This window comes from Paraburkholderia sp. BR14320 (assembly GCF_040948665.1).
In the GTDB taxonomy this organism is placed as follows: Bacteria; Pseudomonadota; Gammaproteobacteria; order Burkholderiales; family Burkholderiaceae; genus Paraburkholderia; species Paraburkholderia youngii.
This window is the reverse complement of the sequence record NZ_JBFPKG010000024.1, coordinates 1-54,490: the sequence shown is the minus strand read 5'-3', so window position 1 is coordinate 54,490 and position 54,490 is coordinate 1. Positions and strand designations below refer to the sequence as shown.

56 protein-coding genes and 3 pseudogenes (1 of these 59 cut by a window edge) are annotated in these 54,490 nt (G+C 62.7%); 23 read left to right on the top strand and 36 right to left on the bottom strand.

The features are described from left to right. From pcaD to AB3X89_RS21955, 4 genes are all read right to left on the bottom strand, one after another. On the bottom strand, nt 1–166 hold the 5' end (the start) of the coding sequence (pcaD, locus tag AB3X89_RS21970) for a 3-oxoadipate enol-lactonase (protein ID WP_013092339.1). The gene continues 626 nt to the left of window position 1, outside the view; 166 of the gene's 792 nt are visible here — the first part of the coding sequence; the start codon lies at nt 164–166; its stop codon lies off the left edge, out of view. A gap of 5 nt (nt 167–171) precedes the next feature. After that, nucleotides 172–1,551 carry a 3-carboxy-cis,cis-muconate cycloisomerase gene (locus AB3X89_RS21965; RefSeq protein WP_368585197.1) on the bottom strand — a complete coding sequence of 460 codons (1,380 nt, stop codon included), beginning with the start codon at nt 1,549–1,551 and terminating at the stop codon, nt 172–174. Between the two features lie 293 nt (nt 1,552–1,844). Continuing rightward, nucleotides 1,845–2,504, bottom strand: a complete 660-nt coding sequence (locus tag AB3X89_RS21960; RefSeq protein ID WP_062131414.1) for a 3-oxoacid CoA-transferase subunit B — start codon at nt 2,502–2,504, stop codon at nt 1,845–1,847. A 13-nt stretch (nt 2,505–2,517) separates the two neighbouring features. After that, a complete protein-coding gene (locus tag AB3X89_RS21955) occupies nt 2,518–3,225 on the bottom strand; it encodes a 3-oxoacid CoA-transferase subunit A (protein ID WP_368585143.1) in 708 nt (235 codons plus the stop codon). A gap of 433 nt (nt 3,226–3,658) precedes the next feature. On the opposite strand from AB3X89_RS21955, the gene AB3X89_RS21950 reads away from it, so the two are divergent. The 3 genes from AB3X89_RS21950 to AB3X89_RS21940 all read left to right on the top strand — a co-directional run bounded on the left by AB3X89_RS21950 (nt 3,659) and on the right by AB3X89_RS21940 (nt 6,781). Further along, nucleotides 3,659–4,588, top strand: a complete 930-nt coding sequence (locus AB3X89_RS21950; RefSeq protein ID WP_013092343.1) for a LysR family transcriptional regulator — start codon at nt 3,659–3,661, stop codon at nt 4,586–4,588. Nucleotides 4,589–4,725: 137 nt separating this feature from the next. Continuing rightward, entirely contained in the window at nt 4,726–5,364 is a 639-nt protein-coding gene (gene folE / locus AB3X89_RS21945; RefSeq protein ID WP_176125881.1) for a GTP cyclohydrolase I FolE, read from the top strand. Nucleotides 5,365–5,674: 310 nt separating this feature from the next. Further along, nucleotides 5,675–6,781, top strand: a complete 1,107-nt coding sequence (locus AB3X89_RS21940) for a VTT domain-containing protein (RefSeq protein ID WP_368585141.1) — start codon at nt 5,675–5,677, stop codon at nt 6,779–6,781. Between the two features lie 68 nt (nt 6,782–6,849). On the opposite strand, the gene AB3X89_RS21935 is transcribed toward AB3X89_RS21940, so the two are convergent. Together AB3X89_RS21935 and AB3X89_RS21930 are read right to left on the bottom strand one after the other, a co-directional pair. Beyond that, nucleotides 6,850–8,379 carry a diguanylate cyclase gene (locus AB3X89_RS21935; RefSeq protein WP_368585139.1) on the bottom strand — a complete coding sequence of 510 codons (1,530 nt, stop codon included), beginning with the start codon at nt 8,377–8,379 and terminating at the stop codon, nt 6,850–6,852. 169 nt (nt 8,380–8,548) lie between these two features. Further along, nucleotides 8,549–9,394 (bottom strand): CHAD domain-containing protein, encoded by an 846-nt coding sequence (locus AB3X89_RS21930; RefSeq protein WP_368585138.1) that lies wholly within the window; start codon nt 9,392–9,394, stop codon nt 8,549–8,551. Between the two features lie 226 nt (nt 9,395–9,620). On the opposite strand from AB3X89_RS21930, the gene AB3X89_RS21925 reads away from it, so the two are divergent. Next, nucleotides 9,621–10,214 carry a short chain dehydrogenase gene (locus tag AB3X89_RS21925; protein WP_368585137.1) on the top strand — a complete coding sequence of 198 codons (594 nt, stop codon included), beginning with the start codon at nt 9,621–9,623 and terminating at the stop codon, nt 10,212–10,214. Between the two features lie 185 nt (nt 10,215–10,399). Beyond that, nucleotides 10,400–11,986, top strand: coding sequence for an inorganic phosphate transporter (locus AB3X89_RS21920; RefSeq protein ID WP_368585136.1), 1,587 nt, complete (start codon nt 10,400–10,402; stop codon nt 11,984–11,986). A gap of 97 nt (nt 11,987–12,083) precedes the next feature. Here AB3X89_RS21920 and ppk2 read toward each other — a convergent pair whose 3' ends face one another. Then, nucleotides 12,084–13,010 (bottom strand): polyphosphate kinase 2, encoded by a 927-nt coding sequence (ppk2, locus tag AB3X89_RS21915; RefSeq protein WP_368585135.1) that lies wholly within the window; start codon nt 13,008–13,010, stop codon nt 12,084–12,086. Between the two features lie 163 nt (nt 13,011–13,173). Then, nucleotides 13,174–13,572, bottom strand: a complete 399-nt coding sequence (locus AB3X89_RS21910; RefSeq protein WP_368585134.1) for a VOC family protein — start codon at nt 13,570–13,572, stop codon at nt 13,174–13,176. 177 nt (nt 13,573–13,749) lie between these two features. Here AB3X89_RS21910 and AB3X89_RS21905 point away from each other — a divergent pair, with 177 nt between their 5' ends. Then, a complete protein-coding gene (locus AB3X89_RS21905; RefSeq protein WP_368585133.1) occupies nt 13,750–14,799 on the top strand; it encodes a S1C family serine protease in 1,050 nt (349 codons plus the stop codon). A 23-nt stretch (nt 14,800–14,822) separates the two neighbouring features. Here AB3X89_RS21905 and AB3X89_RS21900 read toward each other — a convergent pair whose 3' ends face one another. From AB3X89_RS21900 to AB3X89_RS21880, 5 genes are all read right to left on the bottom strand, one after another. Continuing rightward, a complete protein-coding gene (locus AB3X89_RS21900; RefSeq protein WP_368585132.1) occupies nt 14,823–16,226 on the bottom strand; it encodes an MFS transporter in 1,404 nt (467 codons plus the stop codon). 125 nt (nt 16,227–16,351) lie between these two features. Further along, a complete protein-coding gene (locus tag AB3X89_RS21895; RefSeq protein WP_013092354.1) occupies nt 16,352–17,116 on the bottom strand; it encodes an NTP transferase domain-containing protein in 765 nt (254 codons plus the stop codon). Between the two features lie 28 nt (nt 17,117–17,144). After that, nucleotides 17,145–18,197, bottom strand: coding sequence for a lysylphosphatidylglycerol synthase domain-containing protein (locus tag AB3X89_RS21890; protein ID WP_368585131.1), 1,053 nt, complete (start codon nt 18,195–18,197; stop codon nt 17,145–17,147). Then, nucleotides 18,194–19,009, bottom strand: coding sequence for a 2OG-Fe(II) oxygenase (locus AB3X89_RS21885; protein ID WP_368585130.1), 816 nt, complete (start codon nt 19,007–19,009; stop codon nt 18,194–18,196). Before AB3X89_RS21885 ends, AB3X89_RS21890 begins: the two co-directional genes overlap by 4 nt. Continuing rightward, a complete protein-coding gene (locus tag AB3X89_RS21880; protein WP_368585129.1) occupies nt 19,006–19,707 on the bottom strand; it encodes a CDP-alcohol phosphatidyltransferase family protein in 702 nt (233 codons plus the stop codon). Before AB3X89_RS21880 ends, AB3X89_RS21885 begins: the two co-directional genes overlap by 4 nt. A 241-nt stretch (nt 19,708–19,948) precedes the next feature. Between AB3X89_RS21880 and AB3X89_RS21875 the strand changes: the two genes are divergently transcribed. Then, entirely contained in the window at nt 19,949–20,380 is a 432-nt protein-coding gene (locus AB3X89_RS21875) for a hypothetical protein (protein WP_368585128.1), read from the top strand. 250 nt (nt 20,381–20,630) lie between these two features. Here the strand turns inward: AB3X89_RS21875 and AB3X89_RS21870 are convergent, their stop codons facing one another. Together AB3X89_RS21870 and AB3X89_RS21865 are read right to left on the bottom strand one after the other, a co-directional pair. Further along, nucleotides 20,631–20,990 (bottom strand): hypothetical protein, encoded by a 360-nt coding sequence (locus tag AB3X89_RS21870; RefSeq protein WP_368585127.1) that lies wholly within the window; start codon nt 20,988–20,990, stop codon nt 20,631–20,633. 366 nt (nt 20,991–21,356) lie between these two features. Next, on the bottom strand, nt 21,357–21,893 hold the full coding sequence (locus tag AB3X89_RS21865) for a hypothetical protein (protein ID WP_368585126.1): 537 nt from the start codon (nt 21,891–21,893) through the stop codon (nt 21,357–21,359). 636 nt (nt 21,894–22,529) lie between these two features. On the opposite strand from AB3X89_RS21865, the pseudogene AB3X89_RS21860 reads away from it, so the two are divergent. The 3 genes and pseudogenes from AB3X89_RS21860 to AB3X89_RS21850 all read left to right on the top strand — a co-directional run. After that, nucleotides 22,530–23,437 (top strand): annotated as a pseudogene (locus AB3X89_RS21860) (porin); the annotation flags it as partial. Nucleotides 23,438–23,761: 324 nt separating this feature from the next. Further along, on the top strand, nt 23,762–24,115 hold the full coding sequence (locus tag AB3X89_RS21855; RefSeq protein WP_368585125.1) for a hypothetical protein: 354 nt from the start codon (nt 23,762–23,764) through the stop codon (nt 24,113–24,115). 148 nt (nt 24,116–24,263) lie between these two features. After that, entirely contained in the window at nt 24,264–24,776 is a 513-nt protein-coding gene (locus tag AB3X89_RS21850) for a metal-dependent hydrolase (protein ID WP_368585124.1), read from the top strand. A gap of 34 nt (nt 24,777–24,810) precedes the next feature. On the opposite strand, the gene epsC is transcribed toward AB3X89_RS21850, so the two are convergent. Both epsC and AB3X89_RS21840 read right to left on the bottom strand, forming a co-directional pair. Next, entirely contained in the window at nt 24,811–25,737 is a 927-nt protein-coding gene (gene epsC, locus AB3X89_RS21845; protein WP_368585196.1) for a serine O-acetyltransferase EpsC, read from the bottom strand. A gap of 137 nt (nt 25,738–25,874) precedes the next feature. Further along, nucleotides 25,875–26,108: a hypothetical protein gene (locus AB3X89_RS21840; RefSeq protein ID WP_013092363.1), complete on the bottom strand. Its 234-nt coding sequence runs from the start codon at nt 26,106–26,108 to the stop codon at nt 25,875–25,877. Between the two features lie 328 nt (nt 26,109–26,436). On the opposite strand from AB3X89_RS21840, the gene AB3X89_RS21835 reads away from it, so the two are divergent. Both AB3X89_RS21835 and AB3X89_RS21830 read left to right on the top strand, forming a co-directional pair. Further along, a complete protein-coding gene (locus tag AB3X89_RS21835; protein WP_368585123.1) occupies nt 26,437–26,889 on the top strand; it encodes a DUF3005 domain-containing protein in 453 nt (150 codons plus the stop codon). A gap of 146 nt (nt 26,890–27,035) precedes the next feature. Beyond that, nucleotides 27,036–27,641, top strand: coding sequence for a short chain dehydrogenase (locus AB3X89_RS21830; RefSeq protein ID WP_368585122.1), 606 nt, complete (start codon nt 27,036–27,038; stop codon nt 27,639–27,641). A 3-nt stretch (nt 27,642–27,644) separates the two neighbouring features. Here the strand turns inward: AB3X89_RS21830 and araD are convergent, their stop codons facing one another. The 7 genes from araD to AB3X89_RS21795 form a co-directional block, all read right to left on the bottom strand. Further along, nucleotides 27,645–29,381: an L-arabinonate dehydratase gene (araD, locus tag AB3X89_RS21825; RefSeq protein WP_368585121.1), complete on the bottom strand. Its 1,737-nt coding sequence runs from the start codon at nt 29,379–29,381 to the stop codon at nt 27,645–27,647. Nucleotides 29,382–29,412: 31 nt separating this feature from the next. Continuing rightward, nucleotides 29,413–30,360 (bottom strand): ABC transporter permease, encoded by a 948-nt coding sequence (locus tag AB3X89_RS21820; protein WP_176384963.1) that lies wholly within the window; start codon nt 30,358–30,360, stop codon nt 29,413–29,415. Next, on the bottom strand, nt 30,360–31,247 hold the full coding sequence (locus AB3X89_RS21815) for an ABC transporter permease (RefSeq protein ID WP_368585120.1): 888 nt from the start codon (nt 31,245–31,247) through the stop codon (nt 30,360–30,362). The genes AB3X89_RS21820 and AB3X89_RS21815 overlap by 1 nt, the downstream gene beginning before the upstream one ends. After that, nucleotides 31,244–32,323 carry an ABC transporter ATP-binding protein gene (locus AB3X89_RS21810; protein WP_368585119.1) on the bottom strand — a complete coding sequence of 360 codons (1,080 nt, stop codon included), beginning with the start codon at nt 32,321–32,323 and terminating at the stop codon, nt 31,244–31,246. The genes AB3X89_RS21815 and AB3X89_RS21810 overlap by 4 nt, the downstream gene beginning before the upstream one ends. Before the next feature lie 170 nt (nt 32,324–32,493). Beyond that, nucleotides 32,494–33,663, bottom strand: coding sequence for an ABC transporter substrate-binding protein (locus AB3X89_RS21805; RefSeq protein ID WP_368585118.1), 1,170 nt, complete (start codon nt 33,661–33,663; stop codon nt 32,494–32,496). Between the two features lie 252 nt (nt 33,664–33,915). Next, nucleotides 33,916–34,860, bottom strand: a complete 945-nt coding sequence (locus tag AB3X89_RS21800) for an SMP-30/gluconolactonase/LRE family protein (RefSeq protein WP_368585116.1) — start codon at nt 34,858–34,860, stop codon at nt 33,916–33,918. Then, entirely contained in the window at nt 34,857–35,846 is a 990-nt protein-coding gene (locus AB3X89_RS21795) for a dihydrodipicolinate synthase family protein (protein ID WP_368585115.1), read from the bottom strand. Before AB3X89_RS21795 ends, AB3X89_RS21800 begins: the two co-directional genes overlap by 4 nt. Nucleotides 35,847–36,424: 578 nt before the next feature. Here AB3X89_RS21795 and AB3X89_RS21790 point away from each other — a divergent pair. Then, complete coding sequence (locus AB3X89_RS21790; protein WP_368585114.1) at nt 36,425–37,129, top strand: LuxR family transcriptional regulator; 705 nt, start codon at nt 36,425–36,427, stop codon at nt 37,127–37,129. Here the strand turns inward: AB3X89_RS21790 and AB3X89_RS21785 are convergent. Then, nucleotides 37,113–37,430 carry a hypothetical protein gene (locus AB3X89_RS21785; RefSeq protein ID WP_013092374.1) on the bottom strand — a complete coding sequence of 106 codons (318 nt, stop codon included), beginning with the start codon at nt 37,428–37,430 and terminating at the stop codon, nt 37,113–37,115. The genes AB3X89_RS21790 and AB3X89_RS21785 overlap by 17 nt on opposite strands. A gap of 155 nt (nt 37,431–37,585) precedes the next feature. Here AB3X89_RS21785 and AB3X89_RS21780 point away from each other — a divergent pair, with 155 nt between their 5' ends. After that, entirely contained in the window at nt 37,586–38,179 is a 594-nt protein-coding gene (locus tag AB3X89_RS21780; RefSeq protein WP_368585113.1) for an acyl-homoserine-lactone synthase, read from the top strand. A 58-nt stretch (nt 38,180–38,237) separates the two neighbouring features. Here AB3X89_RS21780 and AB3X89_RS21775 read toward each other — a convergent pair whose 3' ends face one another. Beyond that, nucleotides 38,238–38,927 carry a FadR/GntR family transcriptional regulator gene (locus tag AB3X89_RS21775; RefSeq protein ID WP_368585112.1) on the bottom strand — a complete coding sequence of 230 codons (690 nt, stop codon included), beginning with the start codon at nt 38,925–38,927 and terminating at the stop codon, nt 38,238–38,240. A gap of 281 nt (nt 38,928–39,208) precedes the next feature. On the opposite strand from AB3X89_RS21775, the gene AB3X89_RS21770 reads away from it, so the two are divergent. The 3 genes from AB3X89_RS21770 to AB3X89_RS21760 all read left to right on the top strand — a co-directional run bounded on the left by AB3X89_RS21770 (nt 39,209) and on the right by AB3X89_RS21760 (nt 42,053). Beyond that, nucleotides 39,209–39,676: a universal stress protein gene (locus AB3X89_RS21770; RefSeq protein WP_176106710.1), complete on the top strand. Its 468-nt coding sequence runs from the start codon at nt 39,209–39,211 to the stop codon at nt 39,674–39,676. A gap of 314 nt (nt 39,677–39,990) precedes the next feature. Next, on the top strand, nt 39,991–40,647 hold the full coding sequence (locus tag AB3X89_RS21765; RefSeq protein ID WP_176369513.1) for a helix-turn-helix domain-containing protein: 657 nt from the start codon (nt 39,991–39,993) through the stop codon (nt 40,645–40,647). Nucleotides 40,648–40,760: 113 nt separating this feature from the next. Then, on the top strand, nt 40,761–42,053 hold the full coding sequence (locus AB3X89_RS21760) for an SUMF1/EgtB/PvdO family nonheme iron enzyme (protein ID WP_368585111.1): 1,293 nt from the start codon (nt 40,761–40,763) through the stop codon (nt 42,051–42,053). Between the two features lie 97 nt (nt 42,054–42,150). Here AB3X89_RS21760 and AB3X89_RS21755 read toward each other — a convergent pair. The 6 genes and pseudogenes from AB3X89_RS21755 to AB3X89_RS21730 all read right to left on the bottom strand — a co-directional run bounded on the left by AB3X89_RS21755 (nt 42,151) and on the right by AB3X89_RS21730 (nt 45,694). Then, nucleotides 42,151–42,644: pseudogene (locus AB3X89_RS21755) on the bottom strand (methyl-accepting chemotaxis protein). Beyond that, nucleotides 42,574–42,915, bottom strand: coding sequence for a hypothetical protein (locus tag AB3X89_RS21750; RefSeq protein ID WP_368585109.1), 342 nt, complete (start codon nt 42,913–42,915; stop codon nt 42,574–42,576). The pseudogene AB3X89_RS21755 and the gene AB3X89_RS21750 overlap by 71 nt, the downstream one beginning before the upstream one ends. Before the next feature lie 9 nt (nt 42,916–42,924). Next, entirely contained in the window at nt 42,925–43,455 is a 531-nt protein-coding gene (locus tag AB3X89_RS21745) for a PAS domain-containing protein (protein ID WP_368585108.1), read from the bottom strand. Nucleotides 43,456–43,782: 327 nt separating this feature from the next. Beyond that, the gene (locus AB3X89_RS21740) at nt 43,783–44,085 is read right to left on the bottom strand and encodes a hypothetical protein (protein ID WP_368585107.1); all 303 of its coding nucleotides are present in this window, start codon (nt 44,083–44,085) and stop codon (nt 43,783–43,785) included. Nucleotides 44,086–44,311: 226 nt separating this feature from the next. Next, complete coding sequence (locus AB3X89_RS21735) at nt 44,312–44,521, bottom strand: dodecin (protein WP_368585106.1); 210 nt, start codon at nt 44,519–44,521, stop codon at nt 44,312–44,314. A gap of 512 nt (nt 44,522–45,033) precedes the next feature. Next, nucleotides 45,034–45,694, bottom strand: a pseudogene (locus tag AB3X89_RS21730) (response regulator transcription factor). Between the two features lie 294 nt (nt 45,695–45,988). On the opposite strand from AB3X89_RS21730, the gene AB3X89_RS21725 reads away from it, so the two are divergent. The 4 genes from AB3X89_RS21725 (at nt 45,989) to AB3X89_RS21710 (ending at nt 49,931) form a co-directional block, all read left to right on the top strand. Beyond that, a complete protein-coding gene (locus tag AB3X89_RS21725) occupies nt 45,989–46,366 on the top strand; it encodes a response regulator transcription factor (protein ID WP_368585105.1) in 378 nt (125 codons plus the stop codon). 309 nt (nt 46,367–46,675) lie between these two features. Then, nucleotides 46,676–47,644 (top strand): alpha/beta fold hydrolase, encoded by a 969-nt coding sequence (locus AB3X89_RS21720; RefSeq protein WP_368585104.1) that lies wholly within the window; start codon nt 46,676–46,678, stop codon nt 47,642–47,644. Nucleotides 47,645–48,013: 369 nt separating this feature from the next. Next, complete coding sequence (flgE, locus tag AB3X89_RS21715) at nt 48,014–49,273, top strand: flagellar hook protein FlgE (RefSeq protein WP_368585103.1); 1,260 nt, start codon at nt 48,014–48,016, stop codon at nt 49,271–49,273. A gap of 112 nt (nt 49,274–49,385) precedes the next feature. Next, a complete protein-coding gene (locus AB3X89_RS21710) occupies nt 49,386–49,931 on the top strand; it encodes a hypothetical protein (RefSeq protein WP_368585102.1) in 546 nt (181 codons plus the stop codon). A gap of 70 nt (nt 49,932–50,001) precedes the next feature. On the opposite strand, the gene AB3X89_RS21705 is transcribed toward AB3X89_RS21710, so the two are convergent. The 4 genes from AB3X89_RS21705 to AB3X89_RS21690 all read right to left on the bottom strand — a co-directional run bounded on the left by AB3X89_RS21705 (nt 50,002) and on the right by AB3X89_RS21690 (nt 52,878). Next, entirely contained in the window at nt 50,002–50,436 is a 435-nt protein-coding gene (locus tag AB3X89_RS21705; protein ID WP_368585101.1) for a hypothetical protein, read from the bottom strand. A gap of 78 nt (nt 50,437–50,514) precedes the next feature. Next, nucleotides 50,515–50,907, bottom strand: coding sequence for a DUF3331 domain-containing protein (locus AB3X89_RS21700; protein ID WP_368585100.1), 393 nt, complete (start codon nt 50,905–50,907; stop codon nt 50,515–50,517). 165 nt (nt 50,908–51,072) lie between these two features. Next, entirely contained in the window at nt 51,073–52,098 is a 1,026-nt protein-coding gene (locus AB3X89_RS21695) for a LysR family transcriptional regulator (RefSeq protein ID WP_368585099.1), read from the bottom strand. Nucleotides 52,099–52,128: 30 nt separating this feature from the next. Continuing rightward, entirely contained in the window at nt 52,129–52,878 is a 750-nt protein-coding gene (locus AB3X89_RS21690) for an SDR family NAD(P)-dependent oxidoreductase (RefSeq protein WP_368585098.1), read from the bottom strand. 110 nt (nt 52,879–52,988) lie between these two features. On the opposite strand from AB3X89_RS21690, the gene AB3X89_RS21685 reads away from it, so the two are divergent. Then, on the top strand, nt 52,989–53,942 hold the full coding sequence (locus tag AB3X89_RS21685) for a LysR family transcriptional regulator (RefSeq protein WP_368585195.1): 954 nt from the start codon (nt 52,989–52,991) through the stop codon (nt 53,940–53,942). A 175-nt stretch (nt 53,943–54,117) separates the two neighbouring features. Further along, nucleotides 54,118–54,490 (top strand): hypothetical protein (locus AB3X89_RS21680; protein WP_368585096.1); only part of this gene is annotated, 373 nt, incomplete at its 3' end.

Below are 54,490 nucleotides of genomic sequence, written 5' to 3'. Positions count from 1 at the left end.
CGTAGCGCAGCACGCGGAAGTGCTTCGACAACGCCGCGACCTGCGGCGTCCACATGGACATATCGCAGCCGAGCGAATTCGACAGCACGAGCCACGGCGCGTGGCCGTGACGGTCGCCGTCGATGCGATAGTGAAGCTCGGTGCCGTTGACTGCGGCGTAGGGCATGCCGGTTACTCCTTGGAATGGGCGCGCTGCGCGCGCGTGGTGTGAAGCGCCAGCGCGGCGTCGACATATGCGTGCGCCTGGCCGACGTATTGAGCGGGATCGAGCAGCTGCTTCAAGCGCTCGATCGAAAGATGTTCGGTCACGGCCGCGTCGGCGGCAAGCACGTCGTACAGCGTCTTGCCGTCGCGGATCGCCGCCTTCGACGCGCGCTCCACCTGATGATGCGCGTCGAGCCGGCCGATCGCATCGCCGAGCGCGAGCATCACCGCTTCGCCGAGGATCAGGCCGTGTGTGACGTCGAGATTCTTCGCGAGTCGCGGCACGTTCACGTTCAGGCCGGACGCGATCTGTTCGATGTTCGCGAGCGCGCCGCCCGCGAGACGCGCGAGATCCGGCAGCGCGTCCCATTCGGCTTGCCAGCCGCCGAGCGCGCGTTCATGCTCCTGCACCATACCGGCGAACACGGTTGCGACCAGGCCGGGCGCTCGCGTCGCGGCCGTCAGCACTGCCGCGCAACCGACCGGGTTGCGCTTGTGCGGCATCGTCGACGATCCGCCCTTGCCGGCCGCGGCCGGCTCGGCGAGTTCGTCGATTTCGGTTTGCATCTGCAGCGAGACATCGCGCGCGATCTTGCCGAGCGTGCCGATCAGCATGCCGAACAGCGACGCCGTCTCGGCGATCCGATCGCGCTGCGTATGCCACGGCAAGGTGGGCACTGCGAGGCCGAGCTCCTTGGCAAGCGACTGCGTGACCTGCGGCGCCGCCTCGCGCAGACTCGCGAGCGTGCCTGCCGCGCCGCCGAATTGCAGAACCAGCACGCGCTCGCGCAGCGCATCGAGCCTATCGCGATGTCGCAGCAGCGCGTCTAGCCATTGCGCGAACTTCAGACCCAGCGTGATCGGCAGCGCCTGTTGCAGCCATGTGCGGCCGATCATCGGCGTCGCGCGATGGGTGGCCGCGAGTTTCGCGATCGCGTCGCAGGTGGCTTGCAGGCCGCTGTCGAGCAGGTCGAAGGTGTCGCGAAGTTGCAGCACCGTCGCGGTGTCGATGATGTCCTGGCTCGTCGCGCCCCAATGCACGTATTTGGCCGCTTCGGCGTCCGCGGCTTTGACGCGTGCGGTCAGTTGTTTGACGAGCGGAATCGCGAGGTTGCCGCCGAGCGCGGCGTCGCGTGCGAGCGCGTCGGCGTCGAGTTGGTCGGCCTGGCAGGCTGCTTCGATCGCGGGAACAGCTGATTCGGGAATGACTTTGTGCCCGGCAGAGGCACGCGCGAGCGCGGCTTCGACGTCGAGCATTCGCTGCAGCGTGGCACGCGGCGCCCAGATGTCGTTCATCGGCTGTGTGCCGCAAAGAAGGCCAGTCAGACGGGCGCTGGAGTCGAGCATGGTGACGACGATGTTGAGGAAATCGGAAGTGAAGAAGCGGCGCGGGGCGCGGCGGTTCGAAGCAGACACCGCGGTGGACCAGCGCTTAGAGCGCGTTCGTGCCGTACGTATGCCGCACTTTGTGCTGCGTATTGTGCGCCAAACGCGGGCAGGCTGTCGCTGAAGTTGCCAGGCCAGCGCTGACGAAGCTTTTGCCTCGTCAGCGCTGGCCCGTTCGTGCAATGCTGCCCTCAGACGAGGCGCCATCGATGCGGCCGCAAAACAGGCCGCCGCCGCGACGCCTCAGCCAGGCATCAGGCCGCGCGCGCGGCCTGCGTGCCGTCGGTCATCGGCACGCCGGTCAGCTTCAGCAGTTCGTCGAAGCCGATGTCCGTGAAAATCTCGCGCACGACGAGGCCTTCCTTCGTCACGTCGATCATCGCGAGGTCCGTATAGATACGGGTCACGCAGCCGATACCAGTGACCGGATATGAGCACTCGGCGGTGATCTTGCTTTCGCCTTGCTTGGTCAGGTGCTCCATCATCACGTAGACCTGCTTCGCGCCGATCGCGAGGTCCATCGCGCCGCCGACCGCCGGAATCGCGTCGGGCGCGCCGGTGTGCCAGTTCGCAAGGTCGCCCTTCGCCGACACCTGGAACGCGCCGAGCACACAGAAGTCCAGATGGCCGCCGCGCATCATCGCGAACGAATCCGCGTGATGGAAGTAGGCGCCGCCCGTGAGCAGCGTGACGTGCTGCTTGCCGGCGTTGATCAGTTCGTCGTCTTCTTCGCCCTTCGCCGGTGCCGGGCCCATGCCGAGCAGACCGTTTTCGCTGTGCAGGAAGATTTCCTTGTCGGCGGCGAGGTGGTTCGCCACCAGCGTCGGCACGCCGATGCCGAGGTTCACGTAAGCGCCTTCGGGGATGTCCTGGGCAACGCGCTTGGCCATTTCATCGCGGGTCAGTTTCTTCATGTCGGTCTCCGGGTCAGGCAGCAGCGTCGTGAGGATTGGGCGTGGGGAGATGCGCCGCTTGCGGCACTTCGATCACGCGTTGCACGAAAATGCCGGGCGTGACGATTTCTTCCGGATCGAGGCCGCCGAGCGGCACCACTTCCGACACCTGCACGATTGCGGTCTTCGCGGCGCTCGCCATGATCGGCCCGAAGTTACGCGCGGTCTTGCGATAGATCAGGTTGCCCCAGCGGTCGCCCTTGTACGCCTTGATCAGCGCGAAATCCGCATGCAGCGGCGCTTCGAGCACGTAGTGACGGCCGTCGATCAGGCGCGTTTCCTTGCCTTCGGCAAGCTTGGTGCCGTACGCGGTCGGCGTGAAGAAGCCGCCGATGCCCGCGCCCGCCGCGCGGATGCGCTCGGCGAGGTTGCCTTGCGGCACGAGTTCGAGTTCGATTTCGCCGGCGCGATAGAGTGCGTCGAACACATACGAGTCGGTTTGGCGCGGGAACGAGCAGATGATCTTGCGCACGCGCTTTGCCTTCAGCAGCGCCGCGAGGCCGATGTCGCCGTTACCTGCGTTGTTGTTGACGATGGTCAGCTCGCGCGCGCCCTGCTCGATCAGCGCGTCGATCAGTTCGGACGGCATGCCGGCCGTGCCGAAGCCGCCGATCATGACGGTCGCGCCGTCGTGGACATCGGCGACAGCCGATTGAAGTGTCTCGAAAATCTTGTTGATCATGTCGAAAATTCCTTTGGGGGCGCTACGTGCCGCTGGGCTGACAGCCCTCGCCGACAAGGGTCGCGGCAAAGCTCGCGCGGAAGCAGTCTCCGGGCATGCTGGCGACGGCTCGCGAGGGAGAGAGCGGGCTGGCGCCTTCGATTGATTCGCCGCTGAATTTGTTCGTTACATGAACAGTGATTCGTTTAGCGAACGCCTCGGCGATTATGGTTGTCCTGTGGGCGGATTGTCAAGGCAGGGAAACCCCCTTCATCATAGGTCGCCGCTCGCGGCGGCGAAGGTCCGGGTTGCCCTCGTCCAGTGCTCGCCCTGCGCGCGAAAAAGCCGGCCGCATGAAATCCCACTATGCTTATGGGCGATTTATCAACTAGGCTCTATAGCGATACGGCATAGGCACCGCGTTGCCTCGCCCGCCCCGCGAGCCATAACTAGCATGTCCGAGACACATCTGGATCTGAATTTGATCCCCTACCTGGTCGCGATGGAAGACACGCGCAACGTGAGCCGCGCCGCCGAGCAGCTCGGCGTGAGCCAGCCGCGCGTGAGCACCGCGCTTGGCCGTCTGCGCGAATACTTCGACGATCCGCTGTTCGTGCGCACCTCGAAAGGCATGGAGCCGACACCGCGCGCGCTCGCGATCCTGCCCGCCGCGCGCGACGCGCTGCTGCGCATCGAGAAAGGCATGCTCGACGTGCAGGACTTCGATCCGGCGACGAGCACGCACACGTTCTCGATCGCGCTGTCCGACGTCGGCGAGATCGTGTTTCTGCCGCGTCTTTTGCAGTTGTTCGCCGAGCGCGCGCCGTCCGCGAATCTGCGCTCGGTAACGCTGTCGCCGTCGCAGGTGGAACGCGGGCTCGAATCGGGCGATGTCGATCTCGCCGTCGGCTATTTTCCGGACCTGGCGGGCAACAACTTCTTTCAGCAGCGGCTCTTCACGCACCGCTTCATCTGCCTGATGCGCAGCGGACACCCGCTGTCGAAAGGGCCGCTCACCCTCGAGCAATACGTGGCGTCGGGGCATGCGGTCGTGCGCGCCGAGGGACGCAGCCAGGAAGTGCTCGAGCAGTACCTCGAAAAGAAGCGCATCAAGCGGCGCGCGGTGCTCGAAACGCCGCACTTCATGAGCCTGCCTTTCATCCTCGCACGCACTGATCTGCTCGCGACCGTCCCGCACGCGATCGGCTTCGCGTACGTGTCGGAGCATGCGTCGATCATGCTCGTCGAGCCGCCGCTGCCGTTGCCGCGCTTCGACCTGCGTCAGCACTGGCATCGCAAGTTTCATAACGATCCGCGCCTCAGTTGGCTGCGCGGCGTGGTCGCCGAACTGTTCAACGATGCTATGGACGAATGGCCGAAGTAGCCGCTCGAAGCAAGTCCGCGACCGCCCCGGCAGCGAGAGAGGCATCGGCACCATCGGTCGCAAAACATGGAACAATGACCTCAGTTACTGACCCCGCGCGCAGCGCAGCATCGACACGCGATCCAGGAGGACGACGCATGACCAGCAGCAAGGCAAAGAAAACCAAACCCGCAGCGGCCGTCGAACGCCCGAGCCGCGAAGAAGCTGAGGCAGCCGTGCGCGTGCTGCTGCGCTGGGCCGGCGACGATCCGCAACGCGAAGGCCTGATCGACACGCCGGCGCGCGTGACGCGCGCTTACGAGGAGTTCTTCGCGGGCTATCAGGTCGATCCGCGCGAAATCCTCGCGCGTACCTTCTCCGAAGTGGACGGCTACGACGAAATGATCGTGCTGAAGGACATCCGCTTCGAAAGCTACTGCGAGCACCATATGGTGCCGATCATCGGACGCGCACACGTCGCGTATCTGCCGAATCATCGCGTGGTCGGCATTTCGAAGCTCGCGCGTCTCGTCGATGCGTTCGCGAAGCGGCTGCAGATCCAGGAAAAGATGACGGTGCAGATCGCCGATACGCTGAACGACGTGCTGCAACCGGCCGGCGTCGGCGTGATTCTCGAAGCCGCGCATCAATGCATGTCGACGCGTGGCGTGCATAAGGCGGGCGTCACGATGGTCACCTCGCGCATGCTCGGCACGTTTCGCACCGATCCGTCGACACGGCGGGAGTTTCTGGCGATCGTCGGAAATCCGGGCGTGGTGGCCATGCCGAATGCCTGATGCGGTGAACGCAGGGGCTGTTAAGGGTTCGCTGCCGATGCAGCCCCCGCCTCTGCGAATCCGGCGTGCGGCCTCGCGCGCATGCTCTTCGCGCTCGCCGGCAATGTCGTGGGGTGCAGGCGGGGTTGACAGTTAGTTGCGTCTTGACGATACAGGCCAATGCTCAACAGCGGCCGTCGACGCAAGCTTCTTCCCTAATTGATCACCGCGCCGCCCAATCCCCCTCCCCACCCGCACCGCCCACAAGCCATCGGCTATGCTGAATCCACGGTGCGCATGCCAGCTCACCGCAGCAACAGGAGCGGGTCAATTGGTCGAGTTTCCGTTGTCGGCGATTTCAACCTGGGGCAGCGCGATCGTATTCGTCAACGTCCTGCTGACGCGCCTCGGCGTACCGATTCCGGCCGTGCCGATGCTGCTGTTCGCGGGCTCGGCGATCGCCGCGGGCAACCTGTCGTTCTGGCCGACGCTCGGCGCGGCGGTGCTTGGCGCATTGATCGGCGACGGCACGTGGTTCGCGGCCGGCCGGCTGTATGGCCGCAAGGTACTCGCATGGCTCGGCAGCCTGTCGCCAGTCGTCGATACGAGGCTCGAAATGGCGCGCTCGCTATTCGAACGGTATGGCATGCCGCTCGTGTCGATCTCGAAGTTCGTGCCTGGGCTCGGCCTGATCACGCCACCGTTGATGGGCACGACCGCTGTCGACATCCGCCTCTACGCGCTATGGGATCTGGCGAGCGTGATCACGTGGGCGACTTTCTGGTTGCTTGGCGGCGCGGCTGTGGAGCGCGAGGTGCATATGCTGCGCGCATTCGTCGAACGGCGCGGCGGCACACTCGCCGACATTCTTCTGGTGGTGGCGCTGGCCTATCTGCTCTACCGGCTGTATCTGCGATATGACGAACGACGCCGGTTCACGCGAGCCGCGTCGGCCCCGGCCACGCCGATGCTGGCCGCGCCGACGCACGCCTCGGCGGCGAGCGTCGCATCGAGACTGCCGTGGAGCTGGCGGCACTCCGGTCGCCTGAGTCGCACGGCGCCGTCCCGCGTGCTCGATGCGCGGCCCGGCGCACCGCTGCTCGATCTGCGAGGCCAGATTCCCGACGCCCTCGCGCTCGATCCGCATTCGCCCGAACTGATCGACGGTGCGCTGCGCGCGCACGACGTGGTCATCTACTGCATCTGTCCGGACAGCGCGACCGCGCTCGAAGTCTCGCAACATATGCGCCGCAATGGCTACACGCGGATTCGCGCACTGCGCGGCGGGCTCGATGCATGGCAGCGGCGCGGCTTCCCGGTGGGCTCGCTGGCTTACGCGGCCGGCACGGCGCCCGCTCAGCCACGTTCGGCGTGGGGTGAAACGGCAGCTGCAGTGACGTTGCGCGGTTTCGCGCCGCGCAGCGTGGAGCGTGCCTGATTCGCGCTGCGTCGCGACCCACGCAGGCCGGGAAAGCGCTCGCGCTCACGTGAACGGATACCTGGGCGTCAGAGCGCCGCGCCTGTACTCGACGCCCCCTGCGCCGCCGAATACTCGGCCCACTGTGCCGACCGGGTGCGATTGCGCCCTTCGGTCTTCGCCACGTACAACTGTCCGTCAGCGGCGGCCAGCAGCTCGACTCCATTGGCGAAATCCGTGGCGCTCGGCAGCGCCGTGGCGCAGCCGACGCTTACCGTCACCGCCTGCGGCGCATCGTGTCCACGCACGATGACGCGGTTTTCCACCTTGCGGCGAATCTGCTCCGCGACCGTGAACGCGCCCTGCGCGGGGGTATCCGGCAGCACCACCGCGAACTCTTCGCCGCCGTAGCGCGCGACCAGATCGACAGAGCGCCGCGCCACGGACGCGATGCAATCCGCGACCGCGACCAACACCTCGTCGCCGCTCTCATGGCCGTAGGTGTCGTTGAAACGCTTGAAGTGATCGATATCGATGAACAGCACCGACAGCGGCTTGTTGTCGCGCCGCGCGCGCTTCCATTCGTCGTCGAGCCGCTTGTCGAGCACGCGGCGATTGCTGAGCCCGGTCAGCGGATCGGTCGACGCGAGACGCATCAGCGCAGCCTGCGCGCGCTGCTTGTCGCGCAGCGCGAACGTGAGCAGCCACGACACGACCACGAACACCGCACCGAACGCGATGGTCAGCGCAGCGGCCACGTGGCTGCGATGCTGCCACGGCGCGAGCACGTCGTCGACGGCGGGCGCGATCGCCACGATCAGCGGCGTGCCGGGCACGTGCGCGTATGTGAAGATGCGACGCACACCGTCGACCGGCGAGACCGCTACGAAGCTGCCGGAGTCGTGCGCGGTCATCGGTAAGAAGGTCGGCGACTTTGCGACGCTCCCGCCGATATCGCGCCCTTCGATGGGCTTGCGCGCGAGCAGCGTGCCGTCCGTCATCACGATGAAAACCGAACCCTGCTCGCCGGTGTCGATCCGGTCGAGCAGGTGCTGGAAGTACTCGATGCGAATAGCGAGCAGCGCGATGCCGGCGAAGTTGCCCTGCGCATCGTCGATGCGCCGCGTCAGCGCGATCGACGGCTTGCCGCCGCGCAGCCGCGACATGAACGGATGCGAGAAATACAGGCCGGCCGCCGGATTGCGCTGCTGTACCTGAAAGTATTCGCGGTCGTCGAGATGGACGGTAGTGTTCGCGTCGTCGTACTGTGCGGCCGCCACTTCGCCGTCGGCGCCGACGACATACGCACCGCCGAGAAAGGCGGCGGTGGTCGCGCGATCGAACAGCCTCGCCTGGCGTGCCGGGACCGGCAGCGTCCAGGTATCCGGATCGCGCGCGGCATCCACCATCGATTGCAACGACAGACTATAGATTTCGACGTTACGGGCGAGATCCGCGGAAATGATCGACACGAGGTTTTGCGAGGTCTGGCGCGCATGAGCGAGCATTTCACGGCGACCTTCGCCGACCTCCACCGCGGTCAGGATCGACATCGCCAACGCGACGAGCGTGCCGGCGACGCCGGCCACCCACGGGCGGTTGCCCACATAGCGGGTCATCCCGGTTCGAACGGCATGCAACGTCAGGCGCAACCGATGACGCAGCGAAAGCCCTTGCTGTGCCACGCTCCTCGCCTCCTTTCGCGGACGATTCTTTTGGACCGGCAGCGCGGTGCGCCGTGCATGTTGGGCCGCGGGTCCTCCGCGCCAGCGAGACGAGAGCGTTCGCTCAGCCCAGTAGCTCCGACGCCGCGCGCAAGCGGCGTTTGCGTTTCCTGTCGAGCCAGGCCAACGCGGTTTCGATGTGATCCGCGTCGGCAAGCGACGCCGCATTGTCGCGCAACAGCGCTTCGCTGGCGACGGTATCGTTGAGCAAGCCGAAGCGCTTCTGAAGCTTTTTCAGCCGCTTGAGCGTGCGCTTATGGCTGATTTTAAGCACCGGCCCGAAAAACTCGAACAGATAGCGCAGTTTCTTGCCCGCTTTTCTGACATCGTGGAAGGCGGCGTAATTCGAGCGTTTGGCATGGCGCGCGCGTTTGATGCGCTTTTTCAATGAGCGCTCCGACGCCCGGATGCGTCGAGCGGCAAATTTGCGCAACGCAATATCCGCATCGTGGGTGGCGTGCAGTTCCCCGGAAGTGGTGGCTAATGCATCGCGCAACAGATGTTTGACGTCGGCATTCAACAACGTCTCGCGGCTGGTCGCCAGCGTATCGCGGCGCGTCTGCTCGAGCTTAGGCATCAACGCTTGTGCGTCACCGCCTTCCTGCTTGAGCAACTCGATCAGGATGTCCCAATCGCGCGTTTTACCGGCCGCGGTGGCGAGGAACTTGTACACCGCGCGCTGGCGAGAATTCTCGCCCTTGTCGAGCAGCGGTGCGAACGCCCACCACAACGAACGCAAACGCCGCAGTGACACACGCAGTTTGTGCAGCGCTTCGGGTGACGGATCGTCGTGTATGCCTTTGGCGAGTCCGATCGCCTCATCGACGAGTGGCTCGGCGTAGGAAGTAAAGGCCCGCTGCGCCGATTCTTCCGGTACCGGCTCGTTGGCTGTTTCGCTGTCTTGCTTCATCGATGCTCCCGGAAACATGACCGTATTTCCAGCGTAGCAAAATTGATGCTCACGAGGGAATCACCGCGCATATCAGCGGGTTTTCCAGTTGCGCGTTGGCGCGTCGTGTCGACAGCGCCTATGCTCGACCGATGGGGCGCTTATCGCGCGGTCCGGCGAATGCTCCGATTTGACGATGCAGTGTGCAGCGCGGCAAATGCCGCCAAACAGACCCCCGGGAGGATGTATGCGAATACTCGTTGTCGGTGCGACCGGCCTGCTCGGCTCGCACATCGTGAAGCTGCTCGCCACCGAGCATGACGTGGTCGGCGCAAGCCGCAAGGGCTCCGATCTGCACGTCGACCTGTCCGACAAACGCAGCATCGAAGCGATGTATGCGCAAGCCGGCAGCTTCGACGCGATCATCTGCGCGGCCGGCTCGGCGAAGTTCGCGCCGCTCGCGGCGCTTGGCGACGAAGACTTTTCTTTTAGTCTTGCCAATAAACTGATGGGGCAGGTCAATGTTGTGCGCTGCGGCGTGGACCATGTGTCCCAAGGCGGCTCGTTCACGCTGACGAGCGGCGTGCTCGCGCAACAGCCGATGGAAGGCAGCGCCGCGGTCAGCATCGTCAATGCGGGTGTCGAAGCGTTCGCGCGCTCGGCCGCGCTCGAGTTGCGCGGCAAGGCCCGCGTCAATGTGGTGAGCCCGGGGTGGGTCGCCGAAACGCTCGAATCGATGGGCCGCGATCCGTCGCAAGGGGTGCCGGCGGAAATCGTCGCGCAAGCCTATAAACGCGCCCTCGGTGGTAGTGCAAGCGGCGAGGTCATCAGCGCATCGTAGGCGCTACCGCGATGCGTTCACCGTCTGGTTTTATTCATCACTTGCTTAGTCGGATGCGCGGCGCGGCATGAGCCGCGCCGCGTCTATTTTTCCGCCCTCCATAGCCGTCACGCAGTTGTCATCAATGCGACACGCAGCGAAAGCAGCATCGAATACTCTGCGACCACAATTTTGGGGCTCACGTCATGCCGGAACTTTCGTATCCGCAACCAGGCGCCGCCAGCGGCAAGGGCCGTAGCGCAGGCCTGGTTATTTTCGCCGGCCTGCTCATCGCGGGCGTCGTGTACTGCGGCGTTCATCTGATAGACGATCTGCAGCCCGTGCGCGAAAGCTCGGTGCTGCCCTATCTGTTGCTCGGCGTCGCGCTGCTGATCGCGCTCGGCTTCGAGTTCGTCAACGGGTTTCACGATACGGCCAATGCGGTCGCCACCGTCATCTATACCCACTCGCTGACGCCGAATATCGCGGTCGTCTGGTCCGGCGCGTGGAATTTCCTCGGCGTGCTGTTGTCGAGCGGTGCGGTCGCCTTCGGCGTGCTGCAACTGCTGCCTGTCGAGCTGATCCTGCAGGTTGGCAGCAGCGCCGGGTTCTCGATGGTATTCGCGCTGCTGATCGCCGCGATCATCTGGAACCTCGGCACGTGGTCCCTGGGCCTGCCTTCTTCGAGCTCGCACACGCTGATCGGCTCGATCATCGGCGTGGGCCTGATGAATCAGATGATGCATGGTGCGAATGGCACCAGCGGCGTCGACTGGACTCAGGCGCTCGGCGTCGGCAAGTCGCTGCTGTTTTCGCCGATCGTGGGCTTTCTGCTCGCGGGCTTGCTGCTGCTGATCCTGAAGGCCGTCGTGCGCGTGCCCGCGCTGTATGCCGAGCCGAAGGGCAAAGAGCCGCCGCCGTTCTGGATTCGCTGTCTGCTGATTCTGACCTGCACGGGCGTGTCGTTCGCGCACGGCTCGAACGATGGCCAGAAAGGCATGGGGCTGATCATGCTGATCCTGATCGGTACGGTGCCCACTGCGTACGCACTGAATCGAGCGGTCACGCCGGAGCAAACGCAGAACTTCGTCGCGGTCGCGCATCAAACCGCGGCGACGCTAGCGCGCTACACGCAGGGCGCGGGGCCGTCCGCGGATCCGCGCGCCGACGTCGAGGCCTTCGTGCGCACCCGTCAGTTGACACCCGCCACACTGCCGGCGCTGCGGCAATTGACCGAGCAGATCGGCCGCCAGGTCGGCGAATTCGGCTCGATGGCGGCAGTGCCGCAAGGCATCGTCGATAACGTGCGCAACAACATGTATGTCACGTCCGAGGCGATCCGTCTGATGCAGAAGGCCAATCAGCCGCAGTTCTCGGCCGAGGACGCAAAGGTCATCGCCAACTTCAGAACGCAGATCGATCACGCGACCAAGTTCATTCCGCCGTGGGTCAAGGTGGCGGTCGCGATCGCGCTGGGTCTCGGCACGATGGTCGGCTGGAAGCGCATCGTCGTCACGGTGGGCGAGAAGATCGGCAAACAGCATCTGACGTATGGCCAGGGCGCGTCGGCTGAACTCGTCGCGATGGTCACGATCGGTGCCGCCGACGTCTACGGTCTGCCGGTGTCGACGACCCACGTGCTCTCTTCCGGCGTGGCCGGCACGATGGCGGCCAACGGCTCGGGCCTGCAATGGGCCACCGTGCGCAGCCTGATCCTTGCATGGGTGTTGACGCTGCCCGCGTCGATCGCGCTCGCGGGCGGGTTGTACTGGCTATTCCGTTCAGTGTTCTGAGTTCGCCGATCCGGCTGATGCCAGCACGAAAAAAAGCGCGGTACGTTCTATACGTACCGCGCTTTTTTGTTGGCAAGCTCGTTCATGCGATCCGGCTTTAGTACACCTCGGGCACGATCATCGCCTCAGGCACCGGCTGGCGGCTATAGTCCTCGTGATAGACACGCGACGGCAATTCGATGTGCGGATGCTCGATGTCGTGATACGGCACCTGGCTCAGCAGATGGTGAATGCAGTTCAGGCGCGCGCGCTTCTTGTCGACGGCCTGCACGACCCACCACGGCGCCTCGGGAATATGCGAGCGCTGCAGCATCACTTCTTTCGCCAGCGTATACGCTTCCCAGCGGCGCCGGCTTTCCAGATCCATCGGGCTCAGCTTCCACTGCTTCAGCGGATCGTGAATGCGGTTCTGGAAGCGGATTTCCTGCTCTTCGTCGGTGATCGAAAACCAGTACTTGAGGATCTGCACGCCGCTGCGCACGAGCATCTTCTCGAACTCAGGCACCGAGCGGAAAAACTCTTCGTATTCCTCGTCGGTGCAGAAGTTCATCACGCGCTCGACGCCCGCGCGGTTGTACCAGCTGCGATCGAACAGCACCATTTCGCCGCCCGCCGGCAGATGCGATACATAGCGCTGGAAATACCATTGCGTGCGCTCGCGATTGTTCGGCGCGGGCAATGCGGCCACGCGGCAAACGCGCGGATTGAGTCGCTGCGTGATGCGCTTGATCGCGCCGCCCTTGCCGGCCGCGTCGCGCCCTTCGAAGATCACGACGAGCCGATGTCCGGTCGCGACGATCCAGTCCTGCAGCTTGACCAGTTCCCCCTGCAGCCGGAACAGTTCACGGAAGTACTGCTTGCGCGCCTCGCGATGCTCGGGCGTAAAGCCGGCCGGGCCGTCGATGATGCGGTCGTCGACCTCCATTTCGAGTTCTTCGTCATAGGCATCGATGAGGTCTTCCTCGAAACGGCGTTGCCGCTCCGCCATCAATTCGAAATCGGGTCTCGGGTCCGGCTCTTTCATTGCGGCTCTCCTCGCAACAGGAATGGGATGGCGCGCGGCGGCCAGCGCGACGCGGTCGCGTTCGATTATCGAAGCGCGAGGTGTCAGCCGTGTTACCGCGTGGGCGGCCGCTGCGAAGGCGTGGTAACACCCATGATAGCGAGTTTTGCCCGGGCCTCCTCCGCTAGTGCAGCGGCCGCGCGAAGCTCAATTCGTGGCCGTCCGGATCGGTGATATGAAAATAGCGCTCGCTCCAAGGCGCATCCGCCGGCGCGGACGACGGCTGCAAGCCCGCCGCCAGCGCCTTGGCATAGATCGCGTCGACGTCCGACACGTAGATGATCACGCGCCCCCACCAGTTGACCGGCGCGCGCGCATCGGCGATCAGGTTCAGATACGAGCTGCCGAACGCGAACGACGTGAACGCCTCGCGCGGACCGCCATATTTGAGTGGGAAGCCGAGCGCTTCATAGAACGCGACGGCGCGCTGCATGTCGCTGGTGGCGAGCGTGATCGCGCTCAGAGACTCGATGCGTGGATCCGGCTGCGGAGGTTGCGGCGCTGAAGCGGTAGATGCGGACATGAAGTAGTTCTCCGTGGCGCGAGCGAGCGGCGAGCGACGGCCCGCCCCGGAAAGTGTCTCACACGCGATGGCCGCCAGTGCGGCCCGCGGCGACGGCCCCGGGCACCCCGCCCCAGACGCCCTTGAAAACGCGCGCGACGCCCCGCATCTCGCAGCCCGTCTATCCGGAGCATCGTTATGGGAAGCCGTCCACGCTTCATCGATGACCTGTCGAGCGCCGCATCCGACGCCCCCGGGCCCCAATCCACCGACCTTTTGACCAACGACGACGACGCGCTGCTCGACGCCTACTCCCGCACCGTGATCGGCGCACTGGAGCGCGTGCAGCAGGCGGTCGCATTTATCGCCGTCGAACGCCGGCTGCCCGGCGACGCGTCCGCGCATGGGCGCGGCGCGCGCGGCGGCACCGGCTCGGGCTTTCTGTTCACGCCCGACGGGTACCTGCTGACCAATAGCCACGTCGTGCATGGCGCGACGCATATCCAGGTGACGCTGGCCGACGGCGCGAAGTTCGACGCCGATCTGGTCGGCGACGATCCCGGCAGCGATCTCGCGGTGCTGCGCATCGGTTCGCCGGAGCCGCTGCCGCACGTCGAACTCGGCGAATCGTCGAAGCTGCGCGTCGGGCAGATCGCCATTGCGGTCGGCAGCCCGCTGGGGCTGCAGCAGACCGTGACGACCGGCGTCGTTTCGGCGCTGGGCCGGTCGCTGCGCTCGAACTCCGGCCGCATGATCTACGACGTGATCCAGACCGACGCGGCGTTGAATCCGGGCAACTCGGGCGGACCATTGATCAATTCGGCGGGTCAGGTGATCGGCGTGAATACCGCGATCATTCCTGGCGCGCAGGCCATCTGTTTCGCGACTGCGATCGATACCGCGAAGTGGGTCATCATGCAGATCTTTGCGCATGGCCGCGTGCGACGCGCGTATATCGGCGTGGCCGGCACGACGACGCCGCTGTCGCGGCGTGTGCAGCGCTACTTTGGGCTCGGCACGCAAAGCGGCGTGCACGTCATGGAGATCGTCAAAGGCAGTCCGGCCGCGCTCGGCGGCTTGCGCACCGACGACACGATCGTCGCGATCGACGCACAGCCGGTGCAGGATGTGGATGGTCTGCAACGCACGCTCGACGCTTCGCGTATCGACAAGCCGGTCCGCGTGACGGTGTTGCGCGGCGCGCAGCGGCTGGAGTTGACGGTGACGCCGGTGGAGCAGGCGGGCTAAGAAGACTGCGACCGTATCTTGACTTACGCGCGCCCGCGGCTGCCGCGCGCGATCTCATCACCCGCGTCTCGCGGCAGCCGCCGCGTAATCGGAATCGACAGGCACGAGAACAGACCGACGACCAGAAACGCCGGCCAGAAATCGGAGAACACGATGTTCGGATGCCCTTGCAGACGATGGGAAATCAGCAGCACGATGCCCGAGATCGTCACGCCGAGGCCGAGCGACATCTGCTGGATCACGCTCGCAACACTCGTTGCGCGGCCGACCTCGCTGCTCGGAATATCCGCATAGGCCAGCGTATTGAGCGACGTGAATTGCAGCGAGGGAAAGAAGCCGCCCACCAGCACGATGCACCAGATCACCCAATGCGGCGTGCCGGGAAAGAACAATCCGTACACGGCGATCGCCAGACCCGCGCACGCGGCGTTGACCATCAGCACGGTGCGAAAGCCGAAGCGTTCGAGAATGCGCGACGCCACCGTCTTCATGAAGATCGAACCGAACGCGGACGCGCATGTGATCGCGCCGGCTCTGAACGCGGTCATGCCGAGCCCTTCCTGCAACGCGAGCGGCAACAGGAACGGCACCGCGCCAAGACCGATACGAAACAGCGAACCGCCGATCACGCTCGCATGAAAACTCGGAATGCGCAGCAAACGCAGATCGAGCACCGGCAACGCGACGCGGCTCGCGTACAGCACATAAACCAGCAGCAGCACGATGCCGGTCACGCACATGCCCACCGATTCTCCTGTCGACACCAGTTCGCCGCCGACGAGCGAGAGCCCGAGCATGAACAGCGAAGCGCCACTTGCCGACAGCAAGAAGCCGAACCAGTCGAGCCGGCCTGGATGCGGCTCGCGCGTATTGGCGATGTACTTGTTGGTGAGCCAGATGCCGAGCAGCCCGATCGGCACATTGATCACGAAAATCAGACGCCAGTGCAGATAGGTCGTGATAAAGCCGCCAAGCGGCGGCCCAACCACCGGACCGAGCAACGCCGGCACCGACAGATAGTTCATCGCGCGAATGAACTCCGACTTCGGCAGCGAACGGAAGATGATGATGCGCCCCACCGGCACCATCAGCGCGCCGCCGATGCCCTGCACGAAGCGCGCAAGCACGAAGGTATCGAGCGAAGTGGACGCCGCGCACAGCAGCGAGCCCGCCATGAAGATGCCGATCGCGGTTCGGAACACGGTGCGCGAACCGAAGCGGTCGGCGACCCAGCCGCAGATCGGGATAAAAACGCCGAGGCCGATCACATACGCGGTAACCGCAAGCTTCAGCGTGATCGGATCATGACCCAGGTCGCGCGCCAGAACAGGCAGCGACGTCACGATGACCGTGCCGTCCACGTTTTCCATGAACATCGCGCACGCGACGATCAGCGGAACGATGAAAGCGCCTAAAGCGAGCAGCATTGTCATGGCGACGGGCGGCCCGCCATCAATGGAAAGTGCCGATTATGGCATTGCGGCGGCAACAAATGTTGTCGCGCGAGGGGATTGCCGCGCGCCGTGAGGCGCGCTGGCGCGCGGCGGAAGCTTTAGCGCGATGCGCTGACGAGCGGCTGCAACTGCGGCAGGATTTCGTCGGCCGCGCGCGCGACGTCGTTCGGGAAGTCGATCTCGATCCACGGCGCGCCGGTCACGTCGGCCGTGTCGAATACCTGGCTGCGCTCGAGCAGCAGGTCGCGCACCGCCTCTTCGTGCGGCATGTTCGCGCGGCCGCTGTCGATATAGCCGGCGACGATCTGCGTAAAGCGTCGCGCGGTTTCCTCGCGGAAGCGGAAGAAGCCGACCGATTCGCCGATCGTGTCGAACTCCAGATTGACCGCGAGCTGCTTGCGCAATTCGACCGGCACGCCGTCCTTCAGGCACAGCTTGACCGGCTCGTCGCCCGCTTCGAAATCGCGGTCGATCAGCAGACGGTTGACCGACTCGCCCGCCACCAGCGCGTTCAGGATGCGCTCGTCGTACAGCACGTCGGCGTCCATCAGCAGCACGTCGCCGCCGCGCGTCAACGCGTCGGCAACCGTATGCACGGTCAGCACGCTGCCCAGATCGAAACGCGGATTGAGCACGGTCTCGACCTTATGCGGCCAGTTGATGCGCGCGAGTTCCGCCTGCACGGATTCCGGCTGGAAACCAAGCGCCAGCACGACGTCGGTCACGCCGGCGGTTTCGAGCATCTGCAGATGCCGTTCGAGCAGGCTCATGCCGTCGAACTGCAACAGGCATTTCGGAAACTGGGCTTGCGGCGGCTGCTGGAGACGCAGGCCGAGGCCCGCTGCGAGAATGATGGCGCGCATGCGCGGTCCTTTGAAAAAAGTACGGAGGTCAATCGGCAACCGGCACACGCCGCGGGGCGCGCCGACGTTGCCAGCTTCGTTCGCTGAAGTGCAATACCAGCAGGCCCGGCAGGCCCAGCAGGATTTCACGCGCACGCTTGGCGAGCGACAACGCCAGCGCCGCGTCGGGCGGCAAACCCACCAGCGGCGCGAGCAGCAGATAGCCGCCCTCCTGCACGCCGAGCGAGCCCGGAATCATGAAGGCCGCGCCGCGAATCGCCTGGCCGATGCTTTCCAGCAGCAGCGCGTCGATCCAGCCGACCGGATGGCCGAGAAAACGCAGCGCGAGCCAAACCTCGACCGTGCCGACGACCCAGCCGACGAGGCTCAGCGCAAAGCTCGCCGCCACGCGGCCGCGCTCGCGGTACAGCGACTGCACGGCGGCATCGACGGCTTCCGCGCGCGTCATCAGAGACGACCAGTCGCGCTTGCCGAACACCTTCGACACCACGGCGAGCAGACGGCCGAACAGGCCGCGCCGCTGCGCGAAATAAAACCCGGCGATCAGCGCGCCGAGCACGCAGGTCGCGATCAGCGTCGCGGTGCGCAGGTCGTGCAGCGTGCCGTGCGCGGCGTAGGCGCCGAACATCGCGAGGCCGCCGAGCGCGAACACGATTTGCGCGAGCGCCTGCCAGGTCGTGCTGACTGTGATCGCGGCGGCCGCGTCGCGCAGCAGCATGCCGCGCTGCGACAGTTGCCGCACCATCACCACCGGACCGCCGATCTGTCCAGCGGGCAGCAGGCTATTCACCGATTCGCCGATCCAGCGCGCGGACAGCGCATCGCGCAGCGAGAGTCCGGCTCGCGCGCGGCTTGCCGGACCTTCATGCGCGCCGTCATGGGACGGGTGGGCGCGCTTGAACAGCACCGCGATCGCGGCCGCATCGATCAGGAGCGGCACCACGTGGAACGCGGCGACGACCGCGAGCCCCCAGCCGGCTGCGAGCAAGGTCGACGCCACCGAGCCGAAGCCCTGCCACGCGAGCAGGCCGACGAACAGCGCCGAGCCGATCGACAGCAGAAGCAGCGCGGCGCGACTCATGCGGCGTCCTTGCCGCGCGAGGCCATCTGACGGAACACCTGACGGAAACCGAAGTACGCGATTGCGTCCTTCATGTTCGAAACGAAGCGGCGCCACGGCCGCATATTGGGATCGGTGACGTATTCGAACGTCAGCGACACGCGCATCTCGTTCGGGCCGGCCGGCGTAATGCGATGCCGCAGCTTGTCGCCATCGAAAAACACGAGGCCGCCCGGTGGAATCTGCACCGAGCCCGGCTGGTCCGGCACCTGCGGATTGCGGGTATGCAGTTCGTAGTCGAGCCGGCACGACGATTCGTCGATCACGCCGAGCAGCAGCGTGTAGCGGCGCCCGTCGTAATACGAAGTATCGTAGTGCCAGCCGATATGGTCGCCGGGGCGCGTGTAGTAGTAGAGCGCGTACGCGTGCGGATCGTCGGCGGGCGACACCTGCAACTGGTCGCCGCTCAGCTGCTCGAGCCAGCCGATCAACTCCTTCGAGCGATACAGCTCGGCGATGAACGGCGCGAGACGGTCGATCGTATGGCGGCTGACACTGCCGCCCTGTTTGTGGCCCGGCAGATAGTTGCGGTTCACCTCGTCGAGCAGCGAGCGCGCGCTGTGAACCAGTTGCGCGGTGACTTCCGGCGCGAGGAAATCTTCCAGATACAGAAACGCGTCCTGCGCGGCGAAGTCCTTGCGCAGACGCGCGTTGTCGAACGTGCGGGTACGGCTTGCGACCGCGCGGTCGGCATCGGGCGCGGGCGTGAGCGCCGCGACGGGCGTGCCTGTCGACACGGGCGCGATCACGTCGTCTTCGGCGTGCAGATTCATTTGCCGGCCCACTGTTGACTGGTTTCGGAAGCGCTGGGGGCCTTGGCCGTCGGGTGAGCGCTGCGGCGCGCGACGCGCCAGTAGTCGATCACCACCCAGGCGGCGAACAGCGGCGCGCCGATCGACGCGATCACCACGAACGGCGCGACGACATTCGTCAGCGTGACGATGGGCAACAGGTAGAGCACGTCCTCGGTTTCGAAGCCCCCCACCGACGCCTGCTTCGTGCCGGCCTTGCCGACCATTTTCTCGATCCGCATGCGCAAAAAGAAGATCAGGGCAACCGCGACACCCGCAACCGCGCCGAGCGCGCCGGGAGCGAACTTCAAAGCATCGATCTGCGCACCGCCGACACCGATACCCATGCCGACGAACAGCATCACGGTCACGAGCGCATCGCAGGCGAGGTCGTAAAAATGACCGATACGGCTCGACTTGCCGCCGACGCGCGCGAGTTCGCCGTCCGTGTGATCGACGAAATTGGACAGAACGATCAGAAGTGCGCCCGCATTGGCCCACGCGAATCCCCCATGCGCAAGGCACAGCGCGCCTGCGACGCCGATCAGCAGGCGCAGCGTGGTCAAATGATTCGGGGTGACCCAGGTATCGATTAGCGGTGTCACGAGCCGGCGGGCGAGCCGGGCGTCCCACGTACGTGGAGGCGGGACGTTTATTGGAGGTCGGGGTTGCGAAGTCATAAGGCGGAAATATATACGGGATTCTGAAAGCTTGCTGTTCTGTCGTATATTTCCCCGCAATTTCGCAGATACCGTTCGTGTGTTCGCCACAAAGCGGAATTCGCCGAATCGCTGTAAAGTGCGAATCCAGTTGTGCCAGTCACGTGGAATCTGTTCGATGTGCAGCACCGTTAGCTCCCTCCGGGGGATGGCGCAGTGGTTGCTAATCCACGACATCGACTGTGGACGCCCGCCTACACTCATGAACCGTTTTCTTGCCCCTCTGCTGTTTGCCGCAGCCGCCGCGCTGCCGCTGTCCTCGTTCGCCGTGGAGCTCGACGCGCCACTGGTATGCAATGAGAGCGGCCACCAGTTCATTGCTGATCTGATGCAGCAGCAACTGATCAACCCGAAGCCAAGTCACGTCGAAAGCAACTCGATCAACGCGTTCTCGCCGATGCCGGGTGCGCATCTGACCGCGTTCGGTTTCCGCGTATTCGCGGTGGTGGGCTTCGAAAAAGACGACCCGATGTTCCGGGTCGGCGACGGCGAACCGGTCGCGCAGTCCGCGTATGGCGCCGTCGTGTTCGGCGGCGACGACAAGGTTAAAAGCGCACTCGAGAACGCCGGCAGCACGGCGATCGTGCATCACGTCGCGCCACTGATCACCGCGATTTTTTGCAAGCGCAACTAGGCGGTGGCGGCACGCGCTGGCTGCGGCCATCGGTATTGAGATAGCTCCGAGCAGGGGTTGGCACGGTACAATTGCCGCAGATAGATTTTTCGGGGCTCCGCAAGGGCGTCTATCTGCCTCCTGGTCAACAGGGTCCAGCCGTGCTGGTTACGTCGGTCGCACCGATCAAGCGCTCCCGCGAAGTCATGAGGCCCCCGCGCGGGACCTCACCTGTTTCTGGCCAGGCCACTCTCACACATCCAGTTCTTTTCTAGTGCCGACTCAGGCTCGGGTCGCGGATCGATTCGCCTCTCAAAATCTCGGCCGCCATCACGCGAAATCGCACGATGCTCCGGCGGTTGCGAGGAATATCCGGCTTGCCTGCCGCTTGCGGGCTGCCCGGGGTGCGCACATACGCGCTCTCGATCACGAGCCGCAGTTGCGCTGCCGCCGCCCTGCGCAAACGGAAAAACACCTCGTACTCGACCGTTTCGCCACGATCATCGATATCTTCGATCACGAGCCAGTTGGAGCGGCCAGTGAAATAGCACCGCCGTTCTGCCAACTGCGCGATGATCGCCGGCAGCTTGAGCGACCAGCGGTGTCGGTCGGGGCAAAACGCGCGCGCCACATTGCGATGATCGAATATTGTGCGCGCGTCGCCGAGCACTTCGAAATCGAGTGGCCCGGTCGCGCCCGCTCCCAAACGACACGCAATGTGACGTGTATTCGACGTGGACCGTTGCCGTCACTGCAGGAAATCGCTGCGAGGCGGGAATCGCGAAAGTGAACGCGCTGGCAAGCAGATGAGCGAGGTCATAGCGAACGTTCGCCACGTCGATAAAACCCTCGTCGCAAAATCAAAACCCATTTCAAGTCCACCTCGCGAGGCCGCCAAAGGAGACCGCAAATTATCGCGAGATTCCCGTTCGCTGGCTCCTCAGCCGGATGGCCTAAGACGATCCGATCACGACGCAACCGCGCCTACAACCGCCGCTTACCCCGGCCGGCGAAACTCGTTCGCCACCCACGCGGCGGCGCTCGCCTTGCTGAGCTTGAAGGTCGGCGCAACCTGCACCTGCGCGATCTGCTCGCCGAAAATATCGAGCGCGCTCAACAGCGCGTACGGCTCGTCCTCGTCCGGAACGATGTCGAGCGTGATGTCGAGTTCGTCGTTGCCGTCCGCGCTCGGCACGCGCACCGCCTTGTGCAGTTGCGCGCGCAGTTGCTGCTCGTGGCGACGCAGCACTTCCGCCGCGGTTTTCACCAGCGTGTTGAACGCCGATACGTCGAGCGGCTTCGGATCCTTCTTGTTGCGACCCATCGTCCAAGGTCCGACGAGCGCGGGCTCCGCCTCGCCGTCCTTGATCATTTCGACGGCCCAGCCTTCGTCGTCTTCGTTCTTGATGATGCGCGCGGTCCAGCCGTTATCGCGCCACAGACGCTCTTCATGCACGCTTTCGTCCGGTCCGGACGAGTCGTCGGCCAAGGACCCGGCATTCGTGTCGGTCGAGGGAAAGGGCGTGTCGTTCATCACAGGTTCACTCACTTCGCGGGGCGCACAAACAGATTACGAACCCGCGATTCTACCTGCCCGGCCCGCTTCGCCCCGCGCGCTCTGACGAACGGACAAGGCGCGTTCGGAACGGCGAAGCCGCTCGAGCGGTGAAAAATTCTATTTACCCTTACGCGACAATGTATAAGACCGCTTTAAACGTCAGATAAAAAAACGCGGCCCGAAAGCCGCGTGTAAAAATGAAAAAGACACCCTTTGGTCGAAGGGGTCTATGGAAATTATAAGTGGCATCCCATCGCGATTTAACGCTTTCTACGTAAGACTGCGTTGCACAAAATGGTGGGAATCGGTGCCAATGCGCGCATCCGGTGCGCGCCGGGAAGCCTTTGCGTCGTAACCGTCCGGCAACATCGTGGCTTCACATCGCAGCCGCCCATTCGTCATTAAAAATGATTTGCTTTTGGCGACCTGCACTTACACGATTAATTCACATAATCCCGGCTTCGAAAATAAACTGTTGTAATTCGCGTAATTAAATATCTGCATAGCGGCAATTACACTTCACCGGAAATCGTCAGTCAACATGCCGAGTCATCCCTGAGTGAATCCCGAACATGCAAAGAACTCTCATCACGGCAGGCTTGCCGCACGCCGTTGAACAATGGCCAGAACACCGAAAGCAGTACGATGTTCAATTGCCAGGCGTTCGTCGGCCTGAAGAGCGATCAGTTCGGCACGCTGACGCTCGGCCGCCAGTACGACTCGGTCAGCGACTACCTGGCGCCGCTATCGGAAGCGGGCGGGGGCTACGGCAATAATCTCGCGGCCCACCCGTTCGACAACGACAATCTTTCCGGCTCGTTCTCGATCAGGAATGCCGTCAAGTACTCGAGCGCGAACTACGCGGGCCTGAAGTTCGGCGGCCTGTACGGTTTCAGCAACGCGGCCGGCCAGTTCGCCAACAATCGAGCATGGAGAGCGCGGGTGCTTCGTACGACAACGGTCCGTTGAGCCTGGCCGCTGCCTATCTGCAGTTGAACAACTCGGGCAGCTCGAATCTGAACGGCGCCGTGTCGCAAGGAAACGGCACCGCGGCAATCGCGGCCGATCTGCAACGCACGTTCGGCGCGGGCATCAACTACTCTTACGGGCCGGCCACCGCGGGCTTCGTCTATACACATACGCAACTCGACGGCATCACCGGCGTGAACGTCGGCGGCGCGACGCTGCCTGGCATTGCGGGCACCAACCTGCATCTGGACAACTATGAAGTGAACGGCCGGTATGCGCTGACGCCGGCAGTGAACCTCGCCGCGTCGTACACGTTCACCGACGGCAAGGTGAGCGGCTCCAACGGCTCGGGCGATCCGAAGTGGCACACCGTGTCGCTGCAAGGCGATTACTCGCTGAGCAGGCGCACCGACGTGTATATCGAAGGCGTGTACCAGCATGCGTCGGGCGCACTCGGCAACTTCGGCGCGAACGTCGCGGCGATCAATACGCTTGCGCCGTCGTCGACCGGCAATCAGGTGGCCGCGGCAGTCGGTGTGCGGCATCGCTTCCGACGGCGGTTCTTCGCCCGCTCCGTGCAGGCATGGCGGCGCGCGGCCATCCCTCCGCGCCGCGGTCGAACCCGCGCGTGACACGATCACGTCGCGGGTTTTTTCATGGGCCTTACGGTTTGCCGTCAGACCAATAAACCCTTCGCCGCGCTAGTGACGACCTCGACGCATGCTCGGTATACTGCCCCGGCCGCCGTGCGACGCCGCGAAAGCGCGCCGCCTGCACGGTAGCTTCGTCGCGAAGCATCGCGCTGTCCGCCAGCGCACGCGCTTCGCCCGCGCCTCACCTTCCCATGCATGACCGGGAACGCCGACGATCGGATCATGAAAAGACTTCTCCTGCTTGTCCCCACTGTCGCCCTCACTGCCACCCTCGCCGCTTGCGGTTCGTCGGGCGGCCCCGCGCGCGATGCGTCCGCGCCGCTCGTGTACGTGTCGTCCTCACGCACGCCTGCGTCCATCGCTGCCTGTCTCGAAGACCGTCTGCCGCGCGTGCGTACCGCGCACACCGGCGCCGCGACCGAACTCGCGGTCGGCGCCGATTCGCACAACTCGTACTTCGTCACGCTGACCCCGCTCAACGGCAGCACGGTCATCAAGGTCATGCATCCGGCCAATGCGCCCGACGATCCGCCCGAAGAGGAAATGCGCTTCGATATCGCGCGCTGCGCGACCTGAGCGGCGCGGCGCACCTGAACGCCGTGCGCACGATTCACGGAAGGCCGATGCGCGATTTTTATCTCGCGCATCGGCTATTTTTTTACGCGCTCATCTGCGAACATAGCCGCCCTTTGTTTTTGGCGCGGCACCTGTGCCGTGAGTGTCGATGGCATCCAGCAAAGCGCATCATGCGACCGGTTTCGCAGCCGGCATCATCGCGGCGGCGATCGTCGCGCGCAGCGGCGGCGGTCCGTTTCACGCTGGCGTGCTGCTGAGCTTCATCGCCGGCGTGGCCGGCAGCACCGCGCCGGACTGGCTCGAAGTTGCATGGTGGTCGCGCGCGCGGCGGCTGTGGATCACGCATCGCACGTTGACGCATTGGGGCATCGGCTGGCTCGCGCTGCTCGCGGCGTCGTATTACATGCTCGGACATTCGATCTACGCGGCGCCCGCGTTCGGCTTCGCGTGCGGCGGCCTGATGCATCTGCTCGCCGACTGGCCGAATCCGCTCGGCGTGCCGTGGATCGCCGGGCGACATTCGTTGAATCTATGGAATAGCGGGCACTGCGATCTGATCGTCGTCGCCGCGTCGTGGGTGGCCGCGTGGTTCATCGGCGAGCATGTGTGGCTGCATGGCATGCATGCGTTGCCGTGGATACGCCATTGGCCGATCAGCTAGCGCAGCGATGCAGCCGGCCGCGGCCGGGCGGGCATCACTGCCGCCCGTTGTCGGTGCGCTCTCCTTCGCGGATCTTGCCTTGCGATACGCTGCTGCCCGGCGGCACGCTATGCGTGAGCCACACGTTGCCGCCGATCACCGATCCGCGCCCGATCGTCACGCGTCCGAGAATCGTCGCGCCCGCGTAGATCACGACGTCGTCCTCGACGATCGGATGCCGCGCGTTGCCCTTGATCAGCGTGCCGTCCTCGTCGGCCGCGAAACTCTTTGCGCCGAGCGTGACCGCCTGGTACAAGCGCACGCGCTCGCCGATGATCGCGGTCTCGCCGATCACCACGCCGGTGCCGTGATCGATGAAGAAGCTCGGCCCGATCGTCGCGCCCGGGTGAATGTCGATGCCGGTCGCCGAGTGCGCGATCTCGTTGATGAAGCGCGCGAGCAGCGGCACGCCGAGCCGATGCAGCGCATGCGCGAGCCGGTGATGCGTCATCGCCCACACGCCCGGATAGCACAGCAGGATTTCGGTGATGTGCTGCGCGGCGGGGTCGCCGGTGTACGCAGCCTGGATGTCGCTGACGAGCAGCGCGCGGATGCCCGCCAGCTGCGTCGCGAACTCGCGCGCCACTGCGAACGCGCGCTCGCGCAACTCGGCGTCGGGCGTCGCGCCGAACTCGGGCAGGAAGCGCAGCGCGCGGCGAATCTGTTCGGCGAGCAGCCGCAACGTGCTTTCGAGCGTATGGCCGACGTAGTAGTCGACCGTCTCGTCGGTTAGATCGGGCGCGCCGTAGTGCGTCGGAAACATCGCGGCGCGCAAACCGGTCACGATACTGACCACCGCTTCGCGCGATGGCAATTCGCGAATGCCGAGCGGATGCCGCGTGCGATGCAATTGCTCGCGCGAGGCGCGCAGGTCGGCGACGATCTGTTCAAGGCCCCAGTTCGGGGAAGGCTCGTTGGGCATAAGGGACGGCGTCGTGCAGCGTGCACGGTTCAAAGTGGTTATCCAGCAGAGATTACCGCGTTTTAACGCTGCCCGCCCGGCAGCGCGCAGACCGGCCCGGATTCAATGCGTCGGCACGCGCGCATCGTTCCCTGACTTCAGATTGTCAGACTGCTCGCGTCGATCCAGCGCACTGCCCAATCGCGCGCATGCGCGATCGCGGCGGCTTCGTCGGAGAAGCGCAGTTCCGTGGGGAAGAAACGGTTGGCGACCAGTTCGCCGTCGCTCGAGCGCGAGATCACCACATACGGTTGCCAGGAGCCGTCGCCCGAGCGCGCCGGTTCGCAATTCAATAGATAGCCGCGATGTGTGAATGCAGCATCGAAGTGCATGAGTCACCCGCCCCTGAAGCCCCGTAACATTTTCTCAGTCGCGCGGCCATTTGTTTGTTAATTTTTTCCGACCATGCTGAACAGCCGGAGCATGCCGCCAATTTATCCGCGCGTCGGTCGCAGGAGTAGAATCATACTCTGTAGGAAATACGCGTCCATTAAAAAAAATGAAATGAATCGCGCACGTCATCGCCATTCAATCGCGAGGCAACGCCACTCGCATCGAATCTTGGCGGACAACGCATCGCGACTCCCGCGCACAGCGGCGCCGTGTCTGTCGGAACGGCTTTTGCTCTTTTCTTCGAATGTCCTCTTCAGGAGATGCACGATGAACAGCGCGATCAGCAAACCCGAAAACGCCGGCACGAAACCAGACCCGAAGGACCCGCCAACCACGGACCTGCACAACGATCGCACGCATGACAGCACCGTCGACACCGACGGCAAGAACCACGAAGCGGCCCGTCTGGCGGGCCACGGCGCGATCTCGCCCGACGAAATCACAACCAGCAATGCAACGCTCGAGAACAGCGTGCCCGAGGCGCTCGACGGCATGGCCGGCTTCGACAGCCGGCTCGGCGGCAACCATCTGCTGCTCGCGCTCCAGCCCGGCTATGCGGTGATCGACAAGGGCATGGCGGAGCCGCTCGCCGTCTACTCGGCCGACAACCAGTACAACGACCCGCGTCCGGTCGGACAGCGCCAGGAGCGCGGGCGCATTCACTACGCGCTCAATCATTTGCGACCCGCGCGCGTTATCGAATTACACCGCGTGAAATAGGCGGACGCGCGTATCATCCCTTTATACGCGCGCGTTTGAATTACCGCGTTTATTCCGATTAAATCAGGCATTCACGTAGCACGCACCGTTTTATTCTGGTGCGTGCTTTGCTTTGTTTAACGTTGGTTCGTTTAACGGAGTTGCGGATGAAAAGGATCGTCGTCATCGGTGCCACGGGCACGCTGGGCCAGGCCGTCAGCGCGGAGTTGAAGGCGCGTCACGAGGTGATCGAAGTGGGCGCGACGCGCGGGCAATATCACGTCGACAGCACGGAGCCCGCGAGCGTCGAGCGGCTGTTTCGCGACATCGGCAAGGTGGACGGCGTCGTCACCGCGACCGGCCACGTGCATTTCGGTCCGCTCGCGCAAATGAGCATCGAGCAGTTCTGGGTCGGGCTGCGCGACAAGCTGATGGGCCAGATCAACGTCGTGTTCGCGGCGCTGCCGTATGTGAACGACGGCGGTTCGTTCACGCTGACGAGCGGCATTCTGGCAGACGAACCGATCGCGCAGGGCGCGAGCGCGACGACCGTCAATCTCGCGCTGGAAGGCTTCGTGCGTGGCGCGGCGATCGAGATGCCGCGCGGGCTGCGCATCAACCTCGTGAGTCCGACCGTGCTGACCGAATCGATGGAGGCTTATGCGCCGTTCTTTCGCGGCTTCGAGCCCGTCAGTGCGCAACGCGCGGCGCTTGCGTATCTGCGCAGCGTGGAAGGCGCGCAGACGGGGCGCGTGTATCGCGTCGGGTATTGAGCGTCAGTGAATTTCCGGCTCGCCCGAGCTCTCGGGACTCGCGCCGCCACGCTGCAGGAAGTCGAAATCGCAGCCTTGGTCCGCCTGCATCACGTGCGCCTGATGCAGGGCGCCATAGCCGCGCTCGAAGCGCGCCGCCGGTTTGATCCACGCGGCCTTGCGGCGCGCGAACTCTTCGTCCGATATCAGCAGATTCAGCCTGCGGCGCGGCACATCGAGCTCGATCAGATCGCCGTTTCGCACCAACGCCAGCGGCCCGCCGACGAACGCCTCGGGCGCCACGTGCAGCACGCACGCACCATAGCTCGTGCCGCTCATCCGCGTGTCGGAGATGCGCACCATGTCGCGCACGCCTTTTTGCAGCAGCTTGCGCGGGATCGGCAGTTGCCCCCACTCGGGCATGCCCGCACCGACCGGCCCCGCGTGCTGCAGCACCAGCACGCAGCTTTCGTCGATGTCGAGCGCGTCGTCGTCGATGCGTGCGGCCATGTCGTTGTAGTCGCTGAACACGACCGCGCGGCCCGTATGCACGAGCAGATGCGGCTCGGCCGCGCCGGGCTTGATCACCGCGCCGCGGGGCGCGAGATTGCCGCGCAGCACCGCGAGGCTGCTGTCGCGCAGTAGCGGATTCGTGCGGCGGCGGATCACGTCGTCGTTAAAAATCTGCGCGCCCGCGAGGTTCTCGCCGAGCGTGCGGCCGTTCACGGTTTTCTGCGAACCGTCGATCAGCTCGCCCAGTTCCGCGAGCAGCGCGCGCAAACCGCCCGCGTAGAAAAAGTCCTCCATCAGATAGGCGCCGGTCGGCCTGATGTTCGCGAGCACGGGCGTGCGGCGCGCGATCTCGTCGAAGCGATCGAGCGTCAACTCGATGCCCGCGCGCCGTGCAAGCGCGATCATATGGACGACCGAATTGGTCGAGCCGGACAGCGCGACGCAAGTCGTCACCGCGTTATCGACCGAGGCCGCGGTGATCAGGTCCGACGGCTTCAGATCCTCCCACACCATCTCGACGATACGCATGCCGGTTTTCGCGGCCATCTGCGCATGACGCGAATCGGCCGCGGGCGTCGACGCGAAGCCGGGCAGCGTGAAGCCCAGTGCTTCGGCCGCGCTGGTCATCGTCGACGCGGTGCCCATCGTCATGCAGTGCCCCGGCGAGCGCGCGATGCCGCCCTCGACGCCCTGCCACTCTTCCGGCGTCAGCGTACCCGCGCGCAGGTCGGCCCAGTATCGCCATGAGTCGGAACCCGAGCCGAGCGTCACGCCATTCCAGTTGCCGCGCAGCATCGGGCCGGCGGGCAGAAAGATGGCGGGCAGATCCATCGAGATCGCGCCCATCAGTAGCGCGGGGGTGGTCTTGTCGCAGCCGCCCATCAGCACGACGCCGTCGGCGGGATACGAGCGCAGCATCTCCTCGGCCTCCATCGCGAGGAAATTGCGGTACAGCATCGTGGTGGGCTTCTGGAACGGCTCGGACAGCGTCTGCACAGGCAACTCGATCGGGAAGCCGCCGGCCTGCCAGATGCCGCGTTTCACTTCCTCGACGCGCTGCTTGAAATGCGTGTGGCACGGATTGATCTCGCTCCACATGTTGAGAATCGCGATGACCGGCTTGCCCGCGTATTCCTCCCGGTTGTAGCCCATCTGCGCGGTGCGCGAGCGGTGGCCGAACGAACGCAGATCGTTCGCGCCATACCAGCGATGACTGCGCAATTCCTCGGCGGTCTTTCTCTTCGTCAACGTCTACTCCACGATTGACGCCGACCACGCGTCAGCGCCGCTGTTCCTTTACGCGAGACACGATCTGCGTCGGGCTCACGAATTGTAGTGCGATCAGCACCCAGATCAACGTGATCGCCATATAGATCATCGCCATCGCATCGATCGATTGCGGCGCGCGCACGCCGGTCGAAAACACAGCGTAATACAACGCGACCACCAGCGTTTGCGTGGCAGGACCGGCCGTAAAGAACGTCAGCTCGAACATGCCGATCGTACGCACCAGCACGAGCAGCCCTGCGGCCAGCATACCCGGCACGAGCAGCGGCAGCAGCACGTAACGGAAGTAGCGGAACGTGTTTGCGCCGAAAATGCGCGCGGCCGCTTCGAGATTCGGATCGATCTGCTCGATGAACGGTGTCATCACCAGAATCACGAATGGCAGCGCCGGTACGAGGTTCGCAAGAATCACACCCCATAGCGTGCCGGCGAGGCCGACCTTGTACATCACGGTCGCCATCGGAATGCCGTAGGTGACGGGCGGCACCATCAACGGCAGCAGAAAGATCAGCATCGCAAGGCGCTTACCGCGGAATTGCACGCGCGCGAGCGCATACGCGGCAGGCACGCCGAGCAGCACCGACAGCAGCACGACCGCGCCGACCACCTGCACGGTCACCCACAGCACGCTCGCGAGCTGAAAGTCGCTCCACGCCTGCGCATACCAGTGCAGCGTGAAACCTTGCGGCAACGCGGTGCCGAACCAGCGCGTCGCGATCGAATTCACCGCGACCGTCGCAATCAGCAGCACGACGTTGATCAGGAAAAACGCCATCACGGCCCACACCAGCACCTGCCAGATGCGGCCCGGCAGGTTCGCGCGCTGACGCGCGTGTTGCGCGGGCTCGCGGGCGCCATCGCCCGGCTGCGGCGCCGCGGATGCGGAAGCGGAGGTGGACGCGGGCCAGTCGGGCTGCGTCGCGCGACGATCGGTCGTCATCAGCCTTTGCCTCCCGTCACGGGACCACGATAGAACCAGCGGCGCGCGCCGAGCAGCGCGGCGACCACCAGCAGTTGCACGAAGCCCATCACCATCGCGATCGCCGACGCCAGCGAATAGTCGTAGCTCTCGAACGCGGCTTCGGCCGCGGCAATCGACATCACGCGCGTCGGACCCGCGGGCGCGCCGAGCAGCACCGCCGACGGAAACACCGAGAACGCCTGCACGAACGACAAACATGCGGCCATCGTGAGCCCCGGCACGAGCAGCGGGAAATAGATGCGGCGAAACTGCTGCCACGGACTCGCGCCGAGCGTCGCCGCCGCGCTCGCGAGTGTCGGGTCGATGCCGGTCACGTACGACAGCGTCAACAGAAACGCGAACGGAAAGCCCGACACGATCAGCGACAGCAGCACGCCCGTGAAGTTGTGCGTGAGCCGCACCTCTTGCGTGTACAGATGCAGCGCCTGCAACGCCTGCGGCAGCCAGCCGTGGGGACCGAAATACGTGAGCATGCCGTCGGCGATCAGCACGGTGCCGAGCGTCACCGGAATCACCAGCAGCGTCGTGACGATCTTCTGATAACGCGAGTAGCGGCGCAGCGCAAAGGCGACCGGCACCGACACGCCGACATTGATCAGCGTGGCCGGCACCGACAGCTTCAGCGTGACGAGAATCGTCGGCCACATCGACGTGTCGGTGAAGAACGTCAGATAGTTGGCCCATAGACCGCCGCCGTTCATCGGCCGGAACGACAGCGCGAGACCGTACGCGAACGGATAGATGAACAGCGCGACGATAAAGAGCAGCGCCGGCGCGACGAGCCAGGCCTTGGCATCGCGCGGCGCGCGGGGAGTAAGCGGGAGGACGAGCGTCGGCGTGTTCATGCGGCCTCGGCATCGTAGACGAGCACGCACGACGGCCGCACGCGCAGCATGATGCGCTCACCCTCCGCGCATTCACCGGTTACGCGCGCCCACACGTCGCCGAACGCGGTCTTCACGCGCAGCAGCGAATCGTGCCCACCGTATTCGACGGCGTCGATCAGCGCCTCGAACGCGTTGTCGGCGCCGGGCTGGGCACGTTCCATGTCTTCGGGGCGCAGCGCGACGCTCACGCGCTTGCCGTCGAAGCCGGCCATCGCCGTGCCGATCAGCCGCACGCCGTTCGCACTGACCATCACGCCCTCGCCTTGCATGCCCTCCAGCGTGAACTCGGCGACGTTGCGATAGCCCATGAAGCGCGCGACATGCAGATTGCGCGGCCGCGTATAGACCTCTTTCGGCGTCGCGACCTGCTGCACGACGCCCTCCCTCATCACGACGATGCGATCGGCCATCGACAGCGCTTCGTCCTGATCATGCGTCACGTACAGCGTCGCGCGTTCGAGCTGCGTATGGATGCGGCGAATCTCCGCGCGCATTTCGATGCGCAGCTTCGTATCGAGATTCGACAGCGGCTCGTCCATCAGGATCAGTGGCGGCTCGATCACGATCGCACGCGCGATCGCGACACGCTGCTGCTGGCCACCGGACAATTGGCCGGGCAGCTTCTGCTCATGCCCTGTCAGTTGCACCAGTTTCAACGCCTCGCGTGCACGGCGCGCGATCTCGCTCTTGCCGACGCCGCGCATCTTCAGCCCGAAGCCGACGTTGTCGAGCACGCTCATATGCGGGAACAGCGCGTAGTTCTGGAACACCATGCCGAAGCCGCGCTTTTCCGGCGGCAGCACGTCGATGCGCCGCTCGTCGAGCCAGATGCCGCCGCCGGTGAGCGGCTGCAATCCGGCGATGCAGTTCAGCGCCGTCGATTTGCCGCAACCCGACGGTCCCAGCAGCGCGATGAACTCGCCGCGCCGGATCGTCAGATCGAGACCCTGCAGCGCGGCGATCGCGTGACCTTGCGCGTTCGTGAAACTGCGGCTCACCGAGTCGAGCCGCAACTGCTCAAAGTGATGCTTCATACGGTTTCCTGATCCGCGTGAGACGACGGGGGTCGCAAGTGCCGCGCGTGCGGTGCGCGCGGCGCATCAGCAGTTAAGCCGAGGCGCGGATGATCGCCGCAAACACGCAGCGCGGCGCTACCTCACGCCGCGCTGCGTTTCGCCTCGTTTTCCGTCGCAATGGTGAAGGCCTAACGGGTCTTCTGCGCGCCGATGTCGGTATCCCACTTCTTGAAGGCCGCGACCATTGCCGCCGCATTCAGCGGCATCGCATGCGGACGATCGCTCAACATCTTCGCGTATTCCGGCCGGCCATACTTTTGCAGCACCTCCTGGCTATGCGCGGGCGCCTGCTCGATCGTGACGCCCTTGATCGCCGGGCCCGGGTAGAAGTAGCCGTCGTCGTAGGTCAATGCCTGCTGCGCGGGCTCCAGCATGAAGTTCATCATCTTGTACAGCACGTCGAGCTTTTCCTTCGGCACGCCCTTCGGAACCACCATGTAGTGCGCGTCGTTGACCCACGTCATGTTGTCGAACGGCTGTACGCGGAATTCGGCCGGCACGATGCCGAGCGCGCGCGGATTGATGTCCCAGCCGGTCACGGTCACGGTCATGTCGCGCGTTCCTTCGCCCAGTTCCTTCATCACCGCCGAGGTGCCGCCCGGATAGTACGGAATGCAGTCGTTCAGCTGCTTCAGGTACGCCCACGTCTTGTCCCAGCCGTGCACCGGGTCCTGCGGGTCCTTGTCGCCGAGCACGTACGGCAAGCCCATCAGGAACGTGCGGCCAGGACCGGAATTGGCCGGCCGCGCGTAGATCAGCTTGTCGGGGTGGGCCTTGCACCATTGCAGCAGTTGCTCGGGTGTCTTCGGTGGCTCGCTGACCTTGGCCGGGTTGTATTCGAGCAGCGGACCAGCCGGCATATATGCGACCTCGAGCCCGTAGCCCTGCGCGAGGTCTTGCATCCTGCGCGGGCCCGGCGCGTACTTGTCGAGCACACTGGGGAACTGCGCCGCGTTATCGGGCAGCAGTTTGATCCACAGGTTCTGTTCGATGCCGGCCGCGAGCGCGTCGGTGCCGGTCAATACGAGGTCGATATCGGAGCGTCCCGCGGCCTGCATCGCCTTGATCTTGCCGGGCAATTGCGGCGAAGGAGCGTTCGTGAACGTGATGTTCGCGACAAGATTCGGGTTCTTGGCCTTGAACGCCTCGAAGCCCTTCTGCGTGAGTTGAAGATCGCCGGCCACGTCGACGATGTTGATCGTGACCGGATCGGCCGCGTGCGCGGCAACGGCGAACGCCGCGCTTGCGGCGATACAGACGGATACCAGCTTGAACGACAGCCTGTGCGAAACAGTCATTACGTCTCCTCGCTTCTTGGTATGGAAGCCCGCTGGTCGATGTGTTGCGTGCGGACGGTATCTTTCTACCAAGGGAACATAGCGAAGCGCAACAGCCGATGTCAAGCAAATAGTCCAGAGCGCGGGGCCTGGACGAAAACGGCTCGATTGACGTGAAATCCTTGCCGTTCAATGCCTGGTAACGCGAATTAAGGGCAAACCCGAGCATCCGCAGTGGCTGCAACACAAGTTGTCTGGTTAGCGGACAACTGCTCAACCTCCGCGCACGCCCTGCGTATTGACGAACAGCGAATACAAGCCGTGGCTCGCCGCCATGAACAGACGGTTGCGATGCCGTCCGCCGAAGCAAACGTTCGCGCAACGCTCCGGTAGCGCGATATGGCCGAGCGGCTCGCCTTGCGCGGTGAAGACGCGCACGCCGTCGAGTTCGTCGGTGCCCATCCCCCAGCCGCACCACAGATTGCCGTGCACGTCCACCCGAAAGCCGTCGGGGGTGCCCGGACCCGCATCGATCAGCACGCGGTTGTTCGACACCGTCGTGCCTTTGCCATTGGCCTCGACATCGAATACGCGGATCTTGCGCGGCTCGCCGCGCGATTGGACCACGTACAGCAGCGACTCGTCCGGCGAAAACGCGAGGCCGTTCGGGGCGAGCACGTCGTCGATGACCATCGAGACCTCGCCCGTCTGCCCGTCGATCCGATACACGCACGGCTTCAGTTCGGACTGCTGCTGCTCGCCCTCGTAGAAGCCTTCGATGCCGAAGGTCGGGTCGGTAAACCAGATCGAGCCGTCCGATTTGACGACCACGTCGTTTGGCGAATTGAAGCGCTTGCCCTGATAGCGGTCGGCGAGCACGGTGATCGAGCCGTCGTACTCGGTGCGCGTCACGCGCCGCGTCAGGTGCTCGCAACTGACGAGACGCCCTTCGCGATCGCGCGTATGGCCGTTCGCATTGTTCGACGATTGACGGAACGTGCTGACCGCGCCAGTCGTTTCGTCCCAGCGCAGGATGCGGTCGTTCGGAATATCGCTCCACAGCAGATAGCGGCCGTCGCCGAACCACACCGGCCCCTCCGACCAGCGCGTGCCCTGATACAGGCATTCGACCGACGCCGACGCGATGATCAACGACTTGAAGCGTGGATCGAACACGCGGATGGAGGGATCGGGATAGCGTCTGCTGTGATCGGTCATATGCTTGCCTGCGTGTCGGAGCGGTTCGATGGGGTGGGCGCGAACTCGCGCTCGAGAGCGAGCAGCGTGCACGCGGTCTGAGCGATCTTCGCATGATGCTCGCGCGGCGTCGAACTGAGCAGTGGCAGCAGCGGCCCCATGTCAGCGAGGCCCGTGAATGTGATCGCATCGTGCAGCACGCGGATCAGCGAGATGTCGTTACGCAGCGTTTCGAGCGGCATGAATGCATCGTACAAACGTTGGGCGGTGTCGTTGTCCGCGCTATCGGTGCCATCGGGGCTCCGGCCGCTTTGCACGGCGCGCAGCAGCGCCATGACCATGCTCGGCGCGATGCAGCCGCTACCGGTCGTCCACGCAGCGAGCCCGAATTCGCGCAGATGCACGAGCGCCGCCCGCTCGCCCATGCCCGATACGATCTTCGCGGCCGGCACCCATTGCAGCAGCCGGCGCAGATACGGATCGTCGGCGGGATCGTCGCGCGGGATCGCGTATTTGACCGCGCTCAACGTGCCACGCTCGACGAGCCGCCCGAGCGTATCGACAGCGACGTAGTTTTCGCTCTTGATATACAAGGTGAGCGGCATGCCGGCCGTGTCGGCGATCCGCGTGAGGCCCGTCTCGACGCCCTCGGACGTCGTAAAGCCGCCGAGCGGCAGCACCATCGCGGTGCGGTAACGCGTCTGCGCGAGGATGCGCGCCTGATCGAGCATCTTGCCGTAGTCGGGACCGAGCGACGGAATCACGCGTGTACCCGGACTCGCGGCCTCGGCGAGCAGGTCCAGTAGCTCGCGGTATTCGCTGACCGCGACGTGATAGAGGTTCGCGTTGCCGCCATACAGTAGCGTGCGTACGCCACCCGCTTCGATATGGCGGATCAGCGCGAGATTCTGGGCAGGGTCGAGCGTGTAGTCGGCGCGACGCGCGAGCGGCGGCACGGCCATGACCGACCCGGCGAACTCGCCGTCGCCGAGCGGAGATTCGTTCATGATGGTTGACGCGCGAAACGTGCTGGGCGGAGGTTTCACGGTAGCATCGGCATCACAATGTCGTCAAACAACCTGCGCATGGCGGTCGCACCAGCATGCCGCCGCCGGCGAATTGCCCGGGAGCCGCTCCCGAAATTTCCTTTTGTATAACAATGGAGCCGCAGCCCGCATGGAAACGGCGCAGGCGCTTTTTTGCCAAGACCGACTCGACGCGCAAATAACCCGCTTTCCCAAATAATCGAATAAATGCGATTAATTCCGAAGCACGAAAGAAATAATGCTGTCAATGAAACATATTAAAATGCGGTAGCCGGATGCGGATTAGCCGCATTTCTCGCCCGACACCCCGGGCGGGTTAAAGGTCTATTTCAATCAGCATAATAATAGGCAACGCCGTCCCTGCTATCACATGGCTGCTATCGTTTACCCCGCGGAGCGCCAGCGCATTGCTTTCGAGTTTTTAGTGATAGATTATGCGGACCAAAAGAGCGGACCGAAGTTTGTCTGCCAATAACCGCGAATGGGATGTTTGCGAGCCTGAGAGAGCCAAGAAATTGTCGCTACACTTTATCGAGCAGATGGCACCGCTACTGGACGCCGCCGACGAGGCGGAATGGTTCGGCGCGATTACGGGCCTCGCCGAAACGTGGGGCTTCGACAGGATACTGGTCGCGATGCTGCCCCGGCCCACCATGCGTCTCGAGGACGCTTACCTGCGCAGCACTTACGCGCCCGCATGGCGGCAGACCTATGACGAACAGGGCATGGTACATATCGACCCGACGGTCGCGCACTGCCTGTCACGCTCCGCGCCGCTGATCTGGACGCCGGAGATTTTCGCCACCCCGCCACAGCAAGCCCTGTACGAGGAAGCCCGCTCATACGGCTTGGGTGCGGGTGTGACGCTGCCGATTCACGGGCCGAATCAGGAAGCCGGCATGATGTGCTTCGTCAATGACGACAAGCCGTCGGACGGGTTCAGGCGCCATGTGAACGCCGCGTTGCCGAACCTCGTGCTGTTGCGCGACCTCGTGATCGACACCAGCAAACAGCATCTGGATTCGCATGCGCAGAGCTTGATGCCGAAGCTGACTCCGCGCGAGCGCGAATGCCTGAAATGGACCGCACGCGGCAAATCCACGTGGGAGATATCCCACATCCTGAGTTGTTCGGAAGCCGTGGTGAACTTCCACATGAAAAACATCAGGGCGAAATTCGGCGTGAATTCACGGCGCGCGGCCGCCGTGATCGCGGCCCAGCTTGGGCTTATTGACCCGGGTTGAGCAGCGCGGCCGCGTCGCGGCTGTACATCACGCGCTCGGCGCGACCCAGATCGGCATCCGACACGGTTTTCATGAAGTAAAGGCCAAGCAGGATCGACACCGGCGCCGGGATCTCCGCGCCCGACTCGAAGCGGCTGCCGCGCGACTGCGTGACGCCGAAGCGAGCCCAGAAACGACGCTGGCTCTCTTTTTTCTTCTTCCGGTAGGCAATGATCAGAACACGATCCACTGCCGAAGAGACCTCCGAGGGGCGCGCCTGGAGGTGGGTTTGCGGTTGCCAGTGATTGTCGAGGAGTTCCATTTTGGACCCTTGTAGGTTGGGGGCGGTTACATGGATGAATTTTGCGATACCCGATAAGCATCCACACCTATCCAGGTAGGTAGGTGGCGCAAAGATTCAGAATGCATAAGTTTTCCTGCGTATCTGGCAGCCCCCAACACGCACAGGAGAACGTCATGCAAACCACGATCCGTATTGGACTCCGGCAGGAATTCGACAACGAACTGATCAACGAGATGTACCGGCTGCGCGCCCGGGTCTTTCACGGCCGGCTCGGCTGGGAAATTCCGACCATCGCGGGAATGGAGATAGACGGCTACGACGCGCTCGGGCCGTACTACATGCTGATTCAGGGCGAAGACGAACGGTTGCGCGGCTGTTGGCGACTGATGCCGACCGAAGGTCCGAACATGCTCAAAGACACCTTCCCGCAACTGCTGCATGGCGCAGCCGCGCCGGTCGGCCGACATATCTGGGAACTGAGCCGCTGGGCGATCGAAACCAACGGGGAGGAACAGTCTTTTGGTTTCACGGATATGACAATCCGCGCAATTCAGGAAGTGATGCGTTTCGCACAGCGGATGGGCATTACGCATTACGTCACGGTGACCACCACGCCGATCGAGCGCATGCTGCGCCGTGCCGGGCTCGATATCAGCCGGCTCGGGCCGCCGCTGCAGATCGGCGTCGAGCGGGCCATCGCGCTCGACGTGGCGGTAAGCGCGAAAACGCTGACCTCGCTATTCGGGCCGGTCGCCGACGCGGCTTGAGCAGCGCCGGAGCGTGGCGTCACCGAAAATCTCGACACCTTCACCCGCGCGCGTCGGCTCAGGAACCGAACATCCGTTCCAGCGCGTTCTCGAGATGCGCGCGCATCGCGGCGCCCGCGGCCGCCGAGTCCTTGCGGCGGATCGCGTCGAGCACCGCCATGTGCTCGGCCTGCACCAGCCGCTGCCGCTCCACCGTTTTGACCAGCGACAGATTGCGCGACAGGTTCATGCTGAACAGGATCTGTTCCTCGATGAACGACATCACCGTGATGAAAAACGGATTCTTCGACGCCCGCGCGACCGCCTGGTGGAACAGGAAGTCGTCCTTCGCGCCGATGCCCTGCGCCTCGATGATGCGCTCGAGCTCGTCCCACGCATGCTGGATCGCGGCGATGTCCTGGGCGTCGGCCTTCAGCGCCGCCTGCGCGGCGGCGCCCGCTTCGGTCACGATGCGAAATTCATAGCAGCGGCGGATATCGGACAGCGTCTCGAGTGGCGCGAAGCGGCGCACATCGGGGTCGGGGCGCCGCGCGACGGTCGTGCCCGAGCCGTGCCGCGTCGAGATGATGCCGTCGGCACGCAATCGCGCGAGCGCTTCGCGCACGGTCGGCCGGGACGTGGCGAAACGCTCCGCCAGCGCATGCTCGGTCGGCAACCGCTCGCCTTCCTTGTACTCGCCTTCGAGGATGCGGTTGAGAATGTCGCCGTAGATCTGGTCGGGTAAGCCCTTAGTTTTTCGATCGTTCATCAGCGGACTGGCCAGCTTGTCTGAATATGGCCTGATTGTAAGGCCAACCTTGTTTCAGCTTCAGCAAACTTATGCGGTTTGCAAGCATGCAAGGCCACTCGCGCGCGCCGCCGCGGCCGCCATTTTGTCCGCGCCGGGCCTGAATATTTGGCAAATGTTTGATTTACATCCTGGTCGAGTGCATCTTTTCCGGCAATCATCTAAGCTTCATTGGTATAAAAGATCAATAAACCCTGCCGCGGCTAGCAATGTGGCAGACGCTTTTTTGACGCGGAGCCGATATGTACAAACGCATCCTTGTAGCGGTCGACGGCAGCAATACCTCGCGCCGTGCGTTCGAAGCGGCGCTCGAACTCGCCAAATCCAATGGCGCTGTGCTGCGGCCGTTTTATGTCGTCGAAAACACGCCGATGTACTTCGAGGCGCCCGGCTACGACCCGTCGATCCTGCGCAACCGCCTGATCGAGGAAGGCCAGGAGCTGCGCGCCGAGTTTTCGAAAGTGATGGCCGAGCAAGGTGTGAAGGGCGACCCGGGAGTTTCCGAGGCTTCGTCGCTCGGCGATGTCGCCGAGATCGTGCTGCATGCCGCCGCCGAATTCAACGCCGACCTGCTCGTGATGGGCACGCACGGGCGGCGTGGCTTCCAGCGGCTGATTCTCGGCAGCGTCGCCGAACGGTGCGTGCGCCAGGCCACGTTGCCGGTTCTGCTGGTGCCGTCCGCCGCGGGCGCCGACAAGCAACCCGTCTGACACGGTCATCACGCGCAAGACGGTGAGCCATGACGTCGACATAAGCCGCGGCGGCTCACCTTTCCACCTTCGTCGAGGCACCACCGCCGCTCGGAAAGCGAAGCAGCGAACGCGTCACTTTGCCGCCCGTTGAGGGTCATAACGGGTGGGACAATTTCACCACTACCAATATCAATCGCGCGCAGAACATGCTGAATCCCACCGCTGTGCCCCGTTCCTCGACCCGCTCCGCCGGCTCTGCCGCGAGCGGCAGCCGCGAGTCCATGGCGGGACGCGCCACCGCACGCACCGCCGCGCGCTGCTCCAGTTGTTCGATGCGTCAGATCTGCATGCCGCAGGGGCTGTCGGCGGAGGAACTGCCGAAGCTCGAAACGCTGATCTGTTCGGCGCGCTCGGTGCCGCGCGGCGAAGCGCTGTATCGCAGCGGCGACCGCTTCGACAGCATCTACGCGCTGCGTTCCGGCTCGATGAAGACCGTGATGGTCCACCGCGACGGCCGCGAGCAGGTCACCGGCCTGCGTCTTGCAGGCGAGCCGCTCGGGCTGGACGGCATCAGCGCGGACATCCATGCGTGCAGCGCCGTCGCGCTGGAAGACAGCACGGTGTGCATCGTTCCATACAGTGCGCTGAAGCAGCTATGCCGCGAAATCGGTTCGATCCAGGAGCGCATGCACAAGCTGCTGGGTGCGCAGATCGTCAGCGAGGCCGCGCAGATGATGGTGCTCGGCTCGCTGTCCGCCGACGAACGCGTCGCCGCCTTCCTGCTGGACGTGTCGCAGCGCAATGCGCAGCGCGGCTACTCGTGGTCGGAATTCAACCTGCGCATGACACGCGAAGACATGGGCAGCTACCTCGGCATGACGCTCGAAACGGTCAGCCGCACCCTGTCAAGATTTCAAAAGCGTGGCCTGATCGACACGCGGGGCAAGCATATTCACATCGTCGATCTGGAAGGCTTGCGGCAGGTCTGAGCGGCTGGCCCGGGCTGAACGGTCGCGCGGTTCGTCTTGGCACGCCGTCTGCAAGGGGGTAAAGTTTTCAGACCGCCCCCACGGCGACCGTGTTGCATGGAGACCCGGCCCCAATGAATCGCGACCCTGCCCCGCATCATCTGCTCGTGCAGCGCCTGCACGACGCGCGTCAAGTAACCGATGACCTGTTTGCAATCGTCAAACCCGACTACCTCTATGAACGGCCGATTCGCGAGCGTCATCGCGTGGTGTTCTATATCGGCCATCTCGAAGCGTTCGATCGCAATCTGTTCGACCAGCGTCTGTTCGATCTGCCGGCTTTCGCACCGGAACTCGACCAGCTGTTCGCGTTCGGCATCGATCCGGTAGACGGCGGCTTTCCCACCGATCAGCCCAGCGATTGGCCGTCGCTCGACGCCGTGCGCGAGTATGCGACGCGCGCGCGCCGGCAGATCGACGCCGCGCTCGCCGAACTCGGCAACCCGGCGCACGACGAAGCGGCGGTGCAGTTGCTGAACGTCGCGATCGAGCATCGGTTGATGCACGCGGAAACGCTCGCGTACATGCTCCATCAGTTGCCGCTCGCGCAGAAAAACACCGCGTTGCGCGAGCCGGTCGTGACATGCACGGAGCAGCGCGACGCGTTGTCGTCGATGGTCCGCGTGCCCGCCGGCACGACCGTGCTCGGCATGCCGCGCGAGGCCGGCCGTTTCGGCTGGGACAATGAATTCGGCGAAATGGGCGTGGAGGTGCCCGCGTTCGAGATCGATCGATACATGGTCACGAACGGTGCGTTCCTCGAGTTCCTCCAAGACGGCGGATATAGCGAGCCGAAGTGGTGGTCGCCGAAAGACTGGGCGTGGAAGGAAGCGGAGTGCATCGAGCATCCGGCCGGCTGGTCGCAACGCACATTGGAAAACGGCCGCACCGCATGGACGCTGCGCACGATGTTCGACGACGTGCCGCTGCCGCTCGACTGGCCCGTCTACGTGAGTCACGCTGAAGCGAGCGCCTACGCGCGCTGGGCCGGCAAAGCCCTGCCGACGGAGGCGCAATGGCAACGCGCGGCGCACGGCGCGCCGCACGCGGCATCGGGGAACTTCGATTTCCGCAGCTGGGACCCGCGACCCGTCGATGCGCATCCGGACAACGTCAGCGCGTTCGGTGCGGAAGGTCAGTTCGGCAACGGTTGGGAATGGACCTCGACGCTATTCGAAGCGCTGCCGGGGTTCGAAGCGTTTCCGTTCTATCCCGGCTATTCGGCCAACTTCTTCGATGGACAGCATTACGTGCTGAAGGGCGGTTCGGCGCGTACCGCGCTGTGCATGCTGCGGCCGGAATTTCGCAATTGGTTTCAGCCGCACTATCAGTATGTGTATGCGGGGTTTCGGTGTGTGCGGGGTTGATCAACAAAGCGTTAGCTGACCTGCGACACTCCGTGCTTGCGAAGCCGCATTGATCATGGAAGCCGCATGAGATGCGCACTCCGAACGCGCGAAAACTTTATCGGAAGACGCTCACCGCCTCCGCAAGTCTCGTCGCCTGCTGCTTGAGGCTATCCGAAGCGGCACTGCTTTTCTCGACCAGCGTTGCGTTCTGCTGCGTGATGTTGTCGAGATCGCTCACGGCCTGATCGATCTGGGAGACGCCGCTGCTTTGTTCTTCCGTTGCAGCTCTGACCTCCGCGATCAGATCCGACACTCTCTTCACTTGCGTCACGATCTCGTCCATTGTCTTACCGGCGTCGTCGACCAGGCTGGACCCCGTCTCGACTTTCTCAACGCTGGTCGAGATGAGGTTCGTGATCTCTTTCGCCGCATTCGCGCTACATTGTGCAAGCGCACGGACTTCCCGGCAACGACCGCGAATCCCCGCCCCTGATCGCCCGCACGAGCAGCTTCAACGGCTGGATTCAAGGCCAGGATATTAGTCTGGAACGCTATGCGGTCGATGACGCCAATGATGTCCGTAATCCTTCGAACTAGCGGTGATTCCATTCATGGTGCTGATGACTTCCGCTACCGCTTTCCCGCCCTTTGCGGCTGCATCGCTAGCGGAACCCGAAAGCATGTTCGCCTGCATCGCGATTTCGGCGTTGCTCTTCACCGTCGCTGTCATCTGCGCCATCGAAGCCGCCGTCTGCTGCACATTCGACGCCGCCTGCTCCATGCGCCCGCTGAGATCGTTGTTGCCTTGTGCGATCTCGTTGATCGCGCTCTGGACTGTTATGACCTGTTCGCTTACGTCGTCGATGAGCCACCGGAACATGAGGCCGAGTTAGCATAGCAGGCATCCAAGGGCAAACGCAGAGAACCCCGCCACCAGCGAAATCTCCCTGACGCCGCAGAGCCAGGCCGCGCACAGAATGAACGGCGCAGCCGCAAGCAACGCAGACCGGATGCGCCGGCGCACCGGCATGGTCTTGAGGATAGAGGTCCATCCCATCAGGCCCGTGCGAACAATCAGGCCCTTGTGAAAGCGCCGCTTGCTCGCCTTGTGCTCGCGAAACGCACGGTAAAGGGACTCGGCGGTCTCGGTTTCCTCTCGCGCGGGTTTAGTCCGCACTGACATGTAGCCCGACGTTTGGCCGTTGCGCACGACCGGAATGGCATTCGCGCGTACCCAGTAGTGGTCGCCATCCTTGCGCCGGTTCTTGATCAGCGCGCTCCACGGCTCTCCTCCTTTGAGCATCGCCCACATGTCGGCAAACGCCTGCTGCGGCACGTCGGGATGACGGACAAGGTTATGAGGTTGACCTTGAATTTCATCGCGTGAAAAACCGCTAGCCTCAATGAACGCAGCGTTCACTTAGCTAATGTAGCTTTGCGCATCGGTTGTCGACATCAACGACGTCGCATTGTCCGGGATTTCGAACTCGCGCTGCGTGATTGGATGGTAGTTGCGCATACCCTTTTTCCCCGAAAAGAACGATCCGGACTACTCTGGTGTGGATGTGTCGCGAAAGTAGCGTCAGGACGAGTAAGCCCTCGTTGCAATGAGGATGACTTTCCTCACCAGTGAGTCGGGCTTTGCGGATCACTTGGACCATCCACGCTGTACCAACGTCAGCAGCAGGTTATTCGTTCCGCGCGCGGAATGCCCTTGTCAGTACTCGGCCTGTCTATCTCAGCCGGATTAAAGCTGCTGGCACTCTGTTTTGAACCAGGAGTCGACCAGGCGCTGTGCCGCTTGCAGATCGTCCGGATAATATGGATCGTCATACCACGCTGACGCAGCGTAGCCCGCTTTCCTGAGGGTAGTGAGCTCGCTATGGCGTTGCTCTATGGTAGGGTGCGCGTTTTCTCTGAGCGCCACCAGGTCGCGGCACTCCGTCGAGGCGAGGCGTGGCCCGGCATACGGCATTCCACAAGCAGCACAGCCTGCGAGAAGAATCACCAGACCTGGAAGTATTGACCGTCTTCCAGTAGCCATTCTCATCGTGCATCTCCTTTCCTGCGTCGCGCCAATAGAAAGCCCATCAATTCAGTGCTTCCTTGAAATAGCGGCGGTGCGGGGGGCCGTAAGTTTTCGGTTCCCGGCGACATCGGCATGAATGCCGTGGTGCGATGCCACCGATATTGTTTTCGATTCCAACTTTCACTCACACTGGATCGTTGTTCGGGTTTGCGCGACGTCAGGCGCCAGCGAGTTGTGCGGCAGCTGCTCAGTCCTCGACGCGCAGGCCGACCTTCAGCGTCACCTGCCAGTACGCGACCTTGCCGTTCTCGATCTGGCCACGTGTTTCCGTGACCTCGAACCAGTGCAGATTGCGCAGCGTTTCCGATGCTTTGGCGATCGCTGTGGTGATCGCGTCGTCGATCGATTTCTTCGACGAACCGGTCAGTTCCACCTTCTTGTAAACGTGTTCTGACATAAATGTCCTCATTGGTGTGCGCCGGCGAGCGGCAAAAAGCTGCTCCGATACGCAGATGGAAAATAAATACGCGACGGTTCGGTTGAACCTCGTACTTGAGACGGCCTTTCAATTCACCGCGAGAACTTTGGATCGCATAACGCGTTTGCCATTCGCTGCAGTGATTGCACCGAGCGCTGGCAGTTGCTGTTTCAAGACGTCACGCTTCAGCACCGCAAGACGAATGTTAGGGGGATGTCCCCACGAGAAGAAGGTGGAAAGAGGGCAACACGGCGTTGCATCGAAGAACATCAATCGACGTTGCCCCGGTGGGCTCTTGCCGAAGATGAGCGTCCAACCGGCAAAATGAATCGAAGTCGCGTGTGCCAGACCATGGGTGCGGCCTGGTGGAGTACACACACGATGGCGTGAGAGATTCCGCTCTCAGACAGTCGGATCAAGAATCTGGGCCGCCTTTGATCCGCAACTCCTCGGGAGAATTCGTAACGACTTCACCGCCTGGACCCTAACCGTCAATACCGTCCGCGTTCCGCCGATCTGACGATCTCCATCTTTCTCACCAGATCGGCAAGCGATAGCGCTTCAAGCTTCTTCATCGCAGCGCCACGGTACATCTTGATGGTGATTTCGCTCAGGTTCATTTCAGCAGCGATCTGCTTGTTCAAAAACCCTTTCACGACGAACCAGATTACTTCACGCTCCCGCGCGGTCAGCGTGTTATAACGCGCCAGAAGCGCAACCCTAGTCAGAGATTTTTCCAATTGCTCAGCATGACGGCCGATCGCCGACGAAACAGCGTCGATAACACGTTGCTCTCGAACAGGTTTGGTCAAGAAATCAACGGCGCCGGCTTTCATGGCCTCCACTGACATTTCAATATCGCCATGGGCAGTCATGACGATAATTGGCATGTCGACCTGATGGTTTCGCGCACTCAACTGGAACGTCAAACCACTCTCACCCTGCAGGCGGACGTCCAGTAGCTAGCAGGCAGCTTGGAACCCCTGGTTTTTCGGCCGAAATGAAATCCCGGATCCGCTCAAAGGTTCGCACCGAATATCCGCACGAACGCAACAAGCTGGATAGTGCCGAGAGCATTGACGCATCGTCGTCGATTACATAGACGATTGCACCGTCTGTGCTAGCCACGGCCGGAAAAACGTTTTTCTCCATTCGCGTTCCTTTCCCCGTACTGGTGTACACAATGCATAGGTCCGTCAGTGGGAATAGTCGCTCTTTCGGAATGAGATGTAATTGTAAGCTAATGGTGCGGTCGGAGCGGGTATCACAAGCAGCGCCGACAGTAGCTCACGACTTACTGGCTACTAACATTCTACCGACAAACAGCACTGCCCCTATATATACCTGCGTATGATTTTAAGCGGCGCACCCGTCGGGTATGATCGCATTCATCCGCTGGACGCGATGGCCACTCCGCGCAATCGGCGCGGACAGGGAGAAAGATAATTGCGCGCGTCACAGGTAATTTGGGTCGTTGACGACGATCCCTCGGTTCGATCGGGTCTATCAACCTTGCTCAGATCGTTTGACTACGATGTCGTGACCTTCGAATCGGCCGCCGAGGTGTTGGCACATACCGGCGATACTCAGCCCGACTGCATCGTTTCAGATGTTCAAATGCCGGGATTGTCGGGCATTGAATTGTCTGTGCGCCTGATTGAAAACGGGTGGCGCATACCAACGATATTTATCACCGCATATCCGACGCCCGAACTGCATCGTCAAGCTTTCGCGACCGGAGCCTGTGCCCTTCTGATCAAGCCTTTGGGTGCCAACGACCTGGCAGCTGCCATCGAGACTGCGACGAGCAAGCGATCCGGTTAGCGTTGTGAATCAGATACTTCTATCGGAAACCTCGGGAAGCGCTACTTCCGTCGGCGCAATATCGACACCCTGCCTTCGGTAACTGTATTCGGCCGCGCCAGATCGGGGTGGCCCCTCATTCAAGAGCCGATTAGCGTCGCGTCCTTTGATGTTTCCGGATGCAACACGACGTTGCCTTCTTTCAGCCTTTTTTTCGTCGGGATGCCCCCCTAACATTCCTCTCGCGCTGCTGAAGCATGACTTCGTGCGATCGCCATGGTCAACGAAACCAGACCCGCTCAGAGCAGACGCTCAACAACGAGGATGAATATGAAAAGCAGTAAGGTGAATGAACAACCCACACGTCGAAAATTGTTGATCGGCGGTGCCGCGGCCGCCATGCTCCCGGGTACGGTTCAGGCAAGCCCAGCCGTCGCTTCACCGCAGGCATCGAAAGCGGACCACCGACACTTCTCGAGTTACATATCGTCGAAAGATGGCACTCAGTTGTACTACAAGGATTGGGGTGCAGGCCGCCCCGTGGTGTTCTGTCACGGCTGGCCGCTTAGCTCCGATAGTTGGGAATCGCAGATGATGCTAGTGGCGTCGCACGGCTTTCGCGCCGTGGCGCACGACCGCAGAGGCCACGGACGTTCGAGCCAACCGTGGAAAGGCAATGAAATGGATACCTATGCCGACGACCTGGCGACGGTGTTCGAAACGCTCGGCCTCAAGGATGCCGTACTTGTTGGCTTTTCCACCGGCGGCGGCGAGGTTGCACGCTATCTGGGCCGTCACGGTACTCGACGCGTGTCAAAAGTCGTGCTCGTGTCGGCTGTTCCGCCGTTGATGCTGAAAACTCCCACAAACGTGGGGGGATTGCCGATCGAGGTATTTGACGGCCTGCGTGCTGCTCAATTGGGGAACCGCTCGCAGTTCTACAAAGACGTGCCATCCGGACCGTTCTATGGCTTCAACCGCCCCGGCGCCAAGCCGTCGCAGGGCTTGATCGATTCGTGGTGGGCGCAGGGCATGCAGGGCGGCCACAAAAACACGTACGATTCGATCAAGGCATTCTCCGAAACCGACTTTACCGAAGATCTGAAAAAGATCGACGTCCCGACGCTGATCATTCATGGAGAAGACGATCAGATCGTGCCTATCGACGCAGCCGGCCGCGCATCGGCAAAGCTGATAAAGAACTCGAAGCTGATTGTCTACCCGGGCGCGCCGCATGGCTTGACTGACACGCACAAAGAGAAATTCAACGCGGATCTGCTCGCATTCATCCAAAGCTAAGCGCGGCTAGAACTTCACTGATCACAAGGGCAAGGACTCTCGTCCTTGCCCTCTTTTGCATGCGGGTCGCCCACTCGCGTGCGTCTAATAACTCGTCCTGCAAGGACATGCGACGCTCCCCGTACAACGCGCGCATACGCTTCAAATGTCGCGCTAAATGTCTCCATCAGTTGAAATCCGCAGCAACCGCCTGAAGCAGAACATTAATTCCCAATAGCCGCGCTATTTTATGAATATACGGAACAAATATTTGGACGAAGTTTCATAAATAATAGGAAAACACATCACTTAGAATTCCTCGGGCGAAACCGCCTGCCTCCGACGGAATTACATCACCACACACTCTGATGTTCGACCAAGGAAGACCATATGAGTTACCAGACGGGGCTAAGCGGCTTGCATGCCGCCTCAAACGATCTTGATGTCATCGGCGATAATATTGCAAATGCCCACACAGTGGGATTCAAACAAGGCACGGCGGTTTTTTCCGACATGTACGCTAACGCAATGCTCGGCGCGACGAATGATCAGATCGGCATCGGTGTTGCAACGTCTACGATCGTCCGGGACTTCTCGGAAGGAACACCTACCCAAACAGGTAATCCGCTCGATCTCGACATTAGAGGAAATGGTTTCTTTCTGCTTTCTCAGAAAGGTACTCTTGTCTACTCGAGAAACGGTCAATTTCAGCAAGACAGTGACGGAAATATTATTAACAGCAGCAATGGCCTTCCGTTAATGGGATACGCAGTAGGTCCGAATAGTGTCGTCGACACTTCACGACTGATTCAATTAACGACTGCGACCGTGGCAAATCTGCCCCCGAAGCCGACCAGCGCGATCGCGTGGTCTTTCAATCTCAACGCGGGAAATGAAACCCCGAAAGTCACGCCGTTCGACCCTACCAACAACCAGAGCTACAACTTCGCAACGACGGCTACTACGTACGATTCAGAAGGTAACGAGCATCAGATCAGCATTTATCTTGTGAAAGATCCGGCCACCCCCAATCAATGGAGTGCCTGTATAGCGCCCCAAGGTTCGGATGTCACCGTTGACAATGGAACCGGGACGCCTTCCCCGTACACGCAAATCGGAACACTGACTTTCGATTCATCAGGGAGACTCACCAGTTCGAGTTCGCTTTCGTTCGAGATGAACACGACTAACGGCAGCGCCAGCCCGCAAACGATTGCCATCGATCTCGGCAACACCACGCAGTACGCCGCGACGACAGACAGCGTGACCCGGTATCACCCCGACGGATACGCCGCGGCCGCTTACAACGGCACACTTTCCGTCGCTGACGACGGCACCATCACTGCCGGTTACACGAACGGGGAGACACTCGTCATTGGGCAAGTGGCGACGGCGACTTTCGCCAATCCGAATGGGCTTCAAAGTCAAAGCGGCAACCTGTTTTACGCAACTCTGGCGTCAGGGGCTGCGCAAATCGGCACGCCGGGCACTTTCAACCACGGTGTGCTACAAGGATTTATGCAAGAAAGTTCGAACGTTGATCTGACTGACCAGCTCGTAGCGCTCATTACGGCGCAACGGAACTATCAGGCCAACGCTCAAACGATAAAGACCCAGCAAACCGTCGACCAATCGCTCATCAATTTGTAGCCAGGACAGGACCCAGGCAGGCGGCGTCCTGCCTTTGCGCTCACCTGAACCCTCCAGTACTTCGTGTGGCGCTAGCTGCGCTGCTAGCTCTCACCACAGTCCCCAAACCGATATGGACAGCACCTCGGTTGTATCAGCTCCCTCCGTCTTCAGGCCGTTTTGTGTGACGGGGGAAGCTGGAAAGTCGCTGACGGAGATTCCGATTGTCAAAGCCACCCGACTCAAGCCCTCCACGCTGGCCGCTACGCCAGCGGGATGGTCCGGCTTCCAGGAGCGTTGCGTCTGTCCTGACGACTGGAACGTTGACTTTGTAGCCGCTTATTTTTCCCCATTTCAAATTGAAAATGAGCAGATCATCTCAACGCTGACTTTTAACGTCACGATGCAAAGTGACGCTGCATACCCGGTACGGGCAACTGGGTATGTCTTTGATGAACTGGACCATCCCGTGGGCAGCCTGGACCTGAGACATTTCGGGCAACGAATGCCCCGTGCGCTGCAATTCGACGTTTCTGCATACCAGTTACCGATGTCGAGTCGCTTTCTGATCGCCTTCCAGATTGGTGGAGGGGGAAGCACGAAGATCCCGCGCCCCCCGCTCATCACGAGCGTCACAATCGACGTTGTAGCCCGCGTTCTGACGACCGTCGAGAGTTAATGTCCTGACGCTGGCATATCAGGGGCCAGCGGTGAAGAAATAAGGCGATATCGTGCGCATGCGCCGAACATCATCCAGACACGGCGGTATGGCGTGATGACAGCAAAGCGACGAATAACAGGCCCTTCAGTGCGCATTCGACCAACGACAACCAGAACGCGACACGAAACCCCGCGTACTCGGCGGGCAGCGCCGGCGCGATGGCGATAACGCTCAACACACACAGGAAGGCAAGTGTGCCGCGCGCCGCCGCGCTGCCCCTGAGCACATAAAATGCGAGAAGAAGCCAGATTACGGTGGCAAGCGCAAGCGCGAGCCGCTGCATGTCGTCTGGCGCGACCCAGAATTCCATGGGAAATTCGACGAGCGCCCACAATGCAGTGATTTTGACGAGGCGTCTCGTCCATGAGGTGCGCCGCGGGACGGCGAAGCCATCGACGTCTGTGTCATCGCCCAGCACCGGCGCATCTGGGGCTACCGAAACGCCGGCCTCTTCTTGTCCCATGGTCATGTTCCTGTAGTGTTGCCTGCACGCGACCCGAAGACGGTCAGCCCGATTCCCGGCAGCGCTTGCCGCATTCGCTTACAAGCGCTTCTCCAATTCGTCTTTAAGGATCATCGCGTCTGCGTTCACGGCCTGAGGGCGCCTACGTTGGGGCCGGTAAACGTACTCGTCGAACTGGATCTGGCGACCGCTGACTGCACATACTCCTGAGTGACGAGCACGAATCAGGTGCCATTCCTGGTTTCCGTAGACACATCGCAACGGGTCCAGCCACGCGAGCGTGACGCTCGTTGTCGTGGCACGCTCCAAAAAGCGGATTGTGAGTCCGTCTGCCCGCTTTCCTGCCGAACGTTCCGACCATCGCGTCCACTCCGATGCAACGTTGCTTCCCGAGCTCTTCTCACCCGACAGTTGCCCAAGGATGCCAATAGTCATCAGCCACGGATCGAGAATATTCGACTGCGCCTCCATATTCGGGCTCCTCTTGCATCGTTGCGCGTTCTTCAAGCTAAGTCGGATTCGCATGCCAATGTGAGCGTCCGAAAAAGCGCTCCACGTCAGGTGAAATCCTAGGCGCCATGTGCGAGCGGCAGTAGCCCCGAGCACGGGCTCACCGTGTTGTCATCGCATCAACAATCAAGGACAACAGGCTGGAGGAACGACTTCAGTTGGACATTGCAGATCGAGCGCGCGGATCTGCTCGGTCATGTAATCGATAAAGACCCGAATGCGCGACGGCAAATGCTTGCGGCTCAGATAGCACGCGTAATGACCGCGGTCGTCGGGCGCATACTGCGCAAGGCACGCGTACAGACGCTTCGCGCGCAGCAGTTCGCTCACCTGGTAGGCTGCGAGCTGGGCAACGCCGTGGCCCGCAAGCACTGTCTGCAGCATCAGATCCGCATCGTTGAGAACGTGCACGGCCTTCGGGACCACTTTACGGCTCACGCCGCCGACCTTGAATTCCCATCCGGCGAAACGGCCGGAAGCAAGACGGAGATTGATGCAGCGATGCATCTCGAGGTCTTCGACGGAGCGCGGCAAGCCGTGAGCGCGTGCATATTCCGGCGACGCACACACGATCATCTGCATCGGGATCAGCTGTTTGGCGACGACCTGGCTGTCGTCCAGCTTGCCGTCACGAAACGCGACGTCGATACGCTCCGTTGTGAATTCGACGGGGCCGTCCTTGAGCATGAAGTCGAGCGCAATATCGGGGTACGCCGTACAGAAGCCGCTGAGCAGCGGCGCGACGATCCTGCGGCCGAAGCCCGTCGTCGAGCAGACGCGCAACTGGCCGCGCGGCGGACCCTGACGAAGTTCGCGCATATCCGCGAGTGCCTGGACGATGCGCTCGACGGCGGGGTTGCAGTTCTGATAGAAAAGTTCGCCTTCGCGTGTCAATGCCGTGCTGCGCGTGGTCCTCAGCAGGAGCCGCGCATCGATTTGCGCTTCGAGTTTCTGGACGTTGCGGCTCACAGCCGAGCGGCCGATGCCGAGCCGACTGGCAGCCTTGGCGAAGCTGCCTTCGCTCACTACCGCGAGGAAGGAGATCACGCCCGCATAGCTGGTGGCGAAACTGGATGCGAGCGAGTCGTCGCTCGAAGCCGGGGGAGACCTCGTCAAGCCAGTCGGGACGAGCATGTGCTGTTTGCCGTTCATTTCACGAGCCGTTAATCGCTTCGGGTCAACTCATATCAGCGACATACCGCCATCGACGTTCAGATTGATGCCGCTGATGAAACTGCTTTCGTCGCTGACAAGGAAGAGCGCCGCGCGCGCCAATTCTTCGGGACGGCCGAGGCGACCCAGTGGAATGCGGCCTGCAACGGCCGCCTCGAATGCGGGCCGTTCGGCGCTCCCGATGCCGAGTTTCCCGAAAATTGGCGTATCGACCGGTCCCGGACTGATGACATTCACGCGAATGCCACGTGCCTGGAATTCGAGCGCCCAACTCCGCGCAAATGCCTCGATCGCGGCCTTGGTGCCGGCATAGACGGCGTGCCCCTCGAATACCTTCGAACTCGCAATCGAACTGGTCAGCAGAATGGCGCCGTGCTCGCGCATCAACGGTGCGATTTTCTGGACGCCAAAAAAGACGGCTCTGGTGTTAGTCGTGAAGTGAAGGTCGTACGATTCGTGGCTCACATCGCTCGAGGGCGCAATAGTATTGATTCCCGCATTGGCGAAGTAGATATCGAGTCCGCCGAAACGGCGGGAAACCAGCGAGGCCACCTCATCGTGCGTTTGCGGGTTCGCGAGATCGCCCGTCAACCCGATCGCCCTATCTCCAAGTTCGGATACGGCCGCATTGACCGCATCTGCCCGGCGGCCTACCACGATCACATTCGCACCCTCCTCGACCAACAGCCTGGCTGTCGCCAACCCAATTCCGCTATTCGCGCCTGTGACGACGGCGACCTTATTTGCGAGCCGATTCATTTTCTTTCCTCGTCCTATTTCGCCGATCTGGCGTACAGCCGGAATGTAGCAACGGCTGCGAAGGCGCTAAAGTCACACGATGATCATTTCACTTGTTCCGTTCTGTCATCATGTCTGTCGAAAATTTCAATGGTCTTGCCGCATTCGTCCGCGCCGTCGAGACTGGCTCATTCACGAGTGCAGCGCAAACGTTAGGCACCACCCCTTCCGCAGTGTCCAAAAGCATCGCGAGGCTCGAAAAGCGCCTGGGCGTCAGGTTGTTTCAACGGTCGACGCGCGCCTTCCTCCTGAGCGCGGAAGGGCAGGCGTACTACGAGCGAGTCGCTCCGCTCGTGCGCGGCCTGGAGAGTGCAGACGAAGTTCTGCGCTCTCCCGCGACCGCCACGGGAAGATTGCGCGTGAGCCTGCCAGGCGAGTTAGGGCGCCTTTTGCTGGACCCGCTCACCCGGCAACTCATGACGAAACATCCGGAACTCGCGCTCGATGTGAGCGTCAGCGATCGCCATGTCGATCTGATCCGCGATGGCTTCGATATCGCGATCAGAGCAGGATGGCTAGGAGATAGCGGTCTGCATGCGCACACCATTGCAGAGTTGCCGCTGGTGCTGGTGGCTGCGCCGGCTTATCTGCGTGAAAACGGAACACCGCGGAGGATCGCGGATCTCATCGCGCATCGACACGTGCGCTATCGGCTCAACGGGCGCGCGTATCCCGTGATCTTCGCAGATGGAACGACTGTCGCTGTCGACGGCGTGTTCGACGCGGACAGCGGCGACGCAATGCGGGTGGCAGCGTTGAATGGACTGGGTATTGCGCAGATCCTGGCGATCGCCGTGCGAGATGACCTCGCTGCCGGACGGTTACGCGCCGTGCTGCAGGACGAGGCGCTGGCGGCCGTGCCCGTGCATGCGCTTCATGCCTTTGGACGGGACATTCCAATGCGCGCAAGGGTATTCATGGATTTCGTCACGGCACAACTGGTTGGATGGAAGGCCACGCCTGCCGCGTCCGTTCGTGTAGCTGCACCACGTTCGCACCCGAAGGTGAGATCGAAAAGGACCTGATCGCGCTGTCACTGCCGTACGTGCAAATGATGCCGGGGAAAGGATTCACGCATGATGCTGCTACTTGCGCCCCCGTTGATAATGATCCGCATTACCAATGACGCCGCCATAAGGAACGTGTATTCTTCCGAAGTGCCTGTATCCGCAGAATTTGACCTATCTCGTTGCGACTCCGATGGATCAGAAAAGAAATGTTCTATGGGACGACGGCGAGCGCATTTTCTCGCGAGAACAGTTCCCGGTGGTGGCCGGCCAGAGTGTGCTGCTCGCACGGCTTGCCGCTGACCAGCCGATGCCCGCCAGTCTCGATCGTCTTGCCCACGAGTTCGGGCTGAAGGACGAGCTTGACAGTGCGTGGGCGGTACGGCCACTGAGGCTGGTGCGCGAAGGCGGCCAGACCGTGCTGGCGCTCGAGGACCCCGGCGGCGAGCCGCTCGCGCGTCTGCTCGGCGCACCCATGGAGATTGGCTATTTCCTGGAACTCGCCATTGGCATTGCCGCCGCGCTCGGCAAGCTTCACCAGCGCGGCCTGATCCATAAGGATCTGA

Excerpts from the sequence above, each read along its gene's own strand:
- AB3X89_RS21850 (WP_368585124.1), top strand. The coding sequence starts at position 24,264 with ATGGCATCCAGCAAAGCGCATCATGCGACCGGTTTCGCAGCCGGCATC.
- AB3X89_RS21805 (WP_368585118.1), bottom strand. The coding sequence starts at position 33,663 with ATGACTGTTTCGCACAGGCTGTCGTTCAAGCTGGTATCCGTCTGTATC.
- AB3X89_RS21800 (WP_368585116.1), bottom strand. The coding sequence starts at position 34,860 with ATGACCGATCACAGCAGACGCTATCCCGATCCCTCCATCCGCGTGTTC.
- AB3X89_RS21960 (WP_062131414.1), bottom strand. The coding sequence starts at position 2,504 with ATGAAGAAACTGACCCGCGATGAAATGGCCAAGCGCGTTGCCCAGGAC.
- AB3X89_RS21760 (WP_368585111.1), top strand. The coding sequence starts at position 40,761 with ATGAATCGCGACCCTGCCCCGCATCATCTGCTCGTGCAGCGCCTGCAC.
- AB3X89_RS21815 (WP_368585120.1), bottom strand. The coding sequence starts at position 31,247 with ATGAACACGCCGACGCTCGTCCTCCCGCTTACTCCCCGCGCGCCGCGC.
- AB3X89_RS21905 (WP_368585133.1), top strand. The coding sequence starts at position 13,750 with ATGGGAAGCCGTCCACGCTTCATCGATGACCTGTCGAGCGCCGCATCC.
- ppk2 (WP_368585135.1), bottom strand. The coding sequence starts at position 13,010 with ATGAAAGAGCCGGACCCGAGACCCGATTTCGAATTGATGGCGGAGCGG.
- epsC (WP_368585196.1), bottom strand. The coding sequence starts at position 25,737 with ATGCCCAACGAGCCTTCCCCGAACTGGGGCCTTGAACAGATCGTCGCC.
- AB3X89_RS21930 (WP_368585138.1), bottom strand. The coding sequence starts at position 9,394 with ATGAAGCAAGACAGCGAAACAGCCAACGAGCCGGTACCGGAAGAATCG.
- AB3X89_RS21835 (WP_368585123.1), top strand. The coding sequence starts at position 26,437 with ATGAACAGCGCGATCAGCAAACCCGAAAACGCCGGCACGAAACCAGAC.
- AB3X89_RS21770 (WP_176106710.1), top strand. The coding sequence starts at position 39,209 with ATGTACAAACGCATCCTTGTAGCGGTCGACGGCAGCAATACCTCGCGC.
- AB3X89_RS21950 (WP_013092343.1), top strand. The coding sequence starts at position 3,659 with ATGTCCGAGACACATCTGGATCTGAATTTGATCCCCTACCTGGTCGCG.
- AB3X89_RS21735 (WP_368585106.1), bottom strand. The coding sequence starts at position 44,521 with ATGTCAGAACACGTTTACAAGAAGGTGGAACTGACCGGTTCGTCGAAG.
- folE (WP_176125881.1), top strand. The coding sequence starts at position 4,726 with ATGACCAGCAGCAAGGCAAAGAAAACCAAACCCGCAGCGGCCGTCGAA.
- AB3X89_RS21810 (WP_368585119.1), bottom strand. The coding sequence starts at position 32,323 with ATGAAGCATCACTTTGAGCAGTTGCGGCTCGACTCGGTGAGCCGCAGT.
- AB3X89_RS21700 (WP_368585100.1), bottom strand. The coding sequence starts at position 50,907 with ATGGAGGCGCAGTCGAATATTCTCGATCCGTGGCTGATGACTATTGGC.
- AB3X89_RS21685 (WP_368585195.1), top strand. The coding sequence starts at position 52,989 with ATGTCTGTCGAAAATTTCAATGGTCTTGCCGCATTCGTCCGCGCCGTC.
- flgE (WP_368585103.1), top strand. The coding sequence starts at position 48,014 with ATGAGTTACCAGACGGGGCTAAGCGGCTTGCATGCCGCCTCAAACGAT.
- AB3X89_RS21885 (WP_368585130.1), bottom strand. The coding sequence starts at position 19,009 with ATGAATCTGCACGCCGAAGACGACGTGATCGCGCCCGTGTCGACAGGC.
- AB3X89_RS21895 (WP_013092354.1), bottom strand. The coding sequence starts at position 17,116 with ATGCGCGCCATCATTCTCGCAGCGGGCCTCGGCCTGCGTCTCCAGCAG.
- AB3X89_RS21855 (WP_368585125.1), top strand. The coding sequence starts at position 23,762 with ATGAAAAGACTTCTCCTGCTTGTCCCCACTGTCGCCCTCACTGCCACC.
- AB3X89_RS21965 (WP_368585197.1), bottom strand. The coding sequence starts at position 1,551 with ATGCTCGACTCCAGCGCCCGTCTGACTGGCCTTCTTTGCGGCACACAG.
- AB3X89_RS21765 (WP_176369513.1), top strand. The coding sequence starts at position 39,991 with ATGCGTCAGATCTGCATGCCGCAGGGGCTGTCGGCGGAGGAACTGCCG.
- AB3X89_RS21750 (WP_368585109.1), bottom strand. The coding sequence starts at position 42,915 with ATGTTCCGGTGGCTCATCGACGACGTAAGCGAACAGGTCATAACAGTC.
- AB3X89_RS21925 (WP_368585137.1), top strand. The coding sequence starts at position 9,621 with ATGCGAATACTCGTTGTCGGTGCGACCGGCCTGCTCGGCTCGCACATC.
- AB3X89_RS21710 (WP_368585102.1), top strand. The coding sequence starts at position 49,386 with ATGGACAGCACCTCGGTTGTATCAGCTCCCTCCGTCTTCAGGCCGTTT.
- AB3X89_RS21690 (WP_368585098.1), bottom strand. The coding sequence starts at position 52,878 with ATGAATCGGCTCGCAAATAAGGTCGCCGTCGTCACAGGCGCGAATAGC.
- AB3X89_RS21920 (WP_368585136.1), top strand. The coding sequence starts at position 10,400 with ATGCCGGAACTTTCGTATCCGCAACCAGGCGCCGCCAGCGGCAAGGGC.
- AB3X89_RS21910 (WP_368585134.1), bottom strand. The coding sequence starts at position 13,572 with ATGTCCGCATCTACCGCTTCAGCGCCGCAACCTCCGCAGCCGGATCCA.
- AB3X89_RS21875 (WP_368585128.1), top strand. The coding sequence starts at position 19,949 with ATGAACCGTTTTCTTGCCCCTCTGCTGTTTGCCGCAGCCGCCGCGCTG.
- AB3X89_RS21955 (WP_368585143.1), bottom strand. The coding sequence starts at position 3,225 with ATGATCAACAAGATTTTCGAGACACTTCAATCGGCTGTCGCCGATGTC.
- AB3X89_RS21890 (WP_368585131.1), bottom strand. The coding sequence starts at position 18,197 with ATGAGTCGCGCCGCGCTGCTTCTGCTGTCGATCGGCTCGGCGCTGTTC.
- AB3X89_RS21775 (WP_368585112.1), bottom strand. The coding sequence starts at position 38,927 with ATGAACGATCGAAAAACTAAGGGCTTACCCGACCAGATCTACGGCGAC.
- AB3X89_RS21900 (WP_368585132.1), bottom strand. The coding sequence starts at position 16,226 with ATGCTGCTCGCTTTAGGCGCTTTCATCGTTCCGCTGATCGTCGCGTGC.
- AB3X89_RS21740 (WP_368585107.1), bottom strand. The coding sequence starts at position 44,085 with ATGAGAATGGCTACTGGAAGACGGTCAATACTTCCAGGTCTGGTGATT.
- AB3X89_RS21705 (WP_368585101.1), bottom strand. The coding sequence starts at position 50,436 with ATGGGACAAGAAGAGGCCGGCGTTTCGGTAGCCCCAGATGCGCCGGTG.
- AB3X89_RS21695 (WP_368585099.1), bottom strand. The coding sequence starts at position 52,098 with ATGAACGGCAAACAGCACATGCTCGTCCCGACTGGCTTGACGAGGTCT.
- AB3X89_RS21720 (WP_368585104.1), top strand. The coding sequence starts at position 46,676 with ATGAAAAGCAGTAAGGTGAATGAACAACCCACACGTCGAAAATTGTTG.
- AB3X89_RS21880 (WP_368585129.1), bottom strand. The coding sequence starts at position 19,707 with ATGACTTCGCAACCCCGACCTCCAATAAACGTCCCGCCTCCACGTACG.
- AB3X89_RS21790 (WP_368585114.1), top strand. The coding sequence starts at position 36,425 with ATGGCACCGCTACTGGACGCCGCCGACGAGGCGGAATGGTTCGGCGCG.
- AB3X89_RS21935 (WP_368585139.1), bottom strand. The coding sequence starts at position 8,379 with ATGACCCGCTATGTGGGCAACCGCCCGTGGGTGGCCGGCGTCGCCGGC.
- AB3X89_RS21865 (WP_368585126.1), bottom strand. The coding sequence starts at position 21,893 with ATGAACGACACGCCCTTTCCCTCGACCGACACGAATGCCGGGTCCTTG.
- AB3X89_RS21830 (WP_368585122.1), top strand. The coding sequence starts at position 27,036 with ATGAAAAGGATCGTCGTCATCGGTGCCACGGGCACGCTGGGCCAGGCC.
- AB3X89_RS21820 (WP_176384963.1), bottom strand. The coding sequence starts at position 30,360 with ATGACGACCGATCGTCGCGCGACGCAGCCCGACTGGCCCGCGTCCACC.
- AB3X89_RS21795 (WP_368585115.1), bottom strand. The coding sequence starts at position 35,846 with ATGAACGAATCTCCGCTCGGCGACGGCGAGTTCGCCGGGTCGGTCATG.
- AB3X89_RS21780 (WP_368585113.1), top strand. The coding sequence starts at position 37,586 with ATGCAAACCACGATCCGTATTGGACTCCGGCAGGAATTCGACAACGAA.
- AB3X89_RS21785 (WP_013092374.1), bottom strand. The coding sequence starts at position 37,430 with ATGGAACTCCTCGACAATCACTGGCAACCGCAAACCCACCTCCAGGCG.
- AB3X89_RS21840 (WP_013092363.1), bottom strand. The coding sequence starts at position 26,108 with ATGCACTTCGATGCTGCATTCACACATCGCGGCTATCTATTGAATTGC.